Genomic DNA, 57,671 nt, shown 5'->3' on the forward strand with positions numbered 1-57,671 from the left:
TAGGCTAAGAACGGTTTTCCCCCTACCGGAGCCATGGGTTTGGGCAGCTCTGAAATGACGGAGCGAAGCCTGGTCCCTAGACCGCCGGCCAAAATAATCGCTTCCATGTCCACGTTCTCCTCTAATTACTGATATCTCATTACTAATTGCTTCTATCCTCGTTCACAGCGGCGGATTCAGCCCAAAAAAGCGTTTTCTCAATCACGGAACAAATGATGTGCCCGATCATGATATGAGCTTCTTGGATACGGGGAGTCTCTGTCGAGGGAACGCAGAGACAAACGTCGCATAGGTCAGCCATTTTGCCCCCGGTTTTCCCGGTAAAACCGGCTGTCGTGATTCCACGCTCTTTACACGCCCGCAGCGCCTGGATGATGTTCCCTGAATTTCCTGAGGTTGATAGGCCGATGAACAAATCCCCTGCTTGCCCATTGGCCGCAACCTGCCTGGCAAAAACTTGCTCAAAGCCATAATCGTTCCCCACAGCCGTTAAGATGGATGTGTCCATTGTTAAGGCCAGAGCAGGCAGCCCGGGACGATCGAAATTAAATCTTCCGACCAATTCTGCAGCTAAATGCTGAGCATCCGCCGCACTGCCGCCATTTCCGGCAATTAAAATTTTGTGGCCGCTTCGGTATACGGTAACGGCCTTTTGAGCAACTTCCAAGACTTTAGCCATTAAGTTTAGGTCTGTAATAAGTTCTTTTTTTAATTTATAAGAAGACTGAATCTCAGCTTTAATATAATCTAACAAACTCCAACCCCGCTCTCCTCTTTTATTTGACTACAGAATATCTTGCACGTCTATCTCCTGTCTAGTTTATGTCCGCTTCATGTTAAATTATGTCTATAGTTTATCTTTACTAGATCCTCCACCCTTGAGTGCCGTCTTTGGCAAAGTGAAAATTTGTTACCTGGGCGTCCAGTTTCACTAATTCTTTAATGACCTGAATCCTTTTAACCGGATCAACCATGAAGATCATAAAGCCCCCGCCCCCGGCGCCCGAGACTTTCCCGGCATAGGCTCCGGCCTTAAGCGCTGCGGAGTATAGCTGGTCAAGGCGGTCGTTGGAGATACCGGCAGCCATCTTTTTCTTGGCTTCCCAGGAATGGGCCAGGCAACGGGCTATCGTCTTGATATCCCCTTTAAGAGTTGCTTCTTTCATGGTCAAGGCATCGGCCTTAAGCTGGTGCATCGCATCTAAAGATTGACTGTTTTTAGCCTTGGTGTTTCGTATCTGCTCTTCAATGATTGTGGCAGATTCCCTGGATGTCCCGGTATATACCAAGATCATGGAATTCTCCAATTCATTAATAATCCAATTCTTTATTCTCAATGGATTCACGATGACCCGGTCTTCGGCATAGAACTCTATAAAATTAAACCCCCCAAATGTTGCAGCATATTGATCCTGCTTGCCGCCGCTCAGACCGACATCCATTCTTTCAATTTGATAGCCCAAATAAGCGATGTCATATTCCCCTAAGGGCAAATGCAAGAGTTCTACAAAAGCCTTGAGCATGGCAACCGCCATGGTTGAAGACGAGCCCAGACCGCTCCCGGCCGGGGCATCGGAATAGGTCGTCATCCGCAGGGACAAAGGCTTGCCTCCCCGGAATTGCCTTACCACTCGATTATAGATGCCTTTATGCAAATTTAAGCGACCATCCAGCTCTAATTGCTCCGTTAATTCCGTTTCAAAATATTCATCCCGGTCCGCCGCGTAAAACGAGATCCGGTTGTCGTGAGTGGTTTCTATTGTGCAATGAGCGTACATGTTGATGGTCGCATTCAGTACGAATCCTCCAAACTCATCACTATAAGGAGATACATCCGTCCCTCCTCCGGCCAGACCTAACCTTAAGGGAGCTTTCGATCGAATAATCATACTGTCATACCTTTCCATGATTCAAATACATCATCCCGGATGGCCTTGATCACATTTTCCTTCGAAAAATGCCGCTGTACGTATTGCCTGGAATTATTAACCATACGGTTCAGCAATTCGTAGTTATCATAAGCTTGAATAAGATGCTGGGCAAAGGCATCCTCCTGAGCGCAAATGAAAAGCTGGTTTGCTGTTTCCTTTAGTCCTTCCGCCCCGATGCTTGTGGTAATGACCGGAATCTGATAATACATGGCCTCGATCAATTTGCCCTTGATCCCTGCGCCGTACCTTAAAGGAATCACAGCCAACCTGCAATTCTGATAGTATGTTTGAAGCTCTTCTTCGCTGACGGCCCCGGTTAAGTGAACGCTCTCAGACTCGAGCATTCGCACAGCCTCAGGGGGATTCGCGCCAATAATATATAATTTAAGGCCGGGAATCTCTCTCAACACGTAGGGGAAGATATCCTTCAAAAACCATAACACCGCATCGATGTTTGGCCGGTGCTGAAACCCTCCGACAAAAAGGAGATCCCTTCTTAATTCAAGCGGCCGGTTCTTTTTGGGTTCCTCTCCGCTAAAAATATAGGCCGGAATGGTTTTGATCTTTCCCAACGGAAAATGTTGTTTGATTTCACTGACTTCAACTTGAGACGGATAATACACGACATCTGAATTCCTGATGATTTCAAACTCCAGTTTCCTCCATCGTTCGGAAGACTTTAACACCTTGCGGTTTCCGGTTACTTCGTACTCCCGCAGTTCTCTTAAGTAATGCAAATCATGGCCATAATACAAGACTTTGGCCTTGGTATGTTTCTTTAGGAAATCAAGGTATTTAACGGCTATATTCGGCCGGTTAAGGTAGACATAATCGATCGTGGATGCATTGGCCTTGATCCAATCCCGGTAATGATTCTTATACCAGTTTCCGTACAGGACCTCCACCCCGATTTGCTGCAGCTGGGACGTATAGGGTTCGTGGCAGAAAAAATTATCCCCTATGAACTTGACATTAAACCCCATCTCCGCAAAAAAATTCAGATAGTGGAAGGTGGTTCGGGAACCGGCATCTTTGTCATAACGCGGCACATAATGGTCAATGACAAGAATCGTTTTTCGATAAAGGCTTCGGTCCCTGGCGCAAAAAATATCCACCCCATTCGGCGAATTTTCCTGAGCCAGAACCTCCCCCCACTTTTGCAAAAACTTGCTCTGATTTTCAGCTTGAGCACGTTTAACCCCTGAAGAGGATTCATGAGCCATTAAAGTTTCTCCGACATGCACAACCACAGATTTCGGTTGGTAAAGCACCTTATACCCTTTTTCCCTGACTTCAAAGGCCAGATCCGCCTCTTCCATTGACCCCGGAGTATATCTTAAGTCAAAGCCTCCGATTTCCCGCCAGAGATCCGCCCGCATCATGATGGCCCCGGAAATGAAGTCTACTTCCTTGACGTAGTTATATTCCGGTTTCTCCGGGTTATCAAAGCGGCCAAAACGGGCGGCAGCGCCGTCTCTCCAAATTATCCCTCCGGCCTCCTGCAGTTTCCCGTCAGGATATAGAAGTTTTGAGCCGACCAAACCGGCTTGCCGATCATTGTGCATCAAGTCAAGGAGCGGCTGCAGCCACCCTTTTTGCACCTTGGTATCATGGCGTAGAAACAAAATATACTTTCCCCGCACCTTGTCCGCAGCCTGATTGAACTGACGCAACAACCCTAATTTATCCGGGAAGCGCAGCACTTGAATTCCCTCAAGATAATCAACCGCGCTCCCCGTACAAGCCGCAGATGCGTCATCGATGAGAATGATTTCATAATCCACTTGCCCGGTATTGACGTAAATCGCCTGTAAGCAGGTATAAGTCAGCGTCCATTCATTTTGAACAGGAATGATAATCGAAACCAACGGCTGTGAGGATTGGTTAAAGCGCAGGATTTCAAAACGGTTTAATTCCTTGAACAATTCCAGCTTCTCTTTTTTCTCTGGAATGTACCTTAGAAGGTAGGACTCGATTCTTAGGCCCATATCCCTCAGACTTTCGTTACGCAAACACCAAACCAACTTGGCGAAGTTGGCAAAATTCAAGTGTTTGATAAATATGGCCGGATGATGAAAAATGATGTGCGTCAATTTGAGGCTGTGCAGAGCAACCGCCAGGATTGCTTTTTTAAGCTGATTGAAATCAAGCATGTTATTCATCAGTTCGTTTCTTTCTGTGATTCGGTAACATAAATTTGCATACCTCTTATTCTGCCCGTCGAGTCTATATTTGATTCATAATTAAAACAACAGGTGGTAAACCGGCGAAGTTTGGGCTAAAATCGAGATATACTAACCCTAATTGCTGAACTTAGGAGGAATTACATGCTCCCGGTAAAAATAATAAGAATTCCCACTGGCTTGCCTGTGGGAAAGGTGAACATATATTTAATTAAAGTAAAGCCCTATACCCTCATTGATGCAGGACCTATGACCAATGATTCCCTAACAATCTTAGACGAAGCACTTAAACAAGAAGGGATTCGCCTTAACGCAATTGAACAAATTATCTTAACCCACGGTCACGGCGACCACACTGGGCTCGCAGATACGCTTTATGAACTGATCCGGGCCAAAATATATCTTCACGAAAATGATCTGGCCAAGGCCCAATCCGGATACTGGCAGCTTGATCAAGACTTATTAAGCCGTCTGGGCATTCCGCCTTCAGAAGTGCGTGAGGTTATAGATACTTTCAGGAGACGCAATCAGACCTTTGGCAGCAAGCTTAAATACGCAATTCCGGTGTCCGGCGGAGAGATATTTAGGTTGGGGGACTATAAACTTGAAATCATCCCCACGCCAGGCCATTCCCCGGGCAGTATCAGCATTTTTGAACATTTTACCGGCGCCCTTTTCTCCGGGGACCATTTCTTAGCCGGGATTACGCCTAACCCCGTTCTCGAACCTGATGCATCAGGATACTGGAACTCAACCTCCCGCCAATATTTGAAAAGCTTGCGCGATATTCTCCAGTTGCAGTTATCGATTATCTATCCCGGGCACGGAGAAATTTTTGACGATCCTGACACGAAAGCGTTTGAGGTCTTTGATAACTATACAACCCGGATGGACGAAATCTATCCTCATCTTTGTGCCGGAGCTCATACTCCTTACGCTTTAGCAAAAAAAATATACCCCTGGGTCCAGGGGTTTGAAACATTTCTGGCTGTTTCTAAAGTAGTCGGAATGCTTGATCTCATGCAGGCCGCCGGCCAAGTGGAAATGCAAGAGCGAGGCCAGGTTATAGAGTTTGCGGCATCAATTTTACCTTACCCCAAACCGCTAACCGATCTTCCCAAATGATTACAGCTCCTTGAACTCCTTCGATATTGGAAACAAAATCGATGGCTTTTTCAAGATCTGTACCGTCTTTTACCCGGTTTCCGGCAGCGGTAGCGACTGCATCCGCCAGGGCAGTGGACACAGAGAGAATCACCACTGCGTCAGCCTGACCGAAACTAAGAGAATGCCCAATTTTCCCGGATGAGGTGCAGATCCCTAAAGGAGTATGCTCCGGCCTTATTTCAAGGGCAATTTTATTAGATAAGGGTGATGATCCTGCGAAAATCCCGATGTAACGCTTCCGGCTCGAACGCAGAAAAATATCTCCACCGTTCTCTACGATAACATCCCGCGAACGCTTGGCTATCCGTTTCCCAACCAATTCCGATACGGCTCCAGCTACCGCAGCCATGGGCCCAACCCCGGCAAGCCTTCCGGCCTCTGCCATCATAGCCGCGATCGGGGGAGCATCCGGCAGCACGTTATGTGGGGTCAGGGCCGTTAAAAACTGCGGATCGCGGACAAGGTATTCCTCTAAGGGACGGCGCACGTCCGCAATCACACTTTGAACCCAGTGCACCATCTCCTCTGAAAAACGATCTTTGCGAATCCCGATGTCCAAGTCCGTTTCCTTCACCATCACCTGAAAATGAACTAAATCCAGTTGACGGTGCTGTTGCCGGTAGGTGCGTTCGCGATAATCCACTTATAGCCGGACCTCCATTGCCCGCATCGGGCAGACTTTCACGCAGAGCTGGCATACCACACAGTTATCTCCATCGAACTTAACTTCCATGGAACTCCGTTCCATATACAGGGCTCCGGTCGGACAAATCGCCGTACATGCTCCGCACATGACGCATTTTGCATCATTGCGGATCACCTCTTGATTCAAGTCTTGAACAGACACCCCGATTTCGCGCAGATAATCGAATCCTCGTTCGCTCTGGTCCCCAATAACTTCAAGCACCATCGTGCCTTCTTTCTGCGGATTGACATCGGCTTTTACGATATTTACCACTAAGTCATAGTCTTTAACCAACCGGTACACGATCGGTTTGACTGAGATATCCGTACCAAAACGTAAAACGATTCTCTTAGGAGACATATCCCCACTCCTTTCTACTCATCCGGTTATCTTTTCTTACCGTTATCTTAACACATGGGCGGCCGGAGCATCAGCAGGAGACGGGAGTAATTTTACCGGCTCCGTCAGCAGAAAATCCCCGTTCTTAATCCAATCTTTGAGAGTGGACGCAATTTCCCGGGCTCTGGGAATGCTCGAGAGAGGAGCTGTCGGAATCTCTTTTCCATTGACAGTAATACTTCCGGATTTTAATTGGGCATAACTGACAAAGCCTAAATTCCCGGGAGTCCGGGTAGGATATGCTTCTCCGTAGTCTACGACCGGTGCAAACAATTCATGATCAGTTGCGGCGGCATATTTCGCGATTTCTTCATTAAGAATCGGAATCGGTACTCCAATGCCAACACTTAAGGTAGCTCCATAGCCTATATAGCTTGTGCCTACGAGCCAGCGCGGGCTCATTTCTTTTAAGTTTCCTATGACGGCCAGTGTCCCTCCGGCCGGACCCAACTCCTGCCCTTCCACAGCCTGAATGGAAGGGAAATGCTGGGTCCCATGCCAAGCGACAAAACCGGGAGCACCTCCGAGGAATATTTTAGTGCCGATCCCGATCGTCTGGAAATGAGGGTCTTTGAGCAGTGGGCTCAACTGACCGGAGGTGGAATAATGAGCATTGCCCAAGTTAGGCTTAAGCATCCCCATATAGGTATAAACTGTTTTAGATGTTAAATTAACCGCACAATTATAATTTTGATAAGCGTTGCGCGGATTAAAGAGAATTGCTTCATTAATCTCATCTAAAGTAATCGTGGTTTCAAACTCCCGCCTGGGATAACAGTCTGTCCCGTAAGCGATGGCTTTTAGTTTCACCGGATTACGAGCAACTAAATCTTGGATAACATGACCGCCACCATAACGGAACTCGCCTGGGTAGCTGCTATTTAAGGGATCATCTTCGGGCAGCTCTGCCGCTCCAAGATAGGCGTCTGCCGCGGCAATTCCGCCGTAGGCAGGAACCCCATTGAGCCATACCTTCTGCATTTTCATTCTGGGCTTTGTATGCCCAAAATTCAAAAAGGCACCGGACGAACACATGGGAGCAAAGGTGCCGGTCGTGACGACATCCACCTCTTGAGCCGCCGCACTCAGCCCTTTTTCTTGGACAAGTTCGATCAGTTCTTCCGCTGTTAAGACAACAGCTTTACCGGTTTTAATTTTGGCATTAATCTCTGCATACGTTTTCTGAACACTCATAGTTAGTCCCCCTCCAACCTGATAAAGCTCGGAACATTAAGAAGCCTCTTCTTGGACAGAAGAGGCCTGCAAATCCTTTTGCCACGCCTCTTATCTGTCAGAAGAATAGTCTTCTGCAGGAATTAGCACCGTGCGTAGGCTTGCTCCAATTAGGAGTAAAGCACCAAGCGGGTTGCCGGGTTTCATTGGGCCAGTCCCTCCACCACTCCGGATAAGAGTTCATTATGAATATGAAGTTTAGCTGGAAATAAGTTTAACAGGCTTATTGGCGTATGTCAATCATACTTTGCCTCAACTACTTTTGTACAACAATGAGTTCATCCGAAAGCTTCGATAAACTAACAAGCCCGTGGTCTGTTACTTCATATGACGTCTCAATCCCTACTGCCCCGAAGCCTGGAAGGGTAAACTTAGGCTCTATTGCCAAAACCATGCCCGCTTGCAGACGTTGCTTCGATCCACGGGCCAAAACCGGAAGCTCATCGATTTCTAATCCTACCCCATGTCCGACAAAAGAAACCCCGCCATGAGAACCCATGAATCCTGGAACCCCGGATTCATCCGCAATCATTAGGGCATGGTCATAAAGCTCACCGCACACAGCTCCGGGTTGCGCTAACTTTTCTAAATCTTTAAGAATTTGAACAGAAGTGTCAAAAGCCTTTCTCACTTCTGCGGGCACGTGATTGATAATAAAATTTCTGGTCTGATCAACCACATATCCAAAGTAACAACCGCCGAAATCAATCAGTATCGGTTTGCCGTCCTCAATCTTTGCTCCTGACGGACCAAACGGAAAGGCCGGGCTGACCCCTGCACCGGATAACGGCGCATCATACGGGCTGGGTACATTTCCTTTTTCATCAACCAAAACACAGGTAGTGGCCATCTCCTGATTATAGCCATGCAAGCGGAAAGCACCTAAATGTCCCCTGCGCCTGGCCTCCCCCTCGAACATCCCCGCCAGCTCGTGATCTGTCTTAGCCTTTTTCAGGAACTCCGGAACCATTTCCCACAAAACTTTATCCCTGGCGGCTGTTTCTCTCAAAAGAGCCCTTTCCCAGTCGGATTTGAGCGCGCGCTGATTCCTAATCAAGAGCGTAACATCAGAGAATTGCAAACCGCTTTCCTGAAGCTTTAAGTACACGCTCGCCGGGATTTTCTCAAACTCTAGCCCCAACTTTCCCGGTGTGGGATAATTGAACTCATGCAACACTTCAATAATCTCTCCCCAGCGCTTGAAACGACGCACCGGCCAGGGCAGATCGGTATTCAATGGCCCACGTTTGCGAGTCAGAAAGACCGGATGTCCTGTTGCCGGGATATAGAAACAGGCCGCTTCAACAATCCCCGTGTAATAATATAGATTGACATTGGACAGGATTAATGCGCCTGCAAGCTCCTCCTTTTGCAGGTTCTGTTGCAGAATTTTCAGACGCTCATTAAGCTCCTCTGCTCCTGGCTTCAACAAACTCCTCATCCTTTCTTTAATATGACACCAATATGACATCATTGATTGCTTTTCCGGCTTTTCGGAAAAGTTAAGTAAGTCCGATAATCGGCCACCATAGAACCGCTGTCAGTATAACCACGAGAATAGCTGCCAAGGTCAGCCAAATGCCCACTTTCATCAGATCCTGCGGGGAATACACACCGGTGGCATATGTGATAACCCCTGGCAATGTCTCCACCACAAGCAAGAATCCGAGCATAGCGGAAATATTAATGGTAACCGCTGCTAACAGTGGATTAATTCCAAGTTTCAGGGTGATTTGCAGGATCACCGGAGTCAGGGTAAGTACCACGGTGGATACGTTCGTAACCCCCAAATGGTAAACGTGAGTCAAAAGGGCTAAAATCGCAACAGTGAGCAGAGGCAAGGAAAGCCCTGCTTCAACCCCGGGTAAATCCAGTAATTTCCGGGCCAACAATTCAGCGGCACCTGATTTATTAATGGCGGAAGCAAGAGATAGGGTCGCCCCCATAAGAAGCACCGTTCCCCAATCAATCTCTTTTAATTTGTCCCAGCCTACTATCCCTGTTCCCGGTAAACCCATCAAAACGACACCTAAAAGCGCTGGGACAGCGGTTGGCAAATGGTGTATCGACTCGGTCATCCACAAAAGGACTGTTAGCGAAAGTATCCCTATACACTTTAGTTCTTCTTTGCTTAAAGATCCTAATTCCTTAAGTTCGCGTTCGATTTCGGCGATTTCCAATAATTTTACTTCCGGAGGAAATATTTTAAGCATAATGAACCAGGTTATGGGAATCATTAAGAGCCAGGCAGGCCAAGTCAATTTAAACCATTCAAAATAATAAATTTGCATACCCAAGGAGCTTTTCATCAAATCCACGGTCAGCACATTGGCGATGGCTGCCGGCAATAACCCGACACCACTAATGCTCGTGCCAAATGAAAGGCCTAGTACCAGGAGTTTAGCGGTATTCGAATTTTTTCTAAGCCCCATTGAGTTAACCACAGCCAGTAGCGCCGGCAGGAGCATAGTGGTGCGAACCCCCGTGGCCGGAATGAAAATGCTTAATAATTGTGGTGCCAGCAGTACGCCGGCGAGCACCCCGCCGACGCTTCCCCCAAAACGGATAATGGCCAGATTAGCAAAGCGCTTCCCCAAGGAAGTGCTATTCACTCCCTGAGCCATCATAAATCCTGCCATGATCAGAAATGTAGAACCGCTGGCAAATCCGCCCAAGGCTGTTTCTAAAGAAGCTGCTCCCAGAATAGGTAACCCCGTCACATACATAACGGCAGTTAATGGCATCGGAATCGGTTCTAAAACCCAAAGCCAAATCGCAGCCGCGGTCATTCCGGCAGTCGCACGCAAGGACCACGATAAATTTGAAGAAAGCCCGAAAGCAATGACTATAAAAATGACGGCTGCAAATGATAGTTGAATGTATACTTTACGATATTGAGGTGGCGTTGTCAATCCGGACATTCTTTTTCTCTCCAGCTCTTTGACGGTTAAGAAAGTATGTTATAAAAAGCGAAATAAAGTTAAATCGTTTTTTAATTATATCATAGTTGTACCCAAAAGTTCAGATTAAGCGTGAAAATTTCCAATTTCAATAACCTTGCAATAACCTTTCAATAACAAATCTTCAAGCCTGTTTTTTAGTTTTGAATCGTGGTGTAAACTGTGTTAAATTAAATAAGTACCCTGGCTAAAACTTGTGTCAAGAACCAAAAAGGGAGATTATTATGAACATTAAAGAAACCATAAAAGCGTCTCCATCTTATCGATGGTTTATTCTGGCTAATGTATCAATTGGTACGTTTATGGCCACTTTGGACAGCAGTATTGTTAATGTGGCCTTGCCCACCATGTCATCCCAGCTAAAGGTAGAACTTTCTACCTTACAATGGGTGGTAACGGCCTACCTTCTTGCCATTTCCAGTTTGCTCCCGATTTTTGGCCGCTTAGCCGATTTGCTTGGCCGCAAACGGGTTTACTTAACCGGGTTTCTAATCTTTACTCTCGGCTCGGCTTTATGCGGTTTTTCGAACAATGTCTGGATTTTAGTGGGTATGAGAATTATTCAAGCCATAGGCGCGGCCATGATTATGGCCAATGGGCCGGCGATTATTACGTCAACCTTCCCGCCTCAGGAACGCGGGCGGGCCTTGGGCTTGGTGGGAACGGTAGTAGCTTTGGGAGGCTTGACTGGGCCGGGTGTCGGAGGAGTCCTGGTCGGCCTGGCTGATTGGCAGGCCATCTTCTTTGTCAATATTCCCATCGGGATTTTCGGCTTTTTAGTTGGGCAAGTAATTTTACCCACAGATAAAATCAAACGGGAAAAGGAAAGTTTCGACTTTCAAGGAGCTGCCTTATTTACCCTGGGGATGATTAGCCTGCTGTTTGCCCTGAATAATGGACAAGACTGGGGCTGGAGCAGTTTACCGATCGTCAGCGGGCTCATCCTGGGGATATTCTTCCTTGCGCTCTTTTTTGCAGCGGAGCATCGTGTTGATTATCCGATCATTGATTTATCCCTGTTCCGGATTCGACCTTTTCTGGTTGGAAACCTATCCGGGCTTTTATCCTTTATTTCTTCTTTTTCCAATACCATGTTAATGCCTTTTTACCTTCAGCATATTTTGAACTTCGCGCCAACTAAAGTCGGCTTGATTATGACCTCTTTTCCCCTGGTTATGGCCGTGGTTGCCCCGATCAGCGGGTATATCTCAGACCGGATCGGCCCCATGGCTTTAACAACCGGTGGTTTAATCCTGTCTGCATCCGGACTATTTTACCTGTCCACGGTCACTGTCTCCTCCACCGTCCTCCATGTTATTCCCGGACCCATTCTAATGGGTTTAGGTGCAGGGTTGTTCAATTCGCCCAATAATGCCAGTGTCATGAGTTCGGTGCCTCCCACCAAGTTAGGGGTAGCCGGAGGAATCAATGCTTTGGTAAGAAATGTCGGGATGGTTCTCGGAATTGCTTTTTCGGTTACGCTCTTTGAAAACAGGCAGGCGGCTGTGCTTGCCGCTCGTCCGTTTCCCAGTGTATCCGACCAGACAACTGCCTTTATGTCCGGATATCATACGGTGTTAATCATTGCCGCGGGCATAGCCCTGGCAGCCGCAATTATCTCACTGAACCGCCGGGGATATGCCCGCAAACAATCTACATGATAAACTTCACCTCATGCTCACATCCGTCGTCCAGCAAGGTTAGAAACATATCCTCAATTTCCTTGCCGTCCACAATCAGCCGACTGACACCGATCATTTTTCCGTTCGGATTCTCCACCTGAATATGATAGAGCGCCGTGTGGTAACGGTAGGTGAGTCGATATCCCGGCCAGTGCTTGGGCAGACAGGGTTTGAGCGTAAGCTTATCTCCCGTCAGCATAAAGCCCAGAATTCCCTCCAGAGCCGCCGTGTACATCCAGCCTGCGGCCCCCGTATACCAGCTCCAGCCGCCTCGCCCCACATGAGGATGGATGGCATATACATCTGCGGCCATAACATAGGGTTCCGTCTTATAACGACTGGCCTCACTTTCCGTGCGGGCATGGTTAATCGGGTTAAGCATCCGGAACAGGTTATACGCCTTCTCCCCTTCCCCCATGGCTGTAAATGCCAGAATGGCCCAGATGGCGCCATGCGTATACTGGCCGCCGTTTTCGCGCACTCCGGGAACATATCCTTTAATATAGCCGGGATCAGGCTTGGAACGGTCAAACGGCGGGGTAAGAAGCAACAGAATTCCATCCTCTTGTTTGAGAAGGTAATGCTCCAAGGCCAGCATGGCATCGCTTATGCGGCTTGGCTTAGCCAGCCCGGAGAGTGCCGCCCAGGACTGGGCGATAGCATCAATCTGGCACTCTTCATTCGTGCGAGACCCCATGGGAGTCCCGTCATCGAAATACGCTCTTCGGTACCAGCCCCCGTCCCACCCATGATGCTCAATACTCTCAAGCAGGAACCGGGCGGTATCGCGGTAACGCTCTGTCCGCTCTAGATCCTTTCGTCTTTCACACACAGATGCAAAACGGGTAAGTATAATTACCAAGAACCAAGCCAGCCAGACGCTTTCTCCTTTTCCCTCGCGGCCGACTGCGCTAAATCCGTCATTCCAGTCCCCGGTTCCAATTAAGGGCAGCCCATGCTCACCCCAGCGCAGGCTGTGCTCGATCGCCCGCACACAGTGCTCATAAACGCTACCGGACTCCCCTGATACTTTGGGAATGGCATAGCGTTCATCTTCCTCTTCTCCTAACAACTCTTGCTCTAAAAACGGCACGTCTTCATCCAGGATCGCATAATCCCCGGTATGTTCCAAATAATCCGAAGTCACATACGGAAGCCAAAGCAAGTCATCGGAAAACTTAGTCCGTATCCCTTTGCCTTTTTCCGGATGCCACCAGTGCTGAACATCCCCCTCCAGGAACTGGCGCCCGGCATGGCGTATAATCTGAGCCCTAGTTAAATCCGGACGGGTTAGAACAAGAGCCATCACATCCTGTAGCTGGTCCCTAAAGCCAAAAGCTCCGCCAGCCTGATAGAAAGCAGAACGGGCCCACAAGCGGCAGACTACGGTCTGATACAAGAGCCAGCGGTTTAGAAGAATATTCATGGCCGGATCCGGAGTTTCCACTTGGACCGTATTTAAAAGGCCGTCCCAAAATTCACGGACCTCCCGATAGGCAGAATCTGCCTTTTCGGCCTCTTGATAGGTGTGTAACAACTCCCGGCCCCGCTCAAGATTTTCACTTTCCCCCAGAAGGAAATATACTGTTTTTTCTGTTCCCGGCTCAAGCGTCACTTCAAGCTGGAGCGCGGCACACGGGTCATACCCTGCTCCGGTGCCAAAGCCCAGTTCAAGCTGATGCAATGCCTGAGGGTCAGACAAACTGCGGTTGCGTCCGATAAACTCCGTTCGGTCTCCCGTGTATGACCGCACGCGGCTCCCGGCCGCTCCTAAAAAGGCACTCCTTCCGGCAAATTCCTCCTGATAACTGTTACGGGCAAAAAGGGCTTGGGTTTGGTCATCAAATTCCGTCACGATATAAGGGGCGGTAAATTCACGGGCTACGCCCAAAACCCATTCCGTATAGTAAAATACGGAAATGGCCCGCTTCCTTGGGCTGTCATTGGTAAGCTTAAGCCGGATAATTTTGAGCGGGGCATCCATCGGAACAAACAACAATAGTTCCTGCTGTAGCCCATGACTGAAATGCTCAAAGACAGTATATCCTTGGCCGTGCCGGACCCTATAGCTTTCGCGCCCGCGAACCGGACCGGGCGTGGGGGACCAGAAGGCGCCGGTTTCTTCATCCCGGAGATATATAGCTTCCCCATGAGGGTCAAGAATAGGATCATTGGACCAGGGAGTGAGCTTGTTTTCCCGGCTGTTTTGTGACCAAGTATAACCGGAACCGGACTCTGAAACCTGAAATCCAAAGTGCGGATTGGCAATCACATTGAGCCAGGGCGAAGGAGTATATTTACCTTCCGCCAGTTCGATCACATATTCCCGGCCGTCAGAACTAAATCCACCATACCCGTTGGCCATGATTAAATCTTGCATTCTCCCGGTATTCCCATGATTAGCCGGCTCTGACGCATACTCGGCCGTTTTTTTGACCCAAGACGGTGCAGTCTTGCTGAGACTTTGACCCCTTTTGTCCTCCCGTACGAAGGGAATTTTTCCTTTACGCCGAAGTTGTAGTGCTGCCGAACCTTCCCGTCCGGAGAAAGTCAGAGCGGCGACACTATGTAATAGGGTAATATCTTCCGGGGAAAGATTGTCTTTCTTCAGCAGAAAGACTCCACCGGCACTGTTCATCTGGGCATGCCCGGATAAAATAAGATCCCGCAAAGAGTCATTGAGTGCTTCCACATAGCCGCTAGGATCTTCGTTTAGGAAAACCAAATCGGCTTTTAGCCCTTTCAGGCGCCAGTATTCGTGGATGGTTAAAAGCTGGCGGGCCAAAGCTAAATGATCACTTTCCTGAATGACGGCCAGAACAACCGGCAAGTCTCCCGAGATGGCATATGGCCAAAGGGAAGACTGTCCCTTACGATTGCGGGTCAGATACTCTGACGCTTCCCGCCGTTCCGGGCTCAAATAGAGAAGTTGGCCTCCGACAATTAAGGCAAGATTAGCCATAGCCGGGCTTAAATTTAAATGCCTTAGCTCCATCTGGGTGTGAGTCCAGGTTAATTCGAAGGCGCGGTTGACCGCAGCCGGATCCCTGTATTTCTCTGCCAAACTGATCACTTGCGCCCGTGACTCAGCCACTCCAACTGCAAAAGAGACTTTCACGGTCTGCCCCGGCTTGACCCGCACCCGTTGTCTTAGACTCATGATCGGATCCAGTACTGCACCGGTCGTATTGGTTAAGGGATGATTCGGTTCCAAGGCCAGGGGAGCTTTTAAGTTCCGACCCCGTCCCACAAAACGGGCCCGGTCGGTTTCATATTGGAGAGCCCCAATGCTCTCTCCCTCAACCGCAACTGAATGCATTAACCAAGGCCGGGACTGGTCATCACGGCGCGGGCGGCGCGAAGCCAGTAAGGCTTGATGATAAAACTCCGTTTCAATAAACAAATTGCCGAAAACCGGATGAGCAATATCCTCATTCATCCCTGCAAGTACCACTTCAAAGTAGCTCGTAATCTCCAAAATCCGGTCATGGCCGCTGTGATTGGTCAGACACAAACGCCTGATTTCTACTTGATCCTCAGGAGAAACCACAATCTCGGTCTTGGTTGTGATATTTCCGTCTTTGCGGCAAAACTCAGCCCGGTCCGGAGCGAAATTCACCTGATAATCTTGCCCTTCCTCTCCCAGCGGTTGCATCGTGGCTGACCAGACGACACCGGAATTCAGATTTTGAATATAAAAATACAGGCCCCAGTGATCCCGAGTCACATCCGAACGCCAGCGCGAGAGCGCAAGCTCCTGCCAGCGGCTGTACCCGGAACCGGCGTTGGTCAGCATCACCGAATACTCCCCATTGGAAAGAAAATGCGTGACCGGAATTTTGCTTTCACTTCCGCTGAGCGTGATCTGATTTTTACCTTTGAACGATTCAGGCGGTTTTTTCGCTACATAAATACTCTGTTCCTCTGGGAATGCGAAAATATTCTTGGCCGGAAGACGTTCTTGCAGAATCAGTTCAGTCGCTTGAACCATCGCTTCCGCATGAAAACGACGTTGCACACTGTTTCCGGTTAAAACATTGGTTAAGGCCAATAAGCTCATTCCCTGATGATGCGCCATGTAGCTTTGAACCACCCGGTACTCGCGCCCGGCCGGAACCCTTTCATCGGTATAATCAACGGCTTCATATAAACCATAGCGCCCGCCGAACCCGAGTTCTTCCATGCGTTTGAGGTTACCCAGTGCCTTTACCGGGGAAACCATCAAGGCCAAAAAGCTGGCGTAGGGTGCAATGACCAAGTCTTCTTTAAGGCCTCTCTTTAGTCCCAGCCCCGGTACTCCGAACGCCTTGTACTGATAATTCAAGTGGGCATCAAAGGCATAAAAACCCGACTCGGAAATTCCCCAAGGAACTTTTCTTTCTTCGCCATACCGTTCTTGCACCTTGACCACGGACGCATACGTTTCATCAAGCAGCGTTCCCTCATAATTGCGCATCACTAAAAGGGGCATCAAAAATTCGAACATCGTCCCGCTCCAGGAGACCAGGGTTCTATGGCCATGGACCCGCGTCATCGAACGTCCTAAGCGAAACCAATGGCTTTGCGGGATATCTCCCCGCGCAATGGCGATAAAGCTGGCCTGACGCGCTTCCGATGCCAGCAGATCATAGTAGGATTTATCTAAAGTCCCATCCGCAAGCCGGTAGCCGATTGAAAATAGCTGGCGTTCCTGATCATAAAGCGGAGTAAAGTCCGTATCCCGGGTCAAAGTGTTTAAACGGTGCTGAAGAGAGCGGATCGCAGCCAGCAGACCTTCCACAAGCGCAAGTCCCTCTTTTGCTTCTTGGCTTCCAGACTCCGAGAGCGACCTGTATTTAGGCTCAAGTTCCAACAAGCTGATGCTTGCGTTTAATTCCGAAGGCAGCTCCTGGGGATTAGTGCTTAGCCAAGGATAAAGCCCCTCTAATTCCAAGCGGAAAGCCTGAATCATCCGTTCCAGCCGCTCAACCCAATAGACCCCTTCCGGTCCTAGTCCCGCCTCTGCTTCTGCTAAAATCCCCAAAGGCCATTTTAGCAAAAGTTCATACCACGACCTTGGAGTAAGATGAATTTCCTGAGCTATCTGCCTCAGGCCCTCAGTAAAGGGATGAAGCTTCGACTTCAATACTTCATGGATTTTTAAGCTCTCCTTCACGAGTTGGTAACAGTCCTGTAATCCCTGCACCAAATCCGAACTGATTACAGGAGTACTTAAAGTTTCTTCGAGCCCATTTTTTAGGGTCAAGAAATAAACCACCAGATTGCCGCTGTCTACGGTTGACACATACTGCGGCGGCAAGGGCGATAATTTCCGGGTATCATACCAATTATAAAAATGTCCCCGCCACCGATCCAATTTTTCCAACACACTTAAAGTATGGTCTACCCGTTGATACAGTTCATTTAACGAGATATAACCCAATTCCCTGGCCGCGAGGTTAGCGAGCAGAGCCAAACCCATATTGGTGGGTGAAGTCCTGTGTGCGACCCCATTGGGAGGATTGATTTGAACATTATCGGGAGGGAGCCAGTTTTCCTCCCGGTTGATATAATCTTGAAAGAAAACCCAAATTTTTAGCGCGTACCGGCGCAGGCTCTGTTGGTCTTTAGGTGTAAGGGTTTCTTGTTTGGTTAAATTAGGCAAACTGATGCGGTATGCTATCCAAGGGGAACTAAGCCATAACAGGGCAAGCGGCGTAAACTGCCATGCCGGACTTGTTTTCAGGCTAAGGGCAAGGATAAAATAAAGGATTACTCCCGCCAGGGACGGTCCCATTAAACGCCACGAAGTCCTTAATTTTAAATCAAGGCGGCGTTCCGCAGCTGCCGCTGTTTCCCATTCCAGCATTTTGCGGTGGGTAAGATGTTGGCGGATTAAGCTTCTAATCGCTGCATCCAATTCAATGTAGGCCGTATATGGCAAAAACAAAAAGTTAAGCCCTGCTTGAATCACCATTTCCTCTAACTCGTTCTTAAATTCCTGCCTTCTTAGCTGAAAACCGGCAACTAGCGTAAGGAGGTGAAGCAGAACCGGCCACAAGAGGTTTAAGCCGACGAATCCTACCCAAAGCCACGGATTCCCGGGTAGTACGGTAAAAGCCAAAAAAATCAAAACTAACTGGGCCGGTGCCTCCAGACTGCGGCGTAAATTATCGAAGATTTTCCAACGTGCAATCACCTTAAGCGGCTGAAAAATCCAGGGGGATATCTGCCAATCCCCTCTGACCCAACGATGCAGCCGGCGCATATAAGCATGAACTTTAGACGGAAATCCGTCTACCAGCTCAATATCAGTCACTAAAGCCGTCCTGGCATAAATCCCTTCAATCAAATCATGACTGAGTATGGTATTCTCAGGAAAGACCTCGGCTGTGACCTGGTGAAAGACTGCTGCATCATATATCCCTTTGCCGGTGAAGCTTCCTTCTCCGAAGAGATCTTGATACACATCAGACACGGCGGTTGTATAAGGGTCCACCCCTCCTTTGCCGGCAAAGACACGGGCAAAAAAAGATGCCCCTGTGCTCGGAATCGAGACTCCGATGCGCGGCTGCATGAGGGCATACCCCTCAACCACCCTTCGTTTGTCCGGGCTCAAGACCGGTTTATGCAGAGGATGAGCCATCGTTCCGATCAGTCTATGCGCACTTCCGCGCGGAAGTTGAGTATCACTGTCAAGGGTAATGACATAACGGATCTTGGAAAGAACGTTTAACTCCCCGATTCGCACGGAATAACTAGTAGCTTCATCTTTCTGCAGAAGTTTATTGAATTCAATTAGCTTCCCTCTTTTTCTCTCCCAGCCCATCCATACCCCTTCAGCCGAATTCCAAAGCCTTTCACGGTGAAGGAGGAAAAAGCGGTCTGGGCCATATTTAGCATTTAACGCTTTAATTCCCTCGATCGCTGATTGTAATATTTCCTGATCATCGGGCATCTCCTTTGCCGGAGCATCCGTAAAATCTCCGAGAAGTGCAAAGTGCAAGTGGGGATCCTGGTTGGCGAGAAAGTTTACGTGCAGTTGATCTAATAGTTCTTGCACCCGTTCAGTACTAGGTAAGAGCGTCGGAACCACAACTATCGTTCGCAGTTCGGGGCCGATCCCTTGACTAAGGTCTAATTTCGGCAAAAAGGCAGGAGTCAAAAGTTGTGCTACCAGCCAATTGACGGATGTAACAGCAATCGAACTGAGTGGAATAAGCAAGGCCAGTCCGGTAACAAGCACAGCATCCGCCGTACTTCGAGTAAAAACATAACTCAGGAATGGATAACCCAGAAGAAGCATGAACAGGATCATTCCACCGAAATAGGTTATTTCGGGATGGGTACGCACCCAACGTCTTAGCACACACCAAAACCGGTGTATACTTCCCCACTCTTGCTCTAAATGAGCCTCTAAGCCTAAACGGTCCGCGCCGATCAAACTATAGCCGATATGGGTTGCCGCTTCACGCTCGCCTTTATTCAGCGCACTTTGGGCCCTCTCGATGATTTCCCGTGCAATCTTAAGTTCCGAAATTTTGAAACGGCGGGCCAGTTTTTCAATTTCATGCCGGTATACATCCCTGGAAGCAAAATCCATTTTACTATAAACCCCGCTTGGATCTTGTTCCAAGACTTTTTGCACAGGGCTCACTTCTTCAAAAAAACGAGGCCAGTTTTCTTCCGCTAAAACACGCAGCGAAGTGATGGAATATCCCATTGACACTTGGCACATGGCCTGACGTTGGCGCTCGCTCCGGGCCAATTCATCCATGGAAACATCCTGTTTGCCAATGGTTTTATCCAACCAGCGCCATAAGGGCAGTCCGTCCACTCCCCACTCCCGCATACGCTCGACCAATCTTTCCGCAAATGCAGGTGAGATTTCCAGTAATGGTTCGGATTTAGCTAAAGCTTCCTCCCACTCTTCAGGATTTCGTTCTATATTAAAAAAAGGATTCAGCCACTGATCGGCTGCTTCCCGCTCCTTTTGCGTATATAATATTTGTTCCGCCAGTCTCCGGATGTTTTCGATTAAAACAATACGCAACATGATTGGTAGAGCCCATAACTCCCCGCTCGACAAGGGAATTTCAGACTGATAACTGTTGATAAAATCCTTAAGAACCTCCCGCTGCAATTGGCTGTCCGTATGTTCCACCAATTCAACCATTAAGGAATATACCCTTGGCAGGCCTTCGTAAACCCCCGCGGCAATTGAAGTCAGTTCTTTCTCGTAGCTGCGGGGCAGGTTTCGCATAATTTCAAGTCTTAAGTCTTTGATAAGATAGTAATTATCCAGAAACCACTCGGCAGCCGGCACCATTTCGTGTCTTTGCTCTACATACTGAGTTATTTCAGCATGGGCGTTTTTAAGAAAGCGCATATTCTCCTGCACGCGCGGGATCAAAGATTTTCTAACCTTCCCTTTACCGGAATGGACATGAAGACGGGCGATCTCTAAAGCATGCTGCACCAGGTCATCACGGTTGAGGATAATATCACGCAATGGTCTGTCATAAAATGTCCAACTCAAACTCATAGGATCTCTCCAATTTAAGATTAGGATTAATTACCAGTATGAATTATAACCATTTCTCCCTACTTCATGCGTTTCTCAGTACTTTCTGATTGGTATATAAAGAAAACTTGGCTTGCGCCCGATACTGCCGGTGGCAGTATCGCACTTGTTAGCCTTTCAGGCGCAGGCGGAAGCCCGTTAGTCCGTGGAGGACTAACGCACTTGTTTAGTTGCACTTATGCACCTTCGAAGTTATACTTTTCTATCCTGATATGCAAAAAAAGCTGCTATTGCAGCTTCTCTAACTAAGACAATTATGTTTGAGCGATTACCCGAACCTTTCTTCAAATTCCTCAATACTTATTAAGATCTGCCGCGGTTTACTCCCCTCATATCCTCCCACAATCCCATGTTCCTCAAGCATATCCATTAAACGCGCGGCGCGTGCATATCCGATTTTTAGCCTGCGCTGCAAGTAAGAGACAGAGGCCATCCCACTCGTAATTATAAGACGGGCGGCATCCCCGAATAAATCATCCTCTCCCGTATCGCTCATACCGGCTGCTCCCTGGCCGTTGAAATCTACTTCGAGGTATTCCGGCCGGCCTTGACTTTGCCAGAACTTAATCATTCTATGTACTTCCTCGTCTTTAACTAAGCATCCTTGAACCCGCAGAGGCTTATTCAACCCCTGAGGGGAAAACAGCATATCTCCCCGGCCCATGAGTTTTTCTGCTCCGGAACAGTCAAGAATTGTCCGCGAATCAATTTGGGAACTGACAGCAAAAGCGATCCGGCTGGGAATATTCGCCTTAATCAGGCCTGTAATCACATCAACGGACGGACGCTGGGTTGCAAGAACAAGGTGAATGCCCGCCGCCCGCGCCATTTGGGCCAAGCGGCAAATGGTTTCTTCTACTTCACCGGCCACCAGCATGAGATCTGCCAGTTCATCGATAATTACAACGATGAACGGCAAGGCCGGAGCTTCCCGCCCGCCCTCATGCACCTGGTTATAGCGTTCAATATCCCGTACTCCCGCCTGGGCAAAGAGTTCATAGCGGGTCTCCATTTCTTTTACAAGCCATTTCAAAGCTGCAGCCGCCCGCTTCGGATCCGTGATCACCGGAGCCACCAGATGCGGTATTCCATTATACAGGCTTAGCTCCACCATCTTAGGGTCAATCAGGAGAAACTTTACTTGCGCCGGTGTAGCATTATAGAGTACAGAATTAATAATCGAACTGATACACACGCTCTTGCCGGCCCCGGTCGCTCCAGCAACCAATAAATGAGGCATTTTCCTCAAATCTCCGACCACCGGCTGTCCGCCAATATCTTTACCCAGTGCAACTTTAAGCACGGAAGAATGGTTTTGGAAGAAATCCGTTTCAATGACTTCTTTAAACCCTACCATTTGGGGTTCCTTATTGGGAACTTCGATCCCGATCGCTGATTTTCCGGGTATAGGGGCTTCAATCCGTACATCTTTTGCAGCCAAAGCGAGAGCGATGTCATCAGCCAAGTTAACAATCCTGCTGATTTTAACTCCGGGAGCAGGCGCTAATTCATAACGGGTAATCACCGGGCCCTTATTTACTCTAATGACCTTAGCTTTAATTCCAAACTCTTGAAGCAAGTTCTCTAACTGCTGAGGGCTATTGTCCGGAATTCTCTCCACCAGCACCGGTGGCACTGATTCCAGCAATTCCGGTCCCGGCAGCCGCCAGTGCGGGTTCTTGGGAGGCACCAGTTCGGCGAAATTAGCATTAGCAATATCCGGGCTTAAATTTAAGGCTTGAGCAGCGGCTGGCTCTTTAACAATCATTTTTTCTTCGCTATTAAGACTTTCTTTAATTTTAACGTTTTCTTGGATATTAATCTTTTGGTTATTTATATCAGTTTTTTCTTTAATATTACTTTCTTCTTTAATACTAATTTCTTCTTTAAGATTAAGTTTTTCCTTGATATTTTCCCCAATAGTTTCCCCAATAGTTTCCTCTAAGGCACTGTTTTTTAGGCCCTCTCCTAAAACTTCCAGATCAACCGTTGCAAAATATTCTTTCATCCCTTGCAATGCCGTAAGTTTCGGAGAGAGTCTTGGAATAGATTTTTTACCTTCTCCAAAGTAAGAAGGAAAATCACGTCCAAGTTCTGGGATGCTTTCCTGCCCTGTTCTCTCTGAATCCATCTCAGTCCAGTCCGGAGAAGAAAAGTATTTATTAAACCCTTTTAAAGTAACCAGTTTACCTCCGGGTATAGGAATTTTCTTTTTCTCAACAGCCGCAGCCCGTTTAGGTGTCTTTCTCACAGACTCCCGCTTTGGCTTAGCCCTGTCTTTCTTTCCGGCCTTAGACTCCATACTTCCAGATGAGGGCCAGAAAAAAAAGGATAAAACCAAAGCAATAAAGGGACCGGCCCAGTCAAAATTACCCATCAATAGTTCAAAAAAATTAAAAATACCGCTTCCTAATTTAGTAATCTGGAAAGCGCCCAGCAACCCAAAAACCCCTATAAAAGCTAAAGCGATACTTATTAATCTCGACCAAAATAACCGTCGCTCATTTTTAGCCATAGCTCCCACCTCCATATCTCCTTATCAATTATCGGTGATGGCCGAAGGCTTGTAAAGTTTAATTTTCAAGTGCCGGTAAATGAATAAAAACAGCCGTATTCCTGACTCAATGAATAACAGCTGTTTGGCAGGTTGAGTAAACTGATTTGTTGTCCGGCAGCTAGTAGCTTAAAAGGATACCGTCCCGGTTAGGAAATAAATAGAAGGTTTCCTGGGCGATTTCCCCTGAATCATTCATGCGCACTTGGCCAGAGTAAAGAAAATCATCTTTTCCCCAATATCTTAAATCTACAAAATTAACCGTTCTTTCTTGATCATATTCGGGAACGACATGATAATATGGTGTAAACTGATCAAACACTTCGGCTAGCGCACCGTCCATGGCTGTCGCAATATAAGGATCTGCCTGGTCCCAGTTCGGCAAAACCCGCTCAATTTGAGGATGATGTCTGCGAATCGTACCGATACGAACTTGATGATCCTGGACAATTAAAAAATTCCAACTAAAAGGCTTATAAAGAGCAGGTAAAATTTTAACCTCTCTTTTATTTTGAAGTTTATAGATCCTCATTATCATTTTCTTAAGTTGCTGACGTCCGTATTGTTTGGCTATAAGATAAATGACACTTAAAGCAAAAGCGGAGACAGAGGCCTGAAGCGCATATTGAGAATGATTAAGAAACGCTGCCGCTAAAAAGAAGGAGAAAATCACCGGGTCACTCAAAGTAATCATGTTCAGTGTAAATTTTTTCTTGGTAAAAGGCCAGAGTAACTGAGCGCCGAATGAGTTTAGCACATCAATCAGACCATGAGAAAGCGTACCTGCTAAAGTCCAAAAAAAGATGGAGTTCCAGGAAGTTTCCGGATAAAAGAAATGGAGAAGAGAACTAAGGCCTAGTGACATAAGGCCTAATGCAGGCAAAGAATGGCTCTTGCCGCGGTGTTTAAGCAAATAATTTAATCTGCCTTTCAAATGGGATACAATATCTAAATCAGGCATCATCGCACCCAGAGTGGCCCCAATAAAAATAGGATCATTAAGATTGAATGGGTGCCCGGCAATCGTACTTACAGCAGCTCCAATTAAACCATGTGTAATCGGATCCAGTTTGCTCCACCTCCAAGTGGGACTATTTTTCAAACCTCTTCCATTATAACATACTCAAAGGCAAAACGAAGTTGAAGATTTTACTATTTTTTAAGAATCAAAAAACGCCTTCTATTGGAAGAAGGCGGCTAAAAACCTCAAATTCTTTAACCGTAAATATTGTTCACTTGCTCCAATGCGCCGCCACTTGAATCGAATTATTTACCCGGCTGATTCCTTCAATATGTTGCACCAGTGCTTCGGCAATCTCTCGATCTTCATCCGAATACACTTCGCCGGTAAGAAAGGCAATTCCGTTTTGAACGACAGCCCGGACCTGAGCCGAGTTTAAACCATGCCGACCAAGCTTGGCTACCAACTGCTCAGTCAGGCGCAGATCTTCTCCTTGGGAACGGTGACGGGTGAAGATCTCACTCACCACTGCTTTGACTCCGGGAACCCGGTAAGCTGTCTCCACCGCCCACTCCAATTCCTCCTGAGTATCTACCAGACCGGAAAGCGTAACGACTCCTTTATGAGCGGATGTTTTAATTTCCTGGGCATTAACCCACGGAGAATCAACCATGGCATCTTCCACTCTATTAACCAAGGAAGCATCATCCACATCCTTATCCAATAGTTGAATCTCACTGCGAATCTCTTTAACTCCCCGAGCCTGGATTGCTAATCTCTCAGCCAGCCTTTCCGTACCCCGTGTATCCGCATGACCGAACAGAGTAACAACTCCCCGGCTCACCCGGCAGCCAAGCTTATGAATCCTGGAATCCCTTGATTGTCCAAATCGTCTAAGGATGTCGGCTTCAATATCCTTATCATCTATCTCCCCGTCCAAAGATACTGTTAAACTGTTGTCTAACGTTTGGACCCCGTCAATCCGGGAAACCCTGTCACCGATGAAATTTTTCTCAGCTAAGCTGTCGACGGTGCCCCATAAGTTAATCTGGTCACCACGCACTTCATAGCGGATACCCTCTCCGCTTTCCCCGAAATGCGTTTGGATCAATTCCCTCAAATCTGCAAGTATTTCTTTCTCGGAACGCTTCTGCATTAATCTCCCTCCAGTACGCTTATTTTCTCACCGGAGGAAATTTTTATCCAGCTAAAGAAGTTTTCAATGTTCTTTTATCCTTGAATCGTTCCAAAGTCTAGATGAACTTGGTCTTAAAATATATCTCCAAGTTATTTACTACCGCTTCCGGAATGGGCAAATCTCCTATTCTCACCTGACTGAAAGGACCATGGTAATCACTGCCCCCTGTAACTATAAGCTCTTTTTCTTTTGCCACCTTTTCATAATGATTCATTAAGGTTTGCCGGTTTTCCCAATACCCATAATAGACTTCAAGCCCGGTCGTACGGGCTGCCAGGAGTTCCCTGACCAATTCCTGTTTCCGGATAAGTCCTGGGTGAGCAAGGACAGGCAGCCCCTGGCAACTGTAGACTAAATCAACTGCTTCCTCATAAGGATGTTTAAGGAAGGGCAGGTAAGCTACTCCTCCAGGCTGAAAGTAACTTAGGATCTTCTGCCCGGTAAGCCCTTTATTCATATGGTAAAGCACCCGCATGATATGAGCCTTGCTCACTGCCCCTTCAGAACTGGCCTCCTGCTCTACCTTTTGCCACTCTAGAGCAAAGCCGTCCTGTTGCAAAAGCTTTACCATGTCAAAGGCCAATTGCGTTCTAAAGTCGCGCAACTCTTTCAAGCGGCTTTGCAAAAGGGAATTTTCAATGTTTGCGAAGTATCCCAAAAGATGAATTTCCTGGCCCTTATACGAAGTCAAAAACTCCACGCCCGGGATTATTTTTAAACTTGAGCCAGATGCTGATACAAGTTCTTGCGCTTTCCCGACTCCCTGCGTGGTTTCGTGGTCTGTAAGCGCCAGAACATCTACTTGATTGTCAAGGGCAAGCTTTACAATTTCTTCTACAGAATGAACTCCATCAGATTCCTCAGTATGCACATGCAGATCAATTTTCACCAAAAGCGCTCCCCTCTGCCGGGTTAGACTAACTTATTTTATTTTGAACCATTGTTAGGCTATTCTGGCTTTCAGACATAAAATCCTGCTTATTGCTTCTTTTAGCTCAAAATTTTTGGGGAACAACTTTTACTTAGCCTAATACTTTTAAGAGGACAAAGTCAACTTTATTAACACACTTTCATAAACAAATATTGGTTAGCAAATAATTAGCAAAATAATTAGCAAATAATTTATACATTATTTGTAATTATTATTGACACGCTCTGTGATTTCAGTTATAATTCAATTCGTCACTATTTTGGGAGGGAATACAGGGGATTAGTTTAATGGTAGAACAGCGGTCTCCAAAACCGTTAGTGTGGGTTCGACTCCTGCATCCCCTGCCAGAGGAAACACAGACGCCGCAAGGATTTGCGGCGCTTTTTGTTATTTTGGGGTTTATAGTTTTTAGCCCAAGTTTGACAGCATCCTAGCAATACCAAGGGTTTGTGGGTGTGAGTTTGCACTACATGCTAATTAACCCCGCCCCGCGATTACCGGCGAAGACGCACTGCTGTACACCAAACTCGTTTTTACAGCGTTTCAGAATATCTGGAACCGTATTCTTATCCGGAGTCTCACCGGAAAAGACCTCATGAGTGATTGGCAGACCATCCGGTGTCACTAACAAACCAAGCTCTACCTGCTCCAGATCAGATCGGTGGGTACGGGAGTACCCATGCTCCGCAATCGGGTTCAGGTCATCAATCGAACCAACGACCCGATTTTGTAGGAGTGACTCAAGTTTAAGGATAATCTGCTCGATTTCTTTATCGGAGTAGGCATCAATGTTGCCCAAGCTGGCAATACGGCGCTTCTTGACAGTTTTTCCTTCCCGGTATGATTGTCTGCTCTGCCAGTTCCCAATCCCCAGTGTCTCCACTCCGGCAATCCCAAACGGGGTATAAAGGGAAGCATTGAAAAACCCGGTCTTCTCTAAAAGCTGTAAAAAAACGTAGAATAATTCTGGTCCGACGGAATGCTGCAGCACCTCGCCTCATAAGCCTCACAGACCCGGCTCTTTTCCACGATCTCCGGCTGGCCCTGGGGATTTCCGGCTTAATAGCGAGATGAAAGTTAGGCTCCCAGGTAATTTCAATTTGGAAGGGGTCAATATAAAACTTTCTTCTGTAGCACGCGATGTCTTAAGCAAATCCGGCTATGATTGAGGCCATGATACAAGGGCAGGAGAATCCGGAAACCCTTTCTGAAATGGCTAAAGGCAAGCTAAAAAGCAAAAAGGCTGATCTTCAAAGGGCCATGCATGGTTTAATGGGTATACATCAAAAAATCATGCTGGATACTCAACCTATCCACCCAATTGGTGCTGAGAGCTCACGACAGTCAGAGCTTCATCGTCTCGTCTAAAGCGAAAAGCTAGTGGAAAGCCTTTTTGTCGAAGACTCCGCTGACTTGGTTTTGCTGGTTACCTCTGGACAGAAATTTCTTCAGCTACCCACATTCGTACGACTTGTTCGCTGGGCCGCAGCAAACTTTCGATTATAGCTAACTCACTACACCATCCCCTCAGCTCTTGCCGGAATCCTCGGAATTCTACGAGACCCCGTGATTAATTCTTCTAAGTCCTCTAAGTATGGTATACAACAGCAAGGCACATGCCTCAACAGCCGCGATCACTATACCCATCGGAACCGCCGTATTGCCGCCCCCCAGGCCCACGAGGGGAGCCAAAACGGCTCCGAAGATAAAGGGAAGGAGACCAAGAATAGCTGAAGCACTCCCGGCCGCGCGGCCGTAGTTCTCCATGGCCAAAGAGGAGCCCGCTGTTCCTACGATGCCGACGCTTGACACCACGAGAAACAGAGGCGGCAAAATAGCAGGCAGCCCAGCACCCAGCAAGATCACGGCCAGCAAACTGATGCCGCCCGTCGCGGCCAGACCGAGGCCCGTGACAAAGAGTTTCGTCAATCGAATCCGGCCTGCCAGTCTCCCGGTGATTTGTCCTGCCAGGATAATGCCCAAGCCATTCGTGGCAAAAATTAGGCTGAACCTCTGTGGAGAAACTCCGTAGATGTTCTGGATGACAAACGGTGAGCCTGAAATATAGGCGAACATGGCAGCACTGACAAACCCCTGGGGCAAAGCATATCCCATAAACTCGCGATCTCTGACGAGGACGCGGAATGTGGTCAGCGTGTTCGTGATTCCCGCTTGAGAACGTTGTTGCACAGCCAACGTCTCCGGCAAACTGAAAAGAACACTCAGGAACATCACGGTTCCAACCAGGAACAGGACGGCGAAAACCCCGCGCCAAGAGGTAAATTGCAGCAGTTGCCCCCCTATAATGGGTGCCAAAATAGGCGCAGCACCGTTGACCAGCATAAGTTGGGCTGTGAATTTTGTCATTTCCGCACCGGAGTAGAGGTCCCGGACAATAGCCCGGGAAATCACTATTCCGGCAGAGCCCGCCAGCCCTTGAACGAAGCGGAGAATAATTAAGTTCCAAACCGAAGGACTCAGCGCGCAGAGGAGGGAAGATGCCGCATATACGACCAGTCCCACCAGAAGGGGAAAACGGCGGTCACGAACGTCACTTTGCGCTCCGGCCAGCAGTTGCCCTATGGATAGACCAAGCAGGCAAGCAGTCAGACTGAGCTGGGCAATCGATGTGCTAGTGTGAAGATCCCCGGCCAAGGACGGCAGGGAAGGCAAATACATATCAATGGATAGGGGCGCAAAAGCTGCCAGCGCTCCCAATACCAAGGTTATCCCCAATTTACGGGTTCCCGTAAATTGGGGCAGACCCCTGCTGAGACCATATTTATCGTTGTTCATCAAATCTTTTGACCACCCTTAGCTGCCATGCGTCCTTATGATTTATGATATTTCATGTTTCAATGTTTCAAGCCTTTGACGGCCTTGCTTGTTTCGGTAATTATTCCTCATCATCCTCAAATTCGATCAGCACGTTCTGCGGCAAAGCCAGCTTGCCCGCGATCTCTACCTCTTTAATAATCGCGGTAGGCACCGGGCAGGCCGCATGCTTACAGTATTTACGCGCCAGGTGAAAAACCGGGGAATCACCGACTTTAGCAAAGCACTCCTTAAAGGCGTCCACCTGTGTAAGCTCTTTCTCCATCGGTTGCAAATTCGGACATTCCGTTTTAAAAATAATATCTACCTGACGCCCATTCTGGGAACTTGCTGAAATTTCCGAGTGAAAACCGCAAATACCCGCCTTGACTTTGGCCACCTTCATCGTTTATCCCCTCCACCAAAATATCAAGAGCCCAGGCTAATCCGTTCGACGCGGCACAACCTGCCTTCGAGGCAATGTATCGCATGATCGTGATACCACCTTGCCTGATCCGCCCAATACGGGACAAACTCTTGTCTAAGACACCCCTTCTTGTCCAGGACCATCCTAACCCATCTTCGCCCCGGAGACGACTTTGTTCATAGGGCAATTTCCTCGCAAAGTGCAAAAATCGCAATGCTTCTGTCCATTGTGCTCAGGCAAGTCGTTTCCAACTCCCATCACCATACTCACCGATTTTCGGGGAAGCATTAAGTTTGAATCGTTGAGACTCAACCCGATTCGCTCCGGTTGCGCTATACGGAACAAAACCTGTTGATCCTCCAGTCTCTTCCAGTAGGAATGTCCGGGTCCCAGCGGAATGGAGGTTTTCAGGCCCAATTCGAGATACTTTTTTTCCATTCCACTCAAGGCCATAGAACTTCCCAGGGCAATGAACGTGGATCCCACAGAATCCAGAACATAGGCCCGAGAGATGTTCCCACTCTGCTGGTACAACGATATCTGTTCATCAATTTTCGCGCCGATCGTCATGACGAATATGAGCAGCTTCTCTGCTGATCCGGCGCATTTTACCAAAAGCCTGCTGGTAAGGCGTAATCCGCCCTTTAAACGCAACTCGTTCCTGCCGGCGCCCTCCACCTCTACTTCAGTCCAAATCGCCCTGGGTTCCACTAAAGTGGTCGACTCTGCCAAGACGTCCTCATAAAGGTCCACTATACTCTGCCGGGGAGGGTGTTGGCCGTCATTTCCCTCAGCCCGCAGGACATCCTCAACCCCAACCTCCGGCAGCGGTAGATTCCGGATTACCGGTTCCGCCATTGTTCCTCCCCCTTATCCAGAAAATCAGAGGCCAGAAGCCAAAGGCCGGAAAAAAGTTCAACGATCGGACCCTGACCATCCACAGCCTCCAAAAGGCCCAATAAACTCCATGGCCTCCCAAGTCGCTTCGGGATCACTAAGAGGCATCCAGTGAGCGGTACAGCGCTCGCAGTCCCTCAATGTCCATGCCCTCAAACAGGCCGCTGTTCGTCCCAAGTATAAATCTTTTATCCCGCGCAAGTTGTTGAGCGGAGTGGAGCAGCTCCTGCCGCATAACCGGATCTCCGGCCTTTTCAGCATCACCAGCATCAAGATGGCCCCAGAGGCAGAGACTGTTGCCCACTTTGGCCTGCAACCTGCTTATATCCATCCCAGAGGCGCGGTCCACACAGTGTAACCCGGCAAAGCCGGCTTCGATGACATCCTCAACGACGTCCCAATAGCGGCCATCGGAATGATAAAAGACAGGCAGGCCACTCCTCTCAGCTAGCGCAACCTGTCTGGACAGGGAAGGGAAAAAATATTCCCTTAGCACGGATGGTTGAAGCATGAGGCCTTTGCTGAAAGCAATGTCATCCGCCAGAATGATGCCATCGATTCCACTTTCGGCCAAAAGCCGGATGAGTGATCCGTTCAGTTCCTCTACAGAACGAATAAAGCCTTTGAGAATCAAAGGGGATGAGCGGGGCAGAAGGAGAAATTCCTGAAAGCCCATGGTGCGCAGACCCCACTCGAATGCTCCGTCGAGCAGAGCAAAAGTAAACAGGGAAGTCTCTGTCGTCCATTCCTTCAGCGCCGGCCACACTGTCTCACCGGAGGCGGGCAGGCGTTTTCCCTGCTCAGGATAAATGGGAGAGAGTGTGAAAATGTCCAAATTCATTACGGCCACAAAGGCACGCCTTTCCTGGAAGCCGACCTCAGGGCAGTTTAATGCCTTTTGAATGAGGGAGTCAGCAATACACAACTCCCCCTTGGGAACTCGCTCCCTCACGCCCTCCGCAATGCTCCGGGCAACCCACTCCCGTTGACTGTTTTCCTTGCGTTTATCCATATCCGCCACTTCACTCACACCTATTCCTAAACATAACTGGAAAAACCAACGTGACCACAACCGGGGGCAGGCAGCGAAAGGACAACCAAAGACTCTTGGCATAAACCCCTACTTGTCGCGCTTATGGGACTCATCAAATTTACCGGCCTCAAAAGCCTTATGAAGCGAAATCTAAACCTTTTGCTCAAAAGACAGGGCATCAATGAATTCCTCTTGAAAGCCCTTATCACTGGACAGTTCAATGTGTCTGGCCTGTCGGGCGAGACTGAGCGCCCGCTCTTTCTCTGCAACGGAGAGAAGAGCCATTTTGGCCCCATCGCCGGCCGCATTCCCAATAGCGGCAATTCTGTCAAGCGGCACGAGAGGCAAGAGCCCGATACCCAGAGCACTTTGCTTCCCGATATAATTGCCAAAAGCTCCTGCTAAGAAAACACGATCGATTTCCCGGACCTCCGCTCCCAGCTCCCTCAAGAGAACCCTGATCCCAGCCATGATGGCTCCCTTAGCGAGTTGCAATTCACGCACATCTTTCTGGCTGATCACGAGGTCTTCGCCTGTTGCCGAATCCTCGCCCCAGACCAGGACAAACTCCGCTCCCCCACCACTGCCGCGCAGGCGCCTGCGCACCAAAGGGGGGAGATTTTCCAACTGGGCTTCCTTAGCGGCAAGTCTCCCGGAACTTTCCACAACTCCCACCCGCACCATTTCAGAAAGTGCATCGATCAGACCGGAACCGCAAATCCCGCGGGGTTTGGTCCCACCGATCACGCCTACTTCGACGTCTGAGGAAATATGCACTCGCTCGATCGCGCCTTCTGCGGCCCGCATACCGTGCTTGATCTCCGCCCCCTCAAAGGCCGGCCCGGCCGCTGTGGAGCAGGTCAAGATACTCCCTTTACCGACCAGGACGATTTCGCCATTCGTCCCGATGTCCACCATGAGATTCACACCCTGCAGACGGTCGGCTCCACCGGCCAGCATGACCCCAACGGTGTCTGAGCCGACGTAGCCAGCCACGTTGGGCAAGACCGTGACGATGGCGGTTGCAAGAATGTTTAGTCCCAACTCCCCGGCCTCAATCTCCACCGCCTGCTGAAAGGCGGGAATAAAAGGGGCCGGAGCGAGAAAGGATGGATCAATGCCCAGAAACAAGTGGCTCATGGTCGTGTTGCCTACCACAACGGCCTGGTAAATTTCCTCGGGGCTTACCTCACATTTCCCGGTCAGTTGGGCAATGATCCCGTTGATACCGCCAACCACTTTCTCTTGCAATTCTTGCAACGCCTGCGGACCTCCAGCAGCATGCGTGATCCTGGCAATGACATCGGCCCCGAAAATATTCTGAGGATTTGTCACTGCCCCGCTCGCAATGACCGTTCCGCGATTCAAATCCACCAAGTAGACGACCACCGTCGTCGTACCGATATCGATGGCCAGGCCATAAGAGCGATCGCGGGTATCCCCAGGCTCCACTGCGAGCAGTCTTACACCATCCAGCACCGCCGTCACCTTAAACTTGCCCTGACGCAGCTTTTGTGGTAAGGAGGCCGCCACCGGACGGCTGAACGGAACATCTTCAACCGGCAGTGCCCTGACAACGCGTTCCCAGTCTGCACCCTGATCCCCAACCGTCGGTTCCTTCAGATCGAGCGCAAGCTTGCGAATACCCGGCGCGTGCGCCCTAATTTTCTCTGAATCATGAAAACCGGCCTTGCGGTCGTAAGCATCCTTTTGCTCCTGCAAGACAACAACGGCATCTTCCGACAGAATGTGCTGACAAGCCAAAACCCACCCCGACTCGATTTCGGCCGGAGTGAGAAACTTCTTTTCCGCAGGCGTTAGATTAACCCCTTTGTCCGCCTCCCCTGTCTGCAACCGCACCTTGCACTTGCCGCAGGTTCCTTTGCCTCCGCAGGTACTTTCCACCTGGACTTCAGCCGCTATCGCCGCCTGAAGAATGTTGCTGCCATCCTGTACACTGACCGTTTTGTTGGAAGGCAAGAATTTTACCTCAACCAAGATGTTGCTCCTTTCTGCCCAGAGACGCTTAATCTACCCCTCGCCGCTAATATCAATCTATTATAAATCGATTGAAAAAATAAAAAACCCTATTTCGCCCCAAATTACGATATGGGGAGATGCCTCAGCCGACAAACTCCCCATATCCCTCAAGGGTCTCAGGTACATTAGGCAGAGTGCGCAGAACCGCGGGCAGTCGTAAATATTTCATCCGCAATTTTCACAGCATCACTCGCATTATGGGCAAAATAATCCGCCTTGACATAATTCTTGACAGCTTCGTCGACATAGTTGCCACCAATGATCACAGCAACTTTTAAGCCTGCTGCCCGGATTTCCTCAATAATCTCTTTCATGCCTTCTTGGCAGGCAGTCAAGAGAACACTCATCCCAACCAGGGGAGCCTGACTCTCCTTTAAAGCCTCAATAAATTTTTCTGCCGGAACATCAATTCCTAGGTCAATCACATTATATCCGGCGCCTTTTAACAGCATCACGACAATGTTCTTGCCAAGGTCATGAACATCCCCCTTGACCGTTCCAATGACAATACTGCCACGATGCTGTTGATCCGCCCCTGCCAGATGCGGCTCTAGTACAGCCATTGCATCTTTCATGATTTCACCGCACATGACTAATTCACTTAAGAAATAATCCCCGGATTCAAAACGCATACCAACTTCTGTCATTCCTTGCTGTAAGTTGTCCACAATTGCCAAAGGGGCAATTCCGGAATCCAGGCGAGTCGTAACTAGTTCCAGCACCTTCTCGTCTTCCAATTCCGCAATCGCGCTCGCTAGTTCATCAATCAGTGTAGCCATATTAACTATTCCTCCCAATTTTAGATGATATCTGTGCAGACCGCATTTTAACGGTGAACCCAGTACCAGAGGTAGACGTAAGCAAAGGCGTCTATTTTTTCCCATTCCTTTTTAACGCCCTCCAAGTTACCGGCAATCAGCCCGAACTCTTTGGCTTTTTGCTCCCAGGGGATACAAACTCCTGGAGGGTTGCCCTTGGTTTCATTTTTTTTCGGCATATCCGTCATTATCATTACCTCCCCGTTCAATAAGTTCCAAATTCTCTAGCTGCTTCGATAAGGGCTGCAATGTTTTCCGCTTTAACATCCGCTTGCATAACTCCAGCGCTATCAATGATAAAGGCCCCATCTGCGGCATAGTCATTGAGCAGACGCTTGACATATTCTTTGACTTCGCCCGGCTTGCCATAGGCCAACAGGGTATTGGGGACATTGCCGCTCAAACAGAACCTTCCACCGAGTACGGCCTTGGCTTTAGCCATATCTGTCTGATCGACATGGAAAACGATACTGTGATCAGGCAGCTCGGCAATCTTCTCCAAGTAAGGCGTCCAGTTGCCCTCGGCGTAGAACAAAGTCTGTTTTCCCAGCTTCCACATGCCTTCAATGACCGCCTTGAGTGATGGCCAATAGAAAGTATCCCATTGCTTGGGATTGAGGAACGGATAGCTTCCGCGGTGCAAGGGCATGAAAGCGGGTAAAGATGTGTCCCCACCGGATGTGGCCATTCCGTAGAAAATATTGTGAGCCACTAAGACTTCTGTTGCCGCAAGGACTTTATCCGGGCGCTTGCGGAGATCCATCATGATCCCTTTGAGGCCCCGCAGCGTATCACCCAGAGTATCAAAAGGAGCCTTGCTGAAGCCTGCTATTGACAAAGGCATACCGAAATCTTTGGCCCAATGGGCTCCAGCCTGTTGCGAAGCGCCTGTGCTCATCATCATGGCTGCTGTTCCCTTAATCAAAGCCAAATTGGCACGGTATGATCCCGGTTCGGCAAATTCCTCATGAATCCGTGGCAGATAAGACTCCAAGATCCATTTGGTCGGGTCAGCAATAAAGGCATCATAGTCATCAGCGAGCATATACTCGTCTTCAACATACTGAAATTGCCGGTTTTCTTCCAGTTCGCGTCCCGCAAACTTCAGGTATTTAGCTCCGACGGCATCATGCTGTCCGGCCCACCAGAGGCTGGGAGTCCCTCCGATAACATCCATATCAAAATCAGCAAGGATCTTGTCGACAGCAGCAATATTTTTATCCAAATCATAATAGATATCCTGCAAAGTAATGCCTGCATAGGCTGCCATGAATTCACTTAACTGCAAACGGATCGGAACCTTGTCCGGTTTTCCTCCTTTGAGGGCAGTTGTGTAGCGATTAAACCTTTCTTGAAATAGTTCTTCTTTGCCCATTGACTTCCGGCACCTCCAACATTTATTTTCTGGTTTCGGTCCTAGAACCACAATACTCTTTTATCCATTATCACTTCCCCTTTTCCAGGCCGCTAAAAAATGCATTTCGAAAACCTAGTCTTCCAAACTGTTGTTGCGGAAGGCTTTCAGGTAATTGCGGGAAAAGCGATCCTTGTTGAGAAGTAAATTTGAGGCTATCAGCGCACTGGTAATTTTGGTGTCAGTGGGATCCATGATGGCGGCATCCATCCCATGGCTCATACAAATGGTAAGGAAATTGCGGTTAATCAATTTGCGTTTCGGCAGAGAATGAGATACATTGCTCAGACCTGATACCGTTTTGACATTGAACAGTCGTTTAATTTCGGTCAGGCATTCAAAGAAGATTACACCGTTGTTGCTGTCTACAGCTAGGGGCAGCACCAAAGGGTCAAAATAAACCTTCTCTAAATCAACATTTTGTTTCTTGAGGATGTCCACGAGTTGACCGGCGATTTTGATGCGCTCTTCGGCAGTTTTGGGTATTCCGTTGTCATCCATGGTCAAAGCAATGACAGCGCAATCAAATTCCTTGATCAGAGGCAGCATCCCTTCAAGCCGGCTGGTCTCCATGCTGATTGAATTCAGCATTGTCTTGCCTTGAGCGACTTCCAAGCCTTTCCTGATCACGTCCGGGCTCACACTGTCAATGCACAGAGGCACATCTACAACTTCCTGCACGGCGCGCACGACCCACTCCATGTCGTCGATTTCGCTGTTCCCTTGCGCAGTATTGATATCGAGAAAATCCGCTCCGCCGGCAGCCTGTTTCTTCGCCAACTCTTTGATGAAGTCGACATCTTTGTTCAGGATAGCTTCCCTCACGGACGGAATTGCACTGTTTAACTTTTCTCCAATAATAAGCATCGTTTTAAATCCTCCAATTTGCGACTTCGCTATCTACCGATATACTCCATAGTCCTTGGTAAAATCAAACATGGCTCTGGCATTTTCAATTTTGGCGTCCTCAAGGCTCACCGATGTATCCATGATGAAACCGCCGTTTTTGCCAACCACATCAATGAGTTTCTTGCAGTACGCTTTCACATCATCCGGAGTGCCTAAACATAATATGGGCATCGGGACATTCCCCTTGAGACATACCTTGTCTCCAAGGATCTCTTTGGCTTTAAATATATCCGTGTTTTCCAAGTGGTAAACAACTTTTCCTGGGGGTACATCGCTCATGATTTCGAGCCGTGATGTGTGATCCGCTTCTACAAAAACTACTGGGGTCATCCCCGCATCAATCAAACCCATCATAACTTTTCTTAAACTCGGCCAGTAAAAAGTCTTGAACTGATCTTGATTCATAAACTGGTCCGAGCCTTTGTGCAGAGGAATGAAAATGAAGGGATTTCCACTTTGCTTTCCCGAAGTGACCCCCAGCTCAATCATCCAGGGCGTAAGCTTATCAAGAGCCCTGAGAAGCTTCTCGGGACGCCGGTAGATGTCAAGCATGATGCCCTTGGTACCACGAAAATAGTCACCCAAGGTATCATATGGTGCTTGTGTAAGCCCACCAAGTGAGATAGGGAACCCCCTTTTAGCCATTTCCTGGCCGAACTTCATAATGTAAGTCAATGCGTCCATGGAGGCTTCTCCGGCTTTCTTCAACGCATCCACCGCCTTTTGAAGCGCCGGGGTGCCGAAAGGTGCCAAAGATCCCATATTAAAATAGGTGAAACTAAACTTAAAGGGAGCCATTTGACTGAAAGGTTCAAATTCACTACAGATTCGCGGATAGTATTTTCTGATTATCCAGTCGGTAGGATCTTCAATAAAGTGATCGTATTCTTCTGCCTTCATGTATTCGCCTTCAACAAACTGATACGGTTTGTTCGGACCAACACCTCGCCCGGGCCATCTTAGTTGTTTAAATCCCAAGGCGTCGAGGGTTGGACCCAAATAATAGATGCCAGGGATATCCGCCATATCTGGCTCGAAATCTTCATGTACCTTGATGGCCGCACTTAGCATTTTTTCAGCATCATACGTGTATTCTTCATAGGTGATTCCCGCATAACGAGCAGCAAAATAAGAGAAAAACGTTACAATTGGCACTCTATCCGGAACTCGTAGAGCAATCGCATCTTCTACTCTCTTTAATCTCTCTTGGTATAATTCCTCAGGATTTTTAGTCATGATAAGCATCCTCCCCGAACTATTCTCAATTAGCACATTTTGAAATGAAAACACAATCCTTTAACAACTTGTAACCCAATGCTTGGCAAGTTCAATGCCATGCTGCGCATCTTTCGCGTAAGCATCAGCACCCACTGAGTTTGCCACCTGTTCGTTTGTGGGAGCTCCTCCGATCATGATTTTCACTTGTTCTCTCAATCCAGCTTCCTTGATCGCATCCACGGTTTCCTTCATAGCTTTAAATGCTACAGTTAAGAGACCGCTCATACCGACCACATCAGGCTGTACTTCCCTTATTTTTTCAACAAACTTTTCGGGAGTGACATCTACACCAAGATCAAAGACTTGAAAGTCGTTAGCTTCCATGAAAAATGCAACAATGTTCTTGCCGATATCATGAAGATCTCCTTCCACCGTCCCCATTACTACTTTCCCTGCATAGCCTGTCGTAATACCCTTCTTCATCCTGGATTTGGCTAGTTCCGAAATCTCTTGAAGAATCTCACCACTCATCAGCAAATCAGGAATAAAGTACTGGCCTTGCTCAAAGCGTTTACCGACAATCTCCGTCGCCTCTCTGCAACGCTCCAGAATGGCCATTGGGTCGGTTCCCCCTTCAATCAGCTGTCTGGCAGTTGCCAGAGCCTCCTCTTCTTGAAGATCAGCAATGAGATTTACTAATTTCTCCGACATTAGTCCTTCCTCCCTCAATAAATTAATGTTTACTCGCTAAAGTTTAGCGTAAACCCATCGAACTCTAACAAACCAATAACGGTTTGTCGGGACACTTTGCGCCTGTCAAGGGTCGGCGATAGCCGAGACGAAGTTCTTGCATTTGTACGATTGTATAATTGTATATACAAGTTATTTGATCTTATATTAACATGGGCCGAAGGGCGGGTCAATACCCTTTCGGCAAACTATTTAGAATTCTCTGCTCCGATCGGTCCTTCCCTCGATCAAGCGGCCCCCAAAAATAGTCTCAGAGCCAGGAAGTCAGCTTTGGGAATGAAGGCAGTCCTTCTGTGCAATTTCTCGAATAATTCGCAGGGCTTGAGATACATCATTGGCATAAAAGTCGACACCGGTATACTCTTTGACCAGTTCACCAACCGCATAGCCCCCGACCACCACCTTGACTTTATCCCGCAAACCTGCTTCCTCCAGTAGATCGACGACTTTCTTGATAGAGCCGACACAAAAGGAAAGAAGGACACTGATCCCCAAAATACAGGTCTTGGTCTCGCTCACTGCCTGAACGAACTTTTCAGGTGAGACGTCTACGCCCAAATCATAGACACGGAAACCAGACGACCGCAATAGATAAATGATAATGTTCTTACCCAGATCATGAATATCTCCTTCGATCGTTCCCATGACGACGGAATATCCATTATTGGGTTCACCAACGGGAATATGCGGCTCAACGAGGTGCATCACGCCCCGGAAAATCTCTTCAGACATGATCAGGTCAGAGAGGAAATACTGACCATCACTGTAGCGTTTACCCACTATTTCCACGCCATTGCGGCAACTCTCAACGATCTCCGTCGGGCTGACTCCCGCTTGGATTCTCGCTTCAACTAGAGATAGGACCTCTTCTTCGTCAAGCTCACCCATCGCTAGTTTCAATCTGTCTTCCACAGATGCAACCTCCTCGCCCTGCTACTCTTTTTGAAACCACCCGTCGTGGCTTGTGATTTTATATCTATCCCCACGAAAAATGGACTTGCTCCAGCCAACCGGCTTAAGATCCGGGTCGAAAACAGTCGTCTCAACCAGAAACAGGGGAGCACCGGGAGAGACTCCAAGAATGGATGCCTCTTCATTCGTAGCCACCGCCGCCTTCAGAACCTTCTTAGCACTGACCGGCACATAATCACTGTGAGTCGCAATTAACCCCGGCAGAGTCGGATCATTCAGTTCCGACTCCAGGAGGGGTTTACTTTTGGTATATATTATGTATTTGTTCTCCAGACTCAGGCGCTCATTCTCAGCAGAAAGAACCGTACGAAAGTGCAGTATCCTATGGATGCCTTCTTTTAAAAGGAATTTTGCCTTCAACTCCTCATCGGCCCGAATAATCTTAGCCTCTAGAAGGGTCGTTTTGTAATTGAGTCCCCTTTGCACCATCTCGTGGCTAAAATTGTTCAATTCAAAGACAACATTATCCAATTTGGGGCTGGCGACAAATGTACCTTTTCCTTGAAGAGCATACACCATTCCCTCCGATACCAGTTCCGCAATGGATCTGCGTACCGTCATCCGGCTGATTTCGTAACGGTTGGCAATCTCGATCTCTGTCGGCAGAGCTTCGCCCGGTTTAAATTCTCCCCGTCGGATTTGTTCTCTAATTAATTTAGCCAGCTGATAATATATAGGAATAACCGAGTTCTTATCGATTAAATTGCCTTCCTGCATTGTTCAAACACCCGCTCCATATTGTAAGTCTTCTAAGCGAAAACATCTCTCATACTTTCCCAATCACCACGAATGCCACAAAATTGTATAGACAAGCTTACCTATTATCAAAATACTCTTAAATTGCTAAAACGTCAAGGACTATCACTGTAGCGATATTGTTCATGCACGCACACGAAAAAACCGTTCTTAGTGCAAGAACGGCTATAAAGAAAACCCGGTTTGTGCCGAGCCTTAGCGAAGGCGGAAGCCGAGGTTGCACTATCCCAGTGTTATTTTCATCGGCTGCCAATAACACATTGGCATGCATGATGGATTTCGCCGATGCAGAACCTTTACTATTACTAACAAGATCAATTAAAGTTTTCATGTTCTGCAAGAATTAATTCTCCCTGCTTAAAATTTCCCGCTAAAATATCCTTCTCATTACTAACCAATATGACTGATTAAAATTGACCTATGAAAGAACAGCAAGGACAGAGCAACAATAATTGACATTGTTGGATCTGTCCTTTACTAGCTAAAATATTACGCACTTTATGCGCAGCACATCGTAGTTCATGCTTATTTCCCGGTCGAATGCATTCCGGACTCTTCACGCAAATTTTTCACAGCCACGGAGAGCATAAGTTTTATGCGGTTCAACTGATTGACTTCGCTGGCCCCGGGATCGTAGTCAATGGGCACGATATTGGCCGCAGGGTAAGAGCGCCTCAGTTCCCTGATCATGCCCTTGCCGGTAATATGGTTTGGCAGGCAGGCAAAAGGCTGGAGACAGACGATATTGGTGGCTCCGCTGTGAATAAGCTCAACCATCTCACCGGTTAAGAACCAGCCTTCCCCTGTCTGATTTGCCAAAGAAAGATGTTGCTTGGCATAACTGGCTATTTCTTCGATTGCTTTGGGCGGTTCAAAGCGTTTGCTGGCTGCCAGAGCGTTTTTCATGTCCTTTCGAAATGATTCTATTTTACTGATCGATAGATACCCAGATATCATCCCCATTAAACTGCCCGACAAAAGCTGGAATTTGACCTTGTTGTCATAAGCCCCGTAGAGCAGAAAGTCGGTTAAATCAGGGACGACTACTTCCGCTCCCTCGGCCTCCAGTAGTTCGACAATGTTGTTGTTGGCCGTAGGATGGTATTTAACTAAGATCTCCCCAACTACTCCCACTTTGGGCTTGACCAGATCCTCATTAATCTCAAATCTGTCAAAATCTTCAACAATACGGTAAATATTTTCTCTGAATTCCTTGCGTTCCCCGCTTAACAAAGACTCGCGGCACTGCTGGGCCCACTTCTCATACAGAGTATTGGCAGAACCAGGAACTTTTTCATAGGGACGCACGCGGTATAAGACTCTCATCAAGAGGTCTCCGTAAATCAATCCCATCATCAGATTATTGAACATCGGCATAGTGATCTTAAACCCAGGGTTTTTCTCCAGTCCGCCGCTTGTTCCTAAAGAAATCACAGGGATCTGAGGCATGCCGGCATCTTGCAGAGCTTTGCGGATAAAAGCAATATAATTCGTTGCCCGGCACCCTCCTCCTGTCTGGGTAATAATCACGGATGTATTATTCAAATCATATTTACCTGAGTTAAGGGCTTTCATTAATTGACCGACCACAATAATAGCGGGATAACAGGCATCATTATGCACATACCGGAGCCCGACATCTACCGCCGATTTATCAATGGCGGGCAAGACTTCAATCTTATACCCCGCCTTTTGGAAAGCCGTCTGCAGGAATTGGAAATGGAGCGGAGACATTTGCGGAGCCAGTATGGTATGCTTTGCTTTCATGTCCTCTGTAAACAACACTCTCGCGGGATGATCAAATAATTTTTGGGGAGTAAAATTCCGTTTGTCCCGTTCTTTGATTGCTGCAATCAAGGAGCGCACCCGGATTCTGGCAGCCCCGAGGTTATTGATTTCATCGATTTTGAGCACGGTATAGATTTTGCCGTAACGGTCTAGTATTTCCTTGACTTGGTCGGTACTCACGGCATCCAGACCGCAGCCGAAAGAATTCAGTTCAATCAGTTCGATATCCTTTTGCTCGGCCACAAAGCTGGCCGCAGCATAAAGACGGGAATGGTAGACCCATTGGTCGACAATCCGCAAGGGCCGTTCGATAGGCTTGAGATGCCTGAGGGCATCTTCAGACAAAACCGCAAAACCGTACGATTGGATCATTTCCGGAATTCCATGGTTGATTTCCGGGTCGATATGATAGGGCCGACCGGCCAGTACAATCCCTTTTCCTCCGTGTTCCCGCAGGTAGGATAAGGCTTCTTCCCCTTTTTGGCGTACATCTTGCTTGTATTTTTCCAATTCGGCATAAGCACTTCTTACAGCCTCAATAATTTCGTGCTTATTTAGCCCCTCCGGCGCCAGTTCCCTGATTAGGCGCTTAGTCATCCGTTTCGGCATATCCAAAGGAAGAAACGGATGATAGAACCTTACGTCATGAGTCCGCAGGATATCCATGTTGGCCCGGATGGTTTCCGGATAGGAAGTGACCACCGGACAATTATATTTATTATTGGCTCCGGAATCTTCCGGAATGTTATACGGAATGGAAGGATAGAAAATCTTATTAATCCCTTTTTGCACTAAATCCGCAATATGGCCGTGCACCAGCTTCGCCGGATAGCAGGCTGATTCTGAAGGGATCGTGTCCATGCCCAGTTCATACAGGCGTTTGGAGGAACGCCCGGATAACACCACCCGGTAGCCAAGCTTGGTAAAGAATGTATGCCAGAAGGGGTAATCTTCATAAACATTCAGCACTCGGGGCAGGCCGATGGTACCGCGTTTGGCTTCCTGCTCACTCAACGATTTATAATCAAATACCCGTTTATATTTAAAATCGTAGAGATTAGGCAATGAGTTATTGGCTTTTTCCTTGCCGGCGCCTCGTTCACAGCGGTTTCCTGAAATAAATTCACTTCCGTTGGAGAATTTTTTCACAGTGATTAGACAATTATTCCCGCAGAGACCGCAGCGCTTCATGGACGTATCCGTGCGGAAGTCCTTCAACTCGCAGGCAGAAAGTAAAGTTGTTTCGTACCCTTCTTGGTACCGTTCCCGGGCGATTAAAGCAGCCCCGAAAGCGCCCATAATTCCGGCAATATCCGGACGGACAACCTCCCGGCCGATAATTTTCTCCAGCGAGCGCAAAACCGCCTCATTATAGAAGGTGCCACCTTGGACTACAATTTTGCGTCCAAGGTCTTCCGTATTGCGCAAACGAATCACTTTGAACAGAGCATTTTTGATCACAGAGATGGAGATTCCGGCAGAAATATCGCTGACCTCGGCCCCTTCCTTCTGGGCTTGTTTCACTTTGGAATTCATAAACACGGTACAGCGGGTGCCCAGATCCACCGGATTGCGCGAGGTGAGGCTCACGGATGCAAATTCTTTGACAGGCATATTGAGCGAGCTGGCAAATGTCTCGATAAAGGAACCGCAGCCGGAAGAACAGGCTTCGTTTAACATGATAGAATCAATGACCCCGTCATGAATCACCAGGCTTTTCATATCCTGGCCGCCAATATCTAAGACAAAATCCACTCCCGGCAGAAAGAAATCAGCTGCTTTATAGTGGGCCACCGTCTCAATTTCTCCGATATCGACTCTAAGGGCCGCTTTGATCAAATGTTCCCCATAACCCGTAACTGTAGAATTTACAATCCTAATCTCCGGGTTGAGAGTGTCAAACATTTTTTGGAGCGCTTCAACGGTAGATTCCAACGGGCTGCCCATATTATTGCCATAATAGGAATAGAGCAGGCTCCCGTTCTCATCAATCAAAGCCAGCTTGGTGGTGGTAGAACCGGCATCGATTCCTAAGTAGGCTTTCCCCCGGTAATCCTTGGGATCGATTCTTTTCACTTTATGGGCTTCGTGCCTGGCCTTAAACTTCAGATATTCCTCTTCATTCTCAAACAGCGGTTCAATTTTATCCGCATCATCGCTTTGCATGTGATAAATCCCCGGAGCCCGCTCATACAGGCATTCAAAGGACATAGGCTGCTCCTCGCGCGAAGAGAGCGCGGCCCCAATCGCCACGAAGTACTGTGAGTCTTCCGGAAATAACACTTCCTGATTTTTAAGCGCCAAGGTTTCAATAAAACGGGTGCGCAGTTCGGACATAAAATGCAAAGGCCCGCCTAAAAAAGCGACATTTCCGCTAATCGGCCTTCCCTGGGCTAAGCCGCTGATGGTTTGATTGACCACGGCCTGCAAAACGGAAGCCGCAATATCTTCTTTGGCTGCTCCCTCATTGAGTAAAGGCTGGACATCGGTCTTGGCAAAAACCCCGCAACGGGAAGCAATCGGATAAATATTTTTATGCTTTTTAGCAAGTTCATTTAACCCGGTTGGGTCCGTTTGCAGTAAAGCAGCCATCTGATCAATGAAAGCACCGGTTCCGCCGGCACAGGTGCCGTTCATTCTTTGCTCAATCGCATCCCCCAAGTAAGTGATTTTGGCATCCTCACCCCCCAGCTCGATAGCAACATCCGTACTAGGGATGACATTATTAATGGCATTGGTGCAGGCGATCACTTCTTGGATAAACGAAACTTCCAGTCTCTGGGCAATATTAACCCCGCCGGAACCGGTAACCATTAATGTCATCAGATGCCCTTGCAAAATGGTTTTGGCATCTTCCAGCATGGTGATGACTGTGTTTTTTATATTTGAGAAGTGCCTTAAATACTGCTTATATATGAGGGCATTATTGTCTAAAATAACGAGTTTGACCGTTGTAGAACCGACATCCAGTCCCACATTGAGCACGCTCATTTTTCCCTTCCCCCGTCTGAGCCGAAATTATATCTCTATTTTTCTGTCTGATAGCTAGGCCTCATTTCAAAGGCCTAGCCCTAATAGAAAGGTGAGCGAAACAATCAGATAGTTATAGTTATCCGTCTGTAATTGTACCACCAAGTCTGGTTCACTTCAATCTTAATGTATGTGGTAAAAAGAAATTATTTCCATATAAAAAGGCTTAAGCCGAGTTTTTTCTCGGCCTAAGCCCCTATCTTGGATGTGCCCTTCACTAATTCTGAGAAGCCTTAAGCTGAGTAACTAAACTTTCGCTGATCTTAGCCGGAACCTCCTCATATTGTAAAAATTTCATTGAGAAATGCCCCCGGCCTTGGGTTAAGGATTTTAGGTCAATCGCATAGCGCATCATTTCAGATTGCGGAACCTGAGCACGGATCACTTGGTATTTCCCGTCTGCCTCCATGCCCATAACCCGGCCGCGTTTGCCGTTGAGATCTCCGATTACATCTCCCATAAAGACTTCCGGGACGCGTACCTCCACTTCAACCACCGGTTCAAGCAAGATGGGTTTCGCCTGCTCGGCTCCCTTGCGAAAAGCCAAGATCGCTGCCAGCTTAAAAGCCATCTCCGATGAGTCCACACTGTGATATGAACCGTCATAAAGGGTAACCTTGACGTCAGTCATCGGGTAACCGGCAACCACCCCTTCCAGCATGGCTTCCCGCACCCCTTTTTCAACAGCGGGAAAATATTGTTTTGGCACGGCTCCGCCGAAAACTTCTTCCGCAAATTCGAATTCTTTGCTGGTCAGGGGTTCGATGTTAAGCCAGACATGTCCATACTGTCCATGCCCGCCGCTTTGCTTTTTGTGTTTGCCTTCTACTTTGACCGCTTTGCGGATGGTCTCCCGGTAAGGAACCCGCGGCACCCGAACATTGACGGCTACACCAAACTTGCGCGCCAGTTTTTCCTGGAGAATCTCTAAATGCATCTCTCCAAGTCCGGTAAGCATCAGTTCTTTGGTTTCCGTGTTTTTACTGATCCTGATGGTTGGATCCTCTTCAGCCAGCCGGGCGAGGGCCGATCCAAGCTTATCTTCGTCTCCTTTACTCTTAGGCTCAATCGCCACCGCCAGATTGGGCACAGGAAACTCGATCCCCGGAAGAATCACGGGTTTCTCTTTGCCGCAAAGGGTATCCCCGGTTGCCACCTCCTGCAGTTTGGCCACCACCGCTAGATCACCCGCACTGACACTGGCTGTGTTTTCTTGAACCTTGCCCCGTAGGTAAAAAGGCTGCCCCATTTTTTCTTCAGCATTCTTATTTGGGTTATAGACTAAAGAATCAGCGGTAAATTTTCCCCCATACACCCGGAAGAAACTCATTTTGCCCACATAGGGATCTGCTAAGGTTTTGAACACAAGGGCCGCCTTTTCTGCCATCACTTGCGGCTTGGGGACATTGTCCTTTAGAAAATCCAGGAGCTTGGAAATTCCGATGTTTTTCAATGAAGAACCACATAAAACCGGGACGATTAAATTCTGAGCAAGAGCTGAGCGGGTGACTTTCAGCAATTCTTCGTTCGTTAAACTTTCTCCGTCCAAATATTTCATGAGGATTCCATCATCCGCCTCGGCTGCGGCTTCAGCCAGGGTATCCCTCATCATTTCCACATCATCAGCGTACTCTGCCGGCAAATCCTTGACCTGATAGCCGCCACTGCCGTTTCCTTCGTAGATATACGCTTTCTGCTCAATAATATCAACCAGACCCTTAAAATCATTCTCTGCTCCAATCGGAATCTGAAGCGGAACGAACCGGGTCTGGGGATAAGCATCTTTAAGTTGCTGCAGTACTTTCTCATAGTTGGAATTCTCCCGGTCTAATTTATTAATAAAAATAAGCCGGGGGAGTTTCTGTTCTTCCAAATGATCCCAAATGATTTCGGCCTGAACTTCAAGTCCGCCGACACCGCACAGAACCATAACACCACATTCTACGACGCGCAAAGCACTTTTGACCTCACCAAAAAAATCGGAATACCCAGGCGTATCTAAAAGATTAACTTTAACTCCCTGCCATTCCACCGGCACCAGACCCGTACTAATCGACACTTTGTGCTTAATCTCTTCAGGCAGGTAATCCGATACCGTATTGCCCTCAGGAACTTTCCCCATGCGACTGAGCGCTCCGGATGTAAACAAGAGCGCTTCGGCCAGTGAAGTCTTGCCAGCCCCACCGTGCCCTAACAAGCAGACGTTGCGTAGGTTCTCCGTGTCATAAGTCTTCAAGACTATCTCCCCCTAACATGTTATTAAGAAAAGGACAGGTGCCTTTTGCTTTCCACATTGAAAACAGGAGTAATATTCAGTCTGAAGTTTAAGTCCTGGAGTTAAATGATTCAGTGTAATCAGAATTCAGAATCCCCCGATGCTTTACCGGTTTCTCCTGAGTACTGAGTACTGACTACTATGTCGTTGCATTTTCTTTATGTTCGAAGGTGCCAAAGACAATCGGTTGACTGTCTTTAAGCATGAGTTTTCCTTTAGCCCAAACGGCATTTATGTGCAGCTCTTCATCCAAAAGAACCAGATCGGCATCATACCCTATTTTGATCATCCCTTTGCGAGCCAAGCGCAAAACAGTGGCCACATTGGAAGTAATGACCCTAAGTCCTGCCTCGATTGGCAAACCATAGTTCAGAATGCCCTCACGCACATCGCGCCAAAGAACGTCCACCGAGCCTACTCCCATACCCACCAGCACTCCGGCATCATTATAGATCGGCATGCTCCCGTTCCCGTCAGAAGATACGGTGACCTGGTGACTGAGCAGCTCTCGCTTATAGAGCATTCCCAAAACAGCGGGCACTTGCAATTCTTGCGGAAAATCATCACAGCCCGCCGTCAAATCTATATGTCCGCCGGCCTTCAAGAATTCTACCCCTTGCCCCAAGAGCGCATCAGTCCGGTTAATATGTGTCGGAACAAACTGGGTAATCGGGATTTCCGTTTGGCTTAAAATCTGCCAAATTGGCTCAAGCCCCCGTTTTCCTTCTCCCAAGTGCAAGTGAACAATCCCGGCTTTTCCGCCCAACATCCCACCGACACGGGCTTCAGCTGTTAAGTGTTCGAGTTCTGCCAATTGCGGTTGCCCGGAACGGTGATCGGATATGGCGATTTCCCCGGCGCCAATGACTTTATCGATCAAAACTAAATCTTCGCGCAAGCTCGGAAACAGAGTTTGAGTCGGAACTTGATAGGCCCCGCTATAGATGTAGGTTGTCAGCCCTTCCTCTTCCAGCGCCCGCGCCTTCACTAAAAGTTCAGACACGGAACGGGAAATGGCATCCGTCCCAAGTAAACCGACTAAAGTAGTGGTCCCGGCGCGAATGATCTGAGACAGCTGGATCTCCGGCGTCCTCGAAGCCGGTCCGGCCTCCCCGCCCCCGCCGCAGATATGAACATGGGCGTCAATAAAACCCGGAACGAGTTTATTCCCGTGCCCTTCGATAACCTCTCCCTCGGCATAGGCAGGAAGAGTTAATCCTTTACCAATGGCCGCAATCCGCGAACCTACAATTAATAAATCCGTTTCGGGAACCGGCTCCGGGGTATAGATCAAAACATTTTTTATCAATTGCCACACTTAGGAATATCCCCCCTTTCGAGGTAGAATACCCCAATTTTAGCGTTTTATTCCTCCTTGCCTTAGTTTTTAAGGCATTCAGTTCCCCTCTACTTAAAAATTCTCCGTTTCTTTATAAAATCCTTTTACCGAAAGGATAACCACTCAAAAAATTCCACTTAATTTTCGAATGCCAAAGAATCTACTTTTTAGCGGACGCATAAAGTTATTAGAGCACATAGAGAACCAGAAACTATGCTTTACTGTGGTATAAAACAAGTTTCCGGAGGAATTCCATGACCAAGCGAACGTTCGTGTACGGAGCCAGTATTCTTTTGGCCGCGAATTTATTTAACCGAATTCTGGGTTTCCTTTATCAATACTTGATCATGTCTTATATCGGCGGGGAAGCATATGGCCTGTTTAATATGGTCTTCCCTGTCTATATGACTGCGCTCGTACTGACCACTGCCGGTATTCCCTTAGCCGTGGCGAAGATGGTTGCGGAAGAAATCTCGCTGGGGCATCAGACTCAAGCCAAGGCCATTTTCAAGCTCGCGTTAATGATCCTAACTGTCTCCGGAGTCGTGGTCTCTTTGTTCTTATATATCCTGACTCCGCTCTTCGTTCATAAAATTTTCCCCGATCCCCGGGTGCTTCAGATCTTCCGTATTTGCATTCCTGCAATCTTTGTGGTCTCTGTTTCATCTGCTTTTCGCGGGTATTTTCAAGGGCTGCAAAACATGATCCCTACGGCACTCAGCCAGATCTTCGAACAGGTTACCCGGGTCGCTGTCGGTTTCACGGCTGCCTTTACTTTTGCCAGCCGCGGGGTGGAATGGAGTGCCGCCGGACTGGCTTTCGGCATGCTTATCGGGGAAATCATCGGGCTGATCGTCATAACCATTCAGTACCAAAGAAATAAAAAAAACTCTCCTTCTTCCGGGGAAAGTATCCTTTCATATCGGCTGATTATGCAAAAGATGTGGCGTCTTTCTTCTCCTGTAACGATCGGCCGCTTGATGTCCTCCGGCCTATCCGCGCTAGACGCCATGATCATACCCGCACGCCTGCAAATCGCGGGGTACACTGCCCGGGAAGCAACCACCCTTTTCGGACAACTCGGTGGTTCAGCCTTTACCTTGCTTACCTTTCCGACAGTTTTTACCTTTGCCCTGGCAACCTCACTCGTTCCGTCCATATCCGAAGCAGCAGCCCGCAAACAGTATCAAATTGTGCGGGCACGCAGCAGTGAAGCCATACGTTTAACCATTCTATTAGGGCTTCCCTGTTTAATTGTCCTCTTTCTGTTTGCGGACCCCTTAACCTCTTTTTTCAAAAGCCCGGGCATTGCCCCTATTTTAAGAATCTTAGCTTTAGGCGGGATTTTTACATATCTTCAGCAAACAACCACCGGCATTCTGCAAGGACTGGGCAAAGTACACCTTCCGGTACTGGTTTCCCTAATCGGAGCCGGAGTACGCGTTCCGCTTCTTTTCATGCTTACGGGCCTTCCCCACTGGGGGCTGCTTGGCAGTGCCTGGGCCTATATCTTGGGCTGGATTATTATGGCAACTCTAAACTTAATGTTTATCATCCGTTATTCAGGCATGGCCTTAGACCTTCAGCACTTTGTGCTCCAGCCCCTGAGCGCGGGCTTAGGCATGATCCTCGTGTTCCGTTTTCTCAGTCCATTGGGCTGGGAATTTACTGCTACCCTCCAGAAATTAAGCGCCGGTCTGATCATTTACGCTCTAATCCTGGCAGTGAACGGAGGAATTACTCTCTCAGATCTCCGCCGTGTTCCCTGGTTTGGAAAATACCTTTACCGGAAATAAGCTCCTGCTATTTCCCCAGCCAATGCCTTAAAGAATCTCCGTAACGCCGATAGCTCATAACCGAAGTTATAAAAACTAAGACAAGCAGTGCGATTTTATAGATAAAATAGAACTTAAGCACCGTTAAAAATGCAATAAACAAACCAAAGATTGCAGGAAAGAAAAATAACCTTAGGATTTTTCCTTTTTTAGATTTCCATTCCTTGAATGAACCCGAAAAAATCACTAAAAATAGGACAAAATAAAAAAGAAATATCCAAAAAAACATAGAAAAACTTCCTTTTCTGTTATTATCATTTAGTGTGGGCAATATTTCAGTAATATAATTTCGGGGTATTCGACAAAAAATAGGATTGTCCCAATACAGATTGAAAGGAGATGCTTCGTATATGGCAAGAAATCGCAATCGCAACAGTGGCCTCCTGCCCCAGTCTGTTTTGGATGAATTCAAATGGGAAGTTGCATCTGAATTAGGGTTAACCGAAAAAATCCAATCACAAGGATGGGAAAACATGACTTCCCGGGAATGCGGCCACGTGGGCGGACGAATCGGAGGAAGCATGGTTAAGGCGATGATCAGGCGCGCCGAGGAAGCTATGAAAGGAAGCCAGCTCTAAAGCTAGATATCGAATAAGAATCAGGAGTAAATTACTACTCCTGATTCTTTTTAGAGAAAACTATTTTGTAATTTATGACATAAACTGATCCATGAGTTGAGACATGGATTTAAGGCGTTTGTAATCGGTCAAATCACTGTGCATAGGGGTTAAAGATACATACCCGTCCCCGACCGCACGCAAATCGGTATCTTCCTCATAATCCGGAGTCAAGGTTCCACTTTGCCAATAATAGGTCTTGCCGCGGGGGTCTTGGCGCCTTTCAAAAATATTTTCGTAAATGGCCTTTCCTAATCGCGTCACTTTAACACCGCGCCATTCCTCAGCAGGGGTTCCCGGGATATTAATGTTGACCAGGCCGCCGTCCGTGATGAGGCTCCAATCCTTTAAAAGCTTACGGACAAAACCTGCCGCCGGTTGAAAATCCCCAAACTGGTAGCTGGCAAGGGATACGGCCAGGGCAGGCACTCCAAGCAGCACGCCTTCGAGGGCTGCCGCCACCGTACCGGAGTAGAAAACATCTGTCCCTAAATTTTGTCCCAAATTAATTCCCGATATTAGAAGATCCGGCTTAGCCACAATCCCGCCTTGAATGGCTAATTTGACACAATCCGAGGGAGTTCCGCGCACTGAGAATCCTTCCCCCCCGAATGGCAGCTGGTGGGCATTGACAAAAAGCGGTTCAAATAAAGTAATGGCATGCCCTGCAGCCGAACGCTGCCCTTCCGGAGCCACAATCCCGACTTCATAGCCGTCAGATGCTAATGTTTGGTATAAAGCCTGCAGCCCCGGAGCAAAAAAACCGTCATCATTGGTTAACAGTATGCGCATTAGCCCTCCATCACTTCGAAGCTTTATTCCACTTCATAAATCGAAATAGTCATTGTATCTTCTTTTTTGGTTAGCCCAAACATTAAATGGTGCTGTTTCAGATTTTTATTGAGAAAATCAATGATTTTATAAAGTTCCGCATTGGCACTTACTTTTTGGGTGGCAATGAGTTCAAGTTTTCCTTGTTCCTTTTGCTCCATGGCTTTACCCTTTATGACCGTGGATCAAGGCAAACCCTTCGGCCCGCGTGGCTTGGCTGGTCTTAAACATCCCTCGGACAGCTGAAGTTAAGGTTTTGGAGCCGGGTTTTTTTACCCCGCGCATGGTCATGCACATGTGCTCCGCTTCAATGACCACTAAAACCCCTCGCGGTTCTAAGATGTCCATGACTGAATCCGCAATTTGCGAGGTGAGCCGTTCTTGAAGCTGAGGCCTCTTGCAAAACCCTTCGACAACCCGTGCCAATTTAGACAGCCCGGTGATTTTCCCCTTGCGCGGAATATATGCCACATGAGCCTTGCCATAGAATGGAACCAAATGATGCTCGCACATAGAATAAACCGGGATATCTTTGACGATGACCATTTCTTCATGTTCTTCAGAAAATTGAACTTTGAGGTGTTCACTCGGATCTTCATGTAAACCCGCAAAAATCTCTCCATACATGCGGGCTACCCGTTTGGGGGTATCCAAAAGGCCTTCGCGGTCAGGATCTTCTCCAATTGCCTCTAAAATCATGCGCACGGCTTGTTCGATTTTTTCTGAGTCCATCTCCAACGTCGTCTTCCTCCTTAAACTTGCATAATATACTGCTCCCTCATAATTGCCCAAGATACACATGGGTTTGGGGAATAACTCGAACTGAGAAAAGCTCTTTAAGCATAAATTCCTGCCACTGAAGCATCTGCTTCGGTTCAGGCGGCCGTAACCCTCTTACTGGGGTTACAGGCTGTAGGATTACAGGGATCGCTTTATTTTCTCCCTTAAGCATGCTTCGCGCTTGTTCCAATGAAGCTAAATCGGTTTCCCGGTCTACGACAATCTTAATAAACAGTTTCGTTCCCCGGGCCTGTCTTAAGAACTCCTGGTGAGCTTGCCAAAAATTATTTTCTGCATAGGGGAGTTTAATATCCATGCTTATTATGTCCACCCACGGTAAAATCAGTGCAAGCTTGCCCGGCAAAGTGCCATTGGTTTCGAGATAAATTTTTAATCCCAATTTTCTGACACGCGGTAAAAGTTGGTCTAGTTGTTCCGCCCAGAGCAATGGTTCTCCGCCGGTGACACTCAGAGAATGGTGGAGATTTAAGTTAAAGCTTTGCAAAAGCTTTAACAGGTCACTCAAGGAAACCGGGTTCGGGATTTCTTCAAAGTCACGGGAGCCGGAAATCCGTTCAATTTTGAGTTTGGAACTTGCTGCTACCGGGGTGTCACAATACGGACAGGCTAAATTGCACCCCGGTAAACGCAAAAAGAGTTGACGATACCCAACATACGGACCTTCCCCCTGAATCGAGGAAAATATCTCTATGACCGGGATCCTTAACATTTTTAGATAACTCCTTTAACTTTACAACGAGCAAGACGAATTGATTTTACCTCATCACAGTAGCGTCTGGCAACACTTTCTCCGAATTCAAGGATACCTTGAATCCCTAAATCCAGAAGACTCACAGCCGGCACTGGGGTGTTCCGGCTGGAAACATTAAGACCACAGTGGATCATAGAAGAGACCGGGGACAAGGTGCTAATACTCACTGAAAGTTTACGATCCTCTTCAAATAAGTCATCCCCATCACGGTAAACACTGCGAATACCATGTCTTTCAAGCTCTTCTTTAATGGTTGCGATTAAAAGCCGCTGGCGAATAATGGCTTTCTCCAAATCCATTTCAAAATGTTCAATAATAAAATGAAGCATGTCTTCACTAAAAATCCAGTCTTGGGCCCGCACATCTTCCTGATCTACCATCTCATCCTGCTGGACACTGCATGGACCACGAAACACAGTAACACTGTCCCCCATCTTGCCAAAATTCCTATAGCAAAAAAGGGAATGGAGCTGGCTTCCATCGTAAGGCATGGGTTCTTTGAGAATTAGATATTCCACGGGTACTTCTCCTTAATTCCGGCAAGGCAGCTTGCCTAGTTTCATTTAAGGGCATAAGGGGCTATTTGAATATCTTAGAAATGAGCGCTTCTTGCTTATTAAAGGTGAGGGCTCTTTTTAAGCGGAGGCAGCTTTCACAGGTTCCGCACCAGTGTTTTTCTCCTGCGTAGCAGCTCCATAAAAGATTCCAAGGAATATTTAGACGCAAGCCCTCAGCAACAATTTCCATTTTATCCAAATGTGAGGTCGGACTGACTACGGAGATATTCTTGGACGTTGAATAATTTAGGCTTTGATTGACCGCCTCAATAAACGCCTGAGAATTATCCGGGAATGTCGCGGCCTCCTCCCGGTTAAAGCCGGTGACAAGATAACTGGGTTCTGGAAGATTCTCAGCATACACTGCGGCAATATTGATTAATAAACCATTTCTATTCGGAACCCATACATTCTGAGCACTCGCAGTCGTTTGTCCCCGGTCATCTTCCAGCGCTTCCGTGGTAAGAGAAGGTAAGGCTTGCGACTGGTCAACCAAGGCCGTGTGGGTTTCCTGGGCTAAAAACGGGAGCTTGACGACCCTATGCTTAAGGCCGTAGTACCCGGCTATGGAAGCAGCCGCCTCAATTTCCCTGGCAGCCGCCCTCTGTCCATAATCGAAAGTAAGCGCTAAATCAAGAGCATTTCGTTCCAGGAAAAGAGCCATGGCCACAGTTGAATCGAGTCCTCCTGAGAGCAATACTACTCCCGCCATGTCAGTCCTCCTTATATAAGGCCCAGGCATCAGGAGACTCATAAACCTTGACCCCGGCTAATGTTAGACCTTCAGGCAGAAGCAGCCGCTCTTTAATTTCCCGATATAGATAAGCAGCCAAATTTTCAGCGGTGGGATTTTTCTCTCTTGCAAATTCCGGAATGTCATTTAATAATTGATGATCAAGCTGGTCCAACACCTGATACAGCGCTTTTTTCAGCTCTCCAAAGTCTACCAGCATCCCGGTATGATCCAACTGCTTGCCTTCTACCCCTATTTCAACATCCCAGCGATGTCCGTGTAAATGGGCGCATTTCCCCTGATAATTCCGTAAGAAATGAGCCGCGTCAAAATGTGACCGAATCACCGTTTGAAACATTTAGTCCTCTCCTGATTGACAATTTACATATTATTTTACCATTATTCGCTCTCAAATGGAAATAATACATTCTAGTCCAGACCGGCAAGGGGCTCTAAAAAAACATAAAAGAGGATACCTTTCAGAAGATATCCCCTCACTATTTTTATGATAAACTAAGCGAGCCGTAAAGAATGGTTAAAACAGTCGGTCGCAACATCATACTGCCTTAGTTGGTCATAAATATTTCCGAGCAAAGCCCAGGCCTCAGAATGCTCCGGATCGATCTCCAGGAGTTTTTCCAGATATCTGACGGCTTCCTCCCAGTTTCCCCTCTTGACGAGACACACACTTAAATTATACATAATCAGCGGATGATCCGGTGCCAGGCGTAAAGCCGCTTGATAATATTCCGTCGCCTTCCGAGTCCGTCCCAGATGCACTAGGGTATATCCCATATTGTTTAATAAAATTGGGTCATTGGGATGTACACTATGCGCTCTTTCCAAGAGATTCAGAGCCTCAAGGGAGCGGTCCTGGTTCTGGTAAACCGCAGCCAGGTTGCTTAAAGCGTCGAAATGGTCCGGTTCATGTTTTAGTACCAATTCATAATGCCTGATACCTTTTTTGATCTGTTCAAGTTGAATATAACAATAGGCCAAACGGGCTGCTACGTCGATATTCGCGGAGTAGCGCAGCGCCCTCTCAAAGCTATGACAGGCCTGTTCAATTTGTTCTAATTTCAAATGAGTTTCCGCTTTCATTTCCCAGTAAACCGGATTATGAGGTTTCAGTTGGCAACAGCCTTGAAAACAGCGCAACGCTTCGAAATGCTCTTCATTATAAGAATAGATTGTGCCTAACCTAAAAAGGGTCTCGGCCCGGGTAGGAGCTGCCCGCAGGGATTTATCCAAACAGGCCGTAGCCTCTTGCCATTGTCCCTGTTCCAGAAAACAATCAGCCAGGAGATCCCAATATTCCGCCCGTTCCGGCTCTATCTCCAATGCTTCCTGGACTGCATTACGGCTTTCCCCAACCAAGCCCTGTCCTATATAACACTGGGCCAGCAAAAATTTAATCTCTGCCCTGTTTTCTGAATTCTCGTCACTTAAGTTTTCGAGATAGTCTCGAGTCTCTTGATAAACTTGATGCTTAATCAGGTAACGGACTTCACGGACATGGAACCTATAAGGATCATTTTTTAAACGCCCGACTACATATGTTATTCCTTGATCAGGCTTGCCAAAGAAAATGTACCCCAAACCCCGGATCTGACGCAACCAGGTATTTTCTGCAAATGAGGTTCTTTGGTGCTCCTCCTGAGAGGCCAAAGGATTATTCACAGCATTCGCCCCTTTATCGTTTTTACTTAGTATTCGGCGAGCTGGCATTTTTTTCCTTTTGCTTCAGGGGCTAATCGTGCGTCAAATCCCGTGAAACTCCTGATTTTTCAATGAATCTTCGCTTTGATTCCCAAGTGTTTATTGATATTCCTCATATATTCGAGCGAATATTTCTTTTAGCGAGCCTAAGAAAGCTCGCTTTGACAATTCTGGCAATACCCGTAGAATTTAAGATCGTGATCATGGACATCAAACCCTGTTTTCTTGCTGATAATAGCTTCCAAGGATTCGAGCAAGTCATCATCAAACTCAGATACATTTCCGCAACGGAGACAGATTAAATGGTGGTGGTGGTGCTCATCCTTACGCGTAAACTCATACCGGCTTCGCCCATCTCCGAAATCATTTTTCTGGAGCACTCCGATATCCGCCAAGATATCGAGCGTCCGATAGACTGTGGCTAAACCAATTTCCGGATATTGATGCTTGACCAACATATATACATCTTCCGCACTTAAATGCTCATCGGCATGCTGCAGAAAGGTATGCAAAATAGTCTGGCGCTGGGGAGTCAGTTTATAAGAATGATTGCGCAAACGATTACAAATTGAATCAAAAGCAGAAAGCCCCTCCACCATGAAAAGATTCGCCCCTTTCCATTTTTATATCTTGATTATATGCTAAACATGGACGTTTGCAAATGCGCACCCAGCAACTTAGCTCTCTGGCAAACCAGAGAGCTAAGTCCGAATGTGCTATCCTACCACACCGGATAACGGTAAGGATATGCCGGATAAGGATAAGGCGGATAAGGGGCATAGGGATAAGGATAATACCGGGGAGCAGTTAGCACTCCTAACCCATAGCCAAAACCTAAACCTAAACCAAAAGGAATAAGCCCGAATGCCATAAGAGTTGCTCTCCTTCCTGACGTTTACT

The 57,671-nt window shown here is 47.7% G+C and carries 46 protein-coding genes, 1 tRNA gene and 1 riboswitch (1 of these 48 only partly in view); of the genes, 6 read left to right on the forward strand and 41 right to left on the reverse strand.

The annotated features are described in order from the left end of the window. The 4 genes from J0X21_RS02915 to J0X21_RS02930 all read right to left on the reverse strand — a co-directional run. Positions 1–107 carry the start of a nucleotidyltransferase family protein gene (locus J0X21_RS02915; RefSeq protein WP_206810458.1) on the reverse strand. It extends 595 nt beyond the left edge of the window, so only the first 107 of its 702 coding nucleotides appear in the window; its start codon is at positions 105–107; the stop codon falls past the left edge of the window. Positions 108–142: 35 nt separating this feature from the next. Beyond that, a complete protein-coding gene (locus J0X21_RS02920; RefSeq protein ID WP_236006043.1) occupies positions 143–754 on the reverse strand; it encodes a D-sedoheptulose-7-phosphate isomerase in 612 nt (203 codons plus the stop codon). Positions 755–863: 109 nt separating this feature from the next. After that, positions 864–1,907, reverse strand: a complete 1,044-nt coding sequence (locus tag J0X21_RS02925) for a GHMP family kinase ATP-binding protein (protein WP_236006044.1) — start codon at positions 1,905–1,907, stop codon at positions 864–866. Continuing rightward, positions 1,886–4,084 (reverse strand): glycosyltransferase, encoded by a 2,199-nt coding sequence (locus J0X21_RS02930; RefSeq protein ID WP_206810460.1) that lies wholly within the window; start codon positions 4,082–4,084, stop codon positions 1,886–1,888. The genes J0X21_RS02925 and J0X21_RS02930 overlap by 22 nt, the downstream gene beginning before the upstream one ends. Positions 4,085–4,258: 174 nt before the next feature. Between J0X21_RS02930 and J0X21_RS02935 the strand changes: the two genes are divergently transcribed. Then, entirely contained in the window at positions 4,259–5,239 is a 981-nt protein-coding gene (locus tag J0X21_RS02935; RefSeq protein ID WP_206810470.1) for an MBL fold metallo-hydrolase, read from the forward strand. On the opposite strand, the gene J0X21_RS02940 is transcribed toward J0X21_RS02935, so the two are convergent. The 5 genes from J0X21_RS02940 to J0X21_RS02960 all read right to left on the reverse strand — a co-directional run bounded on the left by J0X21_RS02940 (position 5,178) and on the right by J0X21_RS02960 (position 10,519). After that, positions 5,178–5,924, reverse strand: a complete 747-nt coding sequence (locus tag J0X21_RS02940) for a UPF0280 family protein (RefSeq protein ID WP_206810472.1) — start codon at positions 5,922–5,924, stop codon at positions 5,178–5,180. The two genes, J0X21_RS02935 and J0X21_RS02940, sit on opposite strands and share 62 nt — an antisense overlap. Then, positions 5,925–6,326, reverse strand: coding sequence for an NIL domain-containing protein (locus J0X21_RS02945; protein WP_206810480.1), 402 nt, complete (start codon positions 6,324–6,326; stop codon positions 5,925–5,927). It abuts the gene before it with no gap. Positions 6,327–6,368: 42 nt separating this feature from the next. Beyond that, positions 6,369–7,559, reverse strand: coding sequence for a homocysteine biosynthesis protein (locus J0X21_RS02950; RefSeq protein ID WP_206810488.1), 1,191 nt, complete (start codon positions 7,557–7,559; stop codon positions 6,369–6,371). Positions 7,560–7,646: 87 nt separating this feature from the next. After that, positions 7,647–7,777, reverse strand: a riboswitch (SAM riboswitch). Positions 7,778–7,854: 77 nt separating this feature from the next. Further along, positions 7,855–9,027 (reverse strand): M24 family metallopeptidase, encoded by a 1,173-nt coding sequence (locus tag J0X21_RS02955; protein WP_206810489.1) that lies wholly within the window; start codon positions 9,025–9,027, stop codon positions 7,855–7,857. Between the two features lie 73 nt (positions 9,028–9,100). Beyond that, positions 9,101–10,519 (reverse strand): SLC13 family permease, encoded by a 1,419-nt coding sequence (locus J0X21_RS02960; RefSeq protein ID WP_206810492.1) that lies wholly within the window; start codon positions 10,517–10,519, stop codon positions 9,101–9,103. A 263-nt stretch (positions 10,520–10,782) separates the two neighbouring features. On the opposite strand from J0X21_RS02960, the gene J0X21_RS02965 reads away from it, so the two are divergent. Continuing rightward, positions 10,783–12,219 carry an MFS transporter gene (locus tag J0X21_RS02965; protein ID WP_206810494.1) on the forward strand — a complete coding sequence of 479 codons (1,437 nt, stop codon included), beginning with the start codon at positions 10,783–10,785 and terminating at the stop codon, positions 12,217–12,219. Here the strand turns inward: J0X21_RS02965 and J0X21_RS02970 are convergent. The 5 genes from J0X21_RS02970 to J0X21_RS02990 all read right to left on the reverse strand — a co-directional run bounded on the left by J0X21_RS02970 (position 12,212) and on the right by J0X21_RS02990 (position 26,405). Beyond that, a complete protein-coding gene (locus tag J0X21_RS02970) occupies positions 12,212–20,764 on the reverse strand; it encodes a GH36-type glycosyl hydrolase domain-containing protein (RefSeq protein ID WP_206810496.1) in 8,553 nt (2,850 codons plus the stop codon). The two genes, J0X21_RS02965 and J0X21_RS02970, sit on opposite strands and share 8 nt — an antisense overlap. Positions 20,765–21,071: 307 nt before the next feature. Beyond that, complete coding sequence (locus J0X21_RS02975; RefSeq protein ID WP_206810498.1) at positions 21,072–23,318, reverse strand: DNA translocase FtsK; 2,247 nt, start codon at positions 23,316–23,318, stop codon at positions 21,072–21,074. Positions 23,319–23,478: 160 nt separating this feature from the next. Then, positions 23,479–24,459 (reverse strand): metal-dependent hydrolase, encoded by a 981-nt coding sequence (locus J0X21_RS02980; RefSeq protein ID WP_236006045.1) that lies wholly within the window; start codon positions 24,457–24,459, stop codon positions 23,479–23,481. A 130-nt stretch (positions 24,460–24,589) separates the two neighbouring features. Continuing rightward, positions 24,590–25,474, reverse strand: a complete 885-nt coding sequence (locus J0X21_RS02985; protein ID WP_206810500.1) for a BON domain-containing protein — start codon at positions 25,472–25,474, stop codon at positions 24,590–24,592. 97 nt (positions 25,475–25,571) lie between these two features. Continuing rightward, entirely contained in the window at positions 25,572–26,405 is an 834-nt protein-coding gene (locus J0X21_RS02990) for a PHP domain-containing protein (RefSeq protein WP_206810502.1), read from the reverse strand. A 315-nt stretch (positions 26,406–26,720) separates the two neighbouring features. Here J0X21_RS02990 and J0X21_RS02995 point away from each other — a divergent pair. Further along, positions 26,721–26,794, forward strand: a tRNA-Trp gene (locus J0X21_RS02995). 119 nt (positions 26,795–26,913) lie between these two features. Here the strand turns inward: J0X21_RS02995 and J0X21_RS16160 are convergent. After that, positions 26,914–27,438: a hypothetical protein gene (locus J0X21_RS16160; RefSeq protein WP_407947621.1), complete on the reverse strand. Its 525-nt coding sequence runs from the start codon at positions 27,436–27,438 to the stop codon at positions 26,914–26,916. 170 nt (positions 27,439–27,608) lie between these two features. Here J0X21_RS16160 and J0X21_RS03005 point away from each other — a divergent pair, with 170 nt between their 5' ends. Continuing rightward, positions 27,609–27,815, forward strand: a complete 207-nt coding sequence (locus J0X21_RS03005; RefSeq protein WP_206810504.1) for a hypothetical protein — start codon at positions 27,609–27,611, stop codon at positions 27,813–27,815. Positions 27,816–28,001: 186 nt separating this feature from the next. Here J0X21_RS03005 and J0X21_RS03010 read toward each other — a convergent pair whose 3' ends face one another. From J0X21_RS03010 to iadA, 16 genes are all read right to left on the reverse strand, one after another. Further along, entirely contained in the window at positions 28,002–29,243 is a 1,242-nt protein-coding gene (locus tag J0X21_RS03010; RefSeq protein WP_206810506.1) for a multidrug effflux MFS transporter, read from the reverse strand. 100 nt (positions 29,244–29,343) lie between these two features. Further along, complete coding sequence (locus J0X21_RS03015) at positions 29,344–29,667, reverse strand: DUF6951 family protein (RefSeq protein WP_206810507.1); 324 nt, start codon at positions 29,665–29,667, stop codon at positions 29,344–29,346. Between the two features lie 165 nt (positions 29,668–29,832). After that, positions 29,833–30,546: a Vitamin B12 dependent methionine synthase activation subunit gene (locus tag J0X21_RS03020; RefSeq protein WP_206810508.1), complete on the reverse strand. Its 714-nt coding sequence runs from the start codon at positions 30,544–30,546 to the stop codon at positions 29,833–29,835. A gap of 136 nt (positions 30,547–30,682) precedes the next feature. Further along, on the reverse strand, positions 30,683–31,597 hold the full coding sequence (locus tag J0X21_RS03025; protein WP_236006050.1) for a uroporphyrinogen decarboxylase family protein: 915 nt from the start codon (positions 31,595–31,597) through the stop codon (positions 30,683–30,685). Positions 31,598–31,768: 171 nt separating this feature from the next. Next, complete coding sequence (locus J0X21_RS03030) at positions 31,769–33,616, reverse strand: ASKHA domain-containing protein (RefSeq protein ID WP_206810519.1); 1,848 nt, start codon at positions 33,614–33,616, stop codon at positions 31,769–31,771. A gap of 167 nt (positions 33,617–33,783) precedes the next feature. Continuing rightward, positions 33,784–34,437, reverse strand: a complete 654-nt coding sequence (locus tag J0X21_RS03035) for a cobalamin B12-binding domain-containing protein (protein WP_206810527.1) — start codon at positions 34,435–34,437, stop codon at positions 33,784–33,786. A 47-nt stretch (positions 34,438–34,484) separates the two neighbouring features. Beyond that, positions 34,485–34,664, reverse strand: coding sequence for a hypothetical protein (locus J0X21_RS03040; RefSeq protein ID WP_206810529.1), 180 nt, complete (start codon positions 34,662–34,664; stop codon positions 34,485–34,487). Between the two features lie 17 nt (positions 34,665–34,681). Next, positions 34,682–35,851 carry a uroporphyrinogen decarboxylase family protein gene (locus J0X21_RS03045; RefSeq protein ID WP_206810530.1) on the reverse strand — a complete coding sequence of 390 codons (1,170 nt, stop codon included), beginning with the start codon at positions 35,849–35,851 and terminating at the stop codon, positions 34,682–34,684. Positions 35,852–35,965: 114 nt separating this feature from the next. Further along, positions 35,966–36,757, reverse strand: coding sequence for a dihydropteroate synthase (locus J0X21_RS03050; protein ID WP_206810532.1), 792 nt, complete (start codon positions 36,755–36,757; stop codon positions 35,966–35,968). Positions 36,758–36,790: 33 nt separating this feature from the next. Further along, positions 36,791–38,035 carry a uroporphyrinogen decarboxylase family protein gene (locus J0X21_RS03055; protein ID WP_206810533.1) on the reverse strand — a complete coding sequence of 415 codons (1,245 nt, stop codon included), beginning with the start codon at positions 38,033–38,035 and terminating at the stop codon, positions 36,791–36,793. Between the two features lie 60 nt (positions 38,036–38,095). Beyond that, complete coding sequence (locus J0X21_RS03060) at positions 38,096–38,728, reverse strand: cobalamin B12-binding domain-containing protein (protein WP_206810541.1); 633 nt, start codon at positions 38,726–38,728, stop codon at positions 38,096–38,098. 303 nt (positions 38,729–39,031) lie between these two features. After that, positions 39,032–39,679, reverse strand: a complete 648-nt coding sequence (locus tag J0X21_RS03065) for a cobalamin B12-binding domain-containing protein (RefSeq protein ID WP_206810549.1) — start codon at positions 39,677–39,679, stop codon at positions 39,032–39,034. Positions 39,680–39,700: 21 nt separating this feature from the next. Further along, positions 39,701–40,456: a GntR family transcriptional regulator gene (locus J0X21_RS03070; protein WP_206810551.1), complete on the reverse strand. Its 756-nt coding sequence runs from the start codon at positions 40,454–40,456 to the stop codon at positions 39,701–39,703. A 564-nt stretch (positions 40,457–41,020) separates the two neighbouring features. Next, positions 41,021–45,274 carry a 2-hydroxyacyl-CoA dehydratase gene (locus J0X21_RS03075; RefSeq protein WP_206810553.1) on the reverse strand — a complete coding sequence of 1,418 codons (4,254 nt, stop codon included), beginning with the start codon at positions 45,272–45,274 and terminating at the stop codon, positions 41,021–41,023. Between the two features lie 256 nt (positions 45,275–45,530). Further along, positions 45,531–47,549 (reverse strand): elongation factor G, encoded by a 2,019-nt coding sequence (gene fusA, locus J0X21_RS03080; RefSeq protein ID WP_206810561.1) that lies wholly within the window; start codon positions 47,547–47,549, stop codon positions 45,531–45,533. Between the two features lie 178 nt (positions 47,550–47,727). Then, a complete protein-coding gene (gene iadA, locus J0X21_RS03085; protein ID WP_206810563.1) occupies positions 47,728–48,906 on the reverse strand; it encodes a beta-aspartyl-peptidase in 1,179 nt (392 codons plus the stop codon). A 275-nt stretch (positions 48,907–49,181) separates the two neighbouring features. On the opposite strand from iadA, the gene J0X21_RS03090 reads away from it, so the two are divergent. Together J0X21_RS03090 and J0X21_RS03095 are read left to right on the forward strand one after the other, a co-directional pair. Further along, a complete protein-coding gene (locus tag J0X21_RS03090) occupies positions 49,182–50,723 on the forward strand; it encodes a putative polysaccharide biosynthesis protein (RefSeq protein ID WP_206810565.1) in 1,542 nt (513 codons plus the stop codon). Positions 50,724–51,112: 389 nt separating this feature from the next. After that, positions 51,113–51,340 (forward strand): alpha/beta-type small acid-soluble spore protein, encoded by a 228-nt coding sequence (locus tag J0X21_RS03095; RefSeq protein WP_206810567.1) that lies wholly within the window; start codon positions 51,113–51,115, stop codon positions 51,338–51,340. A gap of 72 nt (positions 51,341–51,412) precedes the next feature. Here J0X21_RS03095 and surE read toward each other — a convergent pair whose 3' ends face one another. From surE to J0X21_RS03145, 10 genes are all read right to left on the reverse strand, one after another. Next, a complete protein-coding gene (gene surE / locus J0X21_RS03100) occupies positions 51,413–52,171 on the reverse strand; it encodes a 5'/3'-nucleotidase SurE (protein WP_206810569.1) in 759 nt (252 codons plus the stop codon). A 23-nt stretch (positions 52,172–52,194) separates the two neighbouring features. After that, positions 52,195–52,371, reverse strand: a complete 177-nt coding sequence (locus J0X21_RS03105; protein WP_206810571.1) for a YpmA family protein — start codon at positions 52,369–52,371, stop codon at positions 52,195–52,197. Between the two features lie 4 nt (positions 52,372–52,375). Beyond that, complete coding sequence (gene folE / locus J0X21_RS03110) at positions 52,376–52,942, reverse strand: GTP cyclohydrolase I FolE (RefSeq protein ID WP_206810667.1); 567 nt, start codon at positions 52,940–52,942, stop codon at positions 52,376–52,378. 46 nt (positions 52,943–52,988) lie between these two features. Next, complete coding sequence (locus tag J0X21_RS03115; RefSeq protein WP_206810573.1) at positions 52,989–53,720, reverse strand: 7-carboxy-7-deazaguanine synthase QueE; 732 nt, start codon at positions 53,718–53,720, stop codon at positions 52,989–52,991. Positions 53,721–53,722: 2 nt separating this feature from the next. Continuing rightward, positions 53,723–54,280, reverse strand: a complete 558-nt coding sequence (locus tag J0X21_RS03120; protein WP_206810575.1) for a DUF366 family protein — start codon at positions 54,278–54,280, stop codon at positions 53,723–53,725. Between the two features lie 61 nt (positions 54,281–54,341). Beyond that, positions 54,342–55,031: a 7-cyano-7-deazaguanine synthase QueC gene (queC, locus tag J0X21_RS03125; protein ID WP_206810584.1), complete on the reverse strand. Its 690-nt coding sequence runs from the start codon at positions 55,029–55,031 to the stop codon at positions 54,342–54,344. 1 nt (position 55,032) lies between these two features. Next, positions 55,033–55,410 (reverse strand): 6-carboxytetrahydropterin synthase QueD, encoded by a 378-nt coding sequence (gene queD / locus J0X21_RS03130; protein ID WP_206810593.1) that lies wholly within the window; start codon positions 55,408–55,410, stop codon positions 55,033–55,035. 155 nt (positions 55,411–55,565) lie between these two features. Beyond that, entirely contained in the window at positions 55,566–56,732 is a 1,167-nt protein-coding gene (locus tag J0X21_RS03135; protein WP_328812150.1) for a tetratricopeptide repeat protein, read from the reverse strand. A 185-nt stretch (positions 56,733–56,917) separates the two neighbouring features. Next, positions 56,918–57,370 carry a Fur family transcriptional regulator gene (locus J0X21_RS03140; protein ID WP_206810612.1) on the reverse strand — a complete coding sequence of 151 codons (453 nt, stop codon included), beginning with the start codon at positions 57,368–57,370 and terminating at the stop codon, positions 56,918–56,920. 122 nt (positions 57,371–57,492) lie between these two features. Then, the gene (locus J0X21_RS03145) at positions 57,493–57,642 is read right to left on the reverse strand and encodes a hypothetical protein (RefSeq protein ID WP_206810620.1); all 150 of its coding nucleotides are present in this window, start codon (positions 57,640–57,642) and stop codon (positions 57,493–57,495) included. Between the last annotated feature and the right edge of the window lie 29 nt (positions 57,643–57,671).

Source organism: Paradesulfitobacterium ferrireducens, from assembly GCF_017310645.1.
Taxonomy (GTDB): Bacteria; Bacillota; Desulfitobacteriia; order Desulfitobacteriales; family Desulfitobacteriaceae; genus Paradesulfitobacterium; species Paradesulfitobacterium ferrireducens.

Coding starts and splice junctions, on each gene's coding strand:
- J0X21_RS03015 (WP_206810507.1), bottom strand. CDS start 29,667: ATGAAGGTGGCCAAAGTCAAGGCGGGTATTTGCGGTTTTCACTCGGAA.
- queC (WP_206810584.1), bottom strand. CDS start 55,031: ATGGCGGGAGTAGTATTGCTCTCAGGAGGACTCGATTCAACTGTGGCC.
- queD (WP_206810593.1), bottom strand. CDS start 55,410: ATGTTTCAAACGGTGATTCGGTCACATTTTGACGCGGCTCATTTCTTA.
- J0X21_RS02975 (WP_206810498.1), bottom strand. CDS start 23,318: ATGGCTAAAAATGAGCGACGGTTATTTTGGTCGAGATTAATAAGTATC.
- J0X21_RS03115 (WP_206810573.1), bottom strand. CDS start 53,720: ATGTTAAGGATCCCGGTCATAGAGATATTTTCCTCGATTCAGGGGGAA.
- J0X21_RS03090 (WP_206810565.1), top strand. CDS start 49,182: ATGACCAAGCGAACGTTCGTGTACGGAGCCAGTATTCTTTTGGCCGCG.
- J0X21_RS03040 (WP_206810529.1), bottom strand. CDS start 34,664: ATGACGGATATGCCGAAAAAAAATGAAACCAAGGGCAACCCTCCAGGA.
- J0X21_RS02925 (WP_236006044.1), bottom strand. CDS start 1,907: ATGGAAAGGTATGACAGTATGATTATTCGATCGAAAGCTCCCTTAAGG.
- J0X21_RS02950 (WP_206810488.1), bottom strand. CDS start 7,559: ATGAGTGTTCAGAAAACGTATGCAGAGATTAATGCCAAAATTAAAACC.
- J0X21_RS03070 (WP_206810551.1), bottom strand. CDS start 40,456: ATGCAGGAAGGCAATTTAATCGATAAGAACTCGGTTATTCCTATATAT.
- J0X21_RS02935 (WP_206810470.1), top strand. CDS start 4,259: ATGCTCCCGGTAAAAATAATAAGAATTCCCACTGGCTTGCCTGTGGGA.
- J0X21_RS02960 (WP_206810492.1), bottom strand. CDS start 10,519: ATGTCCGGATTGACAACGCCACCTCAATATCGTAAAGTATACATTCAA.
- J0X21_RS03105 (WP_206810571.1), bottom strand. CDS start 52,371: ATGGAGCAAAAGGAACAAGGAAAACTTGAACTCATTGCCACCCAAAAA.
- J0X21_RS03035 (WP_206810527.1), bottom strand. CDS start 34,437: ATGGCTACACTGATTGATGAACTAGCGAGCGCGATTGCGGAATTGGAA.
- J0X21_RS03055 (WP_206810533.1), bottom strand. CDS start 38,035: ATGACTAAAAATCCTGAGGAATTATACCAAGAGAGATTAAAGAGAGTA.
- J0X21_RS02970 (WP_206810496.1), bottom strand. CDS start 20,764: ATGAGTTTGAGTTGGACATTTTATGACAGACCATTGCGTGATATTATC.
- J0X21_RS03075 (WP_206810553.1), bottom strand. CDS start 45,274: ATGAGCGTGCTCAATGTGGGACTGGATGTCGGTTCTACAACGGTCAAA.
- folE (WP_206810667.1), bottom strand. CDS start 52,942: ATGGACTCAGAAAAAATCGAACAAGCCGTGCGCATGATTTTAGAGGCA.
- surE (WP_206810569.1), bottom strand. CDS start 52,171: ATGCGCATACTGTTAACCAATGATGACGGTTTTTTTGCTCCGGGGCTG.
- J0X21_RS02985 (WP_206810500.1), bottom strand. CDS start 25,474: ATGCAGAAGCGTTCCGAGAAAGAAATACTTGCAGATTTGAGGGAATTG.
- J0X21_RS03060 (WP_206810541.1), bottom strand. CDS start 38,728: ATGTCGGAGAAATTAGTAAATCTCATTGCTGATCTTCAAGAAGAGGAG.
- J0X21_RS03140 (WP_206810612.1), bottom strand. CDS start 57,370: ATGGTGGAGGGGCTTTCTGCTTTTGATTCAATTTGTAATCGTTTGCGC.
- J0X21_RS02945 (WP_206810480.1), bottom strand. CDS start 6,326: ATGTCTCCTAAGAGAATCGTTTTACGTTTTGGTACGGATATCTCAGTC.
- J0X21_RS03045 (WP_206810530.1), bottom strand. CDS start 35,851: ATGGGCAAAGAAGAACTATTTCAAGAAAGGTTTAATCGCTACACAACT.
- J0X21_RS03025 (WP_236006050.1), bottom strand. CDS start 31,597: ATGGATAAACGCAAGGAAAACAGTCAACGGGAGTGGGTTGCCCGGAGC.
- J0X21_RS02930 (WP_206810460.1), bottom strand. CDS start 4,084: ATGCTTGATTTCAATCAGCTTAAAAAAGCAATCCTGGCGGTTGCTCTG.
- J0X21_RS03005 (WP_206810504.1), top strand. CDS start 27,609: ATGATTGAGGCCATGATACAAGGGCAGGAGAATCCGGAAACCCTTTCT.
- J0X21_RS03020 (WP_206810508.1), bottom strand. CDS start 30,546: ATGGCGGAACCGGTAATCCGGAATCTACCGCTGCCGGAGGTTGGGGTT.
- J0X21_RS03050 (WP_206810532.1), bottom strand. CDS start 36,757: ATGCTTATTATTGGAGAAAAGTTAAACAGTGCAATTCCGTCCGTGAGG.
- J0X21_RS02965 (WP_206810494.1), top strand. CDS start 10,783: ATGAACATTAAAGAAACCATAAAAGCGTCTCCATCTTATCGATGGTTT.
- J0X21_RS03010 (WP_206810506.1), bottom strand. CDS start 29,243: ATGAACAACGATAAATATGGTCTCAGCAGGGGTCTGCCCCAATTTACG.
- J0X21_RS03145 (WP_206810620.1), bottom strand. CDS start 57,642: ATGGCATTCGGGCTTATTCCTTTTGGTTTAGGTTTAGGTTTTGGCTAT.
- J0X21_RS03095 (WP_206810567.1), top strand. CDS start 51,113: ATGGCAAGAAATCGCAATCGCAACAGTGGCCTCCTGCCCCAGTCTGTT.